At 64.0% G+C, this 56,266-nt stretch carries 53 protein-coding genes, 1 other RNA gene and 1 pseudogene (2 of these 55 running past the window's edge); 24 read left to right on the top strand and 31 right to left on the bottom strand.

What is annotated here, in order from left to right:
- The 5 genes from PEP31012_RS11695 to PEP31012_RS11675 all read right to left on the bottom strand — a co-directional run.
- Window positions 1–832: the start of a DNA topoisomerase IV subunit B gene (locus PEP31012_RS11695; protein ID WP_150589509.1), read on the bottom strand. 1,148 nt of this gene lie to the left of the window's left edge; the window shows 832 of its 1,980 coding nt (coding positions 1–832); its start codon is at window positions 830–832; its stop codon lies beyond the left edge, outside the window.
- A 314-nt stretch (window positions 833–1,146) separates the two neighbouring features.
- On the bottom strand, window positions 1,147–3,078 hold the full coding sequence (locus PEP31012_RS11690) for an ATP-binding cassette domain-containing protein (RefSeq protein WP_150589508.1): 1,932 nt from the start codon (window positions 3,076–3,078) through the stop codon (window positions 1,147–1,149).
- A gap of 107 nt (window positions 3,079–3,185) precedes the next feature.
- Window positions 3,186–3,653: a GNAT family N-acetyltransferase gene (locus PEP31012_RS11685; RefSeq protein WP_150589507.1), complete on the bottom strand. Its 468-nt coding sequence runs from the start codon at window positions 3,651–3,653 to the stop codon at window positions 3,186–3,188.
- 140 nt (window positions 3,654–3,793) lie between these two features.
- Window positions 3,794–4,027 (bottom strand): hypothetical protein, encoded by a 234-nt coding sequence (locus tag PEP31012_RS11680; RefSeq protein WP_150589506.1) that lies wholly within the window; start codon window positions 4,025–4,027, stop codon window positions 3,794–3,796.
- Window positions 4,028–4,581: 554 nt separating this feature from the next.
- A complete protein-coding gene (locus PEP31012_RS11675) occupies window positions 4,582–5,097 on the bottom strand; it encodes a hypothetical protein (protein ID WP_150589505.1) in 516 nt (171 codons plus the stop codon).
- 148 nt (window positions 5,098–5,245) lie between these two features.
- Between PEP31012_RS11675 and PEP31012_RS11670 the strand changes: the two genes are divergently transcribed.
- The 3 genes from PEP31012_RS11670 (at window position 5,246) to PEP31012_RS11660 (ending at window position 8,633) form a co-directional block, all read left to right on the top strand.
- A complete protein-coding gene (locus PEP31012_RS11670; protein WP_150589504.1) occupies window positions 5,246–5,443 on the top strand; it encodes a hypothetical protein in 198 nt (65 codons plus the stop codon).
- A 116-nt stretch (window positions 5,444–5,559) separates the two neighbouring features.
- Window positions 5,560–7,278 carry a glutamine--tRNA ligase/YqeY domain fusion protein gene (locus tag PEP31012_RS11665; protein WP_150589503.1) on the top strand — a complete coding sequence of 573 codons (1,719 nt, stop codon included), beginning with the start codon at window positions 5,560–5,562 and terminating at the stop codon, window positions 7,276–7,278.
- 497 nt (window positions 7,279–7,775) lie between these two features.
- A complete protein-coding gene (locus PEP31012_RS11660) occupies window positions 7,776–8,633 on the top strand; it encodes an urea transporter (RefSeq protein ID WP_174978207.1) in 858 nt (285 codons plus the stop codon).
- A gap of 295 nt (window positions 8,634–8,928) precedes the next feature.
- Here PEP31012_RS11660 and PEP31012_RS11655 read toward each other — a convergent pair whose 3' ends face one another.
- The gene (locus tag PEP31012_RS11655; protein WP_150589501.1) at window positions 8,929–10,425 is read right to left on the bottom strand and encodes a cryptochrome/photolyase family protein; all 1,497 of its coding nucleotides are present in this window, start codon (window positions 10,423–10,425) and stop codon (window positions 8,929–8,931) included.
- Between the two features lie 97 nt (window positions 10,426–10,522).
- Here PEP31012_RS11655 and PEP31012_RS11650 point away from each other — a divergent pair, with 97 nt between their 5' ends.
- On the top strand, window positions 10,523–10,978 hold the full coding sequence (locus tag PEP31012_RS11650) for a hypothetical protein (RefSeq protein ID WP_150589500.1): 456 nt from the start codon (window positions 10,523–10,525) through the stop codon (window positions 10,976–10,978).
- A gap of 248 nt (window positions 10,979–11,226) precedes the next feature.
- Here the strand turns inward: PEP31012_RS11650 and dinB are convergent, their stop codons facing one another.
- The 6 genes from dinB to PEP31012_RS11620 form a co-directional block, all read right to left on the bottom strand.
- Entirely contained in the window at window positions 11,227–12,357 is a 1,131-nt protein-coding gene (dinB, locus tag PEP31012_RS11645) for a DNA polymerase IV (protein WP_150589499.1), read from the bottom strand.
- A 79-nt stretch (window positions 12,358–12,436) separates the two neighbouring features.
- The gene (locus tag PEP31012_RS11640) at window positions 12,437–13,150 is read right to left on the bottom strand and encodes a hypothetical protein (protein ID WP_150589498.1); all 714 of its coding nucleotides are present in this window, start codon (window positions 13,148–13,150) and stop codon (window positions 12,437–12,439) included.
- Between the two features lie 188 nt (window positions 13,151–13,338).
- A complete protein-coding gene (locus tag PEP31012_RS11635) occupies window positions 13,339–14,439 on the bottom strand; it encodes a CaiB/BaiF CoA transferase family protein (protein WP_150589497.1) in 1,101 nt (366 codons plus the stop codon).
- Between the two features lie 152 nt (window positions 14,440–14,591).
- On the bottom strand, window positions 14,592–15,824 hold the full coding sequence (locus PEP31012_RS11630; protein ID WP_343039898.1) for a CaiB/BaiF CoA transferase family protein: 1,233 nt from the start codon (window positions 15,822–15,824) through the stop codon (window positions 14,592–14,594).
- Window positions 15,825–16,079: 255 nt separating this feature from the next.
- Window positions 16,080–17,156 (bottom strand): ABC transporter substrate-binding protein, encoded by a 1,077-nt coding sequence (locus PEP31012_RS11625; protein ID WP_150589496.1) that lies wholly within the window; start codon window positions 17,154–17,156, stop codon window positions 16,080–16,082.
- A 187-nt stretch (window positions 17,157–17,343) separates the two neighbouring features.
- Entirely contained in the window at window positions 17,344–18,255 is a 912-nt protein-coding gene (locus tag PEP31012_RS11620) for a LysR substrate-binding domain-containing protein (RefSeq protein WP_150589495.1), read from the bottom strand.
- A gap of 405 nt (window positions 18,256–18,660) precedes the next feature.
- Between PEP31012_RS11620 and PEP31012_RS23650 the strand changes: the two genes are divergently transcribed.
- Window positions 18,661–18,801, top strand: coding sequence for a hypothetical protein (locus PEP31012_RS23650; RefSeq protein ID WP_174978206.1), 141 nt, complete (start codon window positions 18,661–18,663; stop codon window positions 18,799–18,801).
- A 53-nt stretch (window positions 18,802–18,854) separates the two neighbouring features.
- Here the strand turns inward: PEP31012_RS23650 and PEP31012_RS11615 are convergent, their stop codons facing one another.
- Window positions 18,855–20,576: an ABC transporter permease gene (locus tag PEP31012_RS11615; RefSeq protein WP_150589494.1), complete on the bottom strand. Its 1,722-nt coding sequence runs from the start codon at window positions 20,574–20,576 to the stop codon at window positions 18,855–18,857.
- 306 nt (window positions 20,577–20,882) lie between these two features.
- On the opposite strand from PEP31012_RS11615, the gene PEP31012_RS11610 reads away from it, so the two are divergent.
- The 3 genes from PEP31012_RS11610 to PEP31012_RS11600 are packed head-to-tail and all read left to right on the top strand — an operon-like array spanning window position 20,883 to window position 23,331.
- Entirely contained in the window at window positions 20,883–21,992 is a 1,110-nt protein-coding gene (locus tag PEP31012_RS11610; RefSeq protein WP_150589493.1) for an ABC transporter ATP-binding protein, read from the top strand.
- Window positions 21,993–22,051: 59 nt separating this feature from the next.
- Window positions 22,052–22,846 carry a thymidylate synthase gene (locus PEP31012_RS11605; RefSeq protein WP_150589492.1) on the top strand — a complete coding sequence of 265 codons (795 nt, stop codon included), beginning with the start codon at window positions 22,052–22,054 and terminating at the stop codon, window positions 22,844–22,846.
- The gene (locus PEP31012_RS11600; protein ID WP_150589491.1) at window positions 22,843–23,331 is read left to right on the top strand and encodes a dihydrofolate reductase; all 489 of its coding nucleotides are present in this window, start codon (window positions 22,843–22,845) and stop codon (window positions 23,329–23,331) included. Before PEP31012_RS11605 ends, PEP31012_RS11600 begins: the two co-directional genes overlap by 4 nt.
- Window positions 23,332–23,547: 216 nt before the next feature.
- On the opposite strand, the gene PEP31012_RS11595 is transcribed toward PEP31012_RS11600, so the two are convergent.
- From PEP31012_RS11595 to pmbA, 6 genes are all read right to left on the bottom strand, one after another.
- Entirely contained in the window at window positions 23,548–24,261 is a 714-nt protein-coding gene (locus PEP31012_RS11595) for an ABC transporter ATP-binding protein (RefSeq protein ID WP_150589490.1), read from the bottom strand.
- Window positions 24,258–25,061: an ABC transporter ATP-binding protein gene (locus PEP31012_RS11590; protein ID WP_150589489.1), complete on the bottom strand. Its 804-nt coding sequence runs from the start codon at window positions 25,059–25,061 to the stop codon at window positions 24,258–24,260. The genes PEP31012_RS11595 and PEP31012_RS11590 overlap by 4 nt, the downstream gene beginning before the upstream one ends.
- 18 nt (window positions 25,062–25,079) lie before the next feature.
- Window positions 25,080–25,955 (bottom strand): branched-chain amino acid ABC transporter permease, encoded by an 876-nt coding sequence (locus PEP31012_RS11585; protein ID WP_150589488.1) that lies wholly within the window; start codon window positions 25,953–25,955, stop codon window positions 25,080–25,082.
- 13 nt (window positions 25,956–25,968) lie between these two features.
- Window positions 25,969–26,850 carry a branched-chain amino acid ABC transporter permease gene (locus tag PEP31012_RS11580; RefSeq protein ID WP_017234878.1) on the bottom strand — a complete coding sequence of 294 codons (882 nt, stop codon included), beginning with the start codon at window positions 26,848–26,850 and terminating at the stop codon, window positions 25,969–25,971.
- Window positions 26,851–26,980: 130 nt separating this feature from the next.
- A complete protein-coding gene (locus PEP31012_RS11575; protein ID WP_150589487.1) occupies window positions 26,981–28,132 on the bottom strand; it encodes an ABC transporter substrate-binding protein in 1,152 nt (383 codons plus the stop codon).
- Window positions 28,133–28,350: 218 nt separating this feature from the next.
- Window positions 28,351–29,709, bottom strand: a complete 1,359-nt coding sequence (pmbA, locus tag PEP31012_RS11570; protein ID WP_150589486.1) for a metalloprotease PmbA — start codon at window positions 29,707–29,709, stop codon at window positions 28,351–28,353.
- A 115-nt stretch (window positions 29,710–29,824) separates the two neighbouring features.
- Between pmbA and yjgA the strand changes: the two genes are divergently transcribed.
- Window positions 29,825–30,430 (top strand): ribosome biogenesis factor YjgA, encoded by a 606-nt coding sequence (gene yjgA, locus PEP31012_RS11565; protein WP_150589485.1) that lies wholly within the window; start codon window positions 29,825–29,827, stop codon window positions 30,428–30,430.
- Complete coding sequence (gene mog, locus PEP31012_RS11560) at window positions 30,430–31,050, top strand: molybdopterin adenylyltransferase (protein WP_150589484.1); 621 nt, start codon at window positions 30,430–30,432, stop codon at window positions 31,048–31,050. Before yjgA ends, mog begins: the two co-directional genes overlap by 1 nt.
- Before the next feature lie 146 nt (window positions 31,051–31,196).
- On the opposite strand, the gene orn is transcribed toward mog, so the two are convergent.
- Entirely contained in the window at window positions 31,197–31,853 is a 657-nt protein-coding gene (orn, locus tag PEP31012_RS11555; protein WP_150589483.1) for an oligoribonuclease, read from the bottom strand.
- 102 nt (window positions 31,854–31,955) lie between these two features.
- Between orn and PEP31012_RS11550 the strand changes: the two genes are divergently transcribed.
- Window positions 31,956–33,203: a M48 family metallopeptidase gene (locus PEP31012_RS11550; protein ID WP_150589482.1), complete on the top strand. Its 1,248-nt coding sequence runs from the start codon at window positions 31,956–31,958 to the stop codon at window positions 33,201–33,203.
- Window positions 33,200–34,141: a ribosome small subunit-dependent GTPase A gene (gene rsgA, locus PEP31012_RS11545; protein WP_150589481.1), complete on the top strand. Its 942-nt coding sequence runs from the start codon at window positions 33,200–33,202 to the stop codon at window positions 34,139–34,141. The genes PEP31012_RS11550 and rsgA overlap by 4 nt, the downstream gene beginning before the upstream one ends.
- 229 nt (window positions 34,142–34,370) lie before the next feature.
- On the opposite strand, the gene PEP31012_RS11540 is transcribed toward rsgA, so the two are convergent.
- From PEP31012_RS11540 to rpsP, 6 genes are all read right to left on the bottom strand, one after another.
- Window positions 34,371–35,309 carry a CobD/CbiB family protein gene (locus PEP31012_RS11540; protein ID WP_150589480.1) on the bottom strand — a complete coding sequence of 313 codons (939 nt, stop codon included), beginning with the start codon at window positions 35,307–35,309 and terminating at the stop codon, window positions 34,371–34,373.
- 135 nt (window positions 35,310–35,444) lie between these two features.
- Window positions 35,445–36,131 carry a CoA pyrophosphatase gene (locus PEP31012_RS11535; RefSeq protein WP_246171255.1) on the bottom strand — a complete coding sequence of 229 codons (687 nt, stop codon included), beginning with the start codon at window positions 36,129–36,131 and terminating at the stop codon, window positions 35,445–35,447.
- Between the two features lie 235 nt (window positions 36,132–36,366).
- On the bottom strand, window positions 36,367–36,753 hold the full coding sequence (gene rplS / locus PEP31012_RS11530; protein ID WP_150589479.1) for a 50S ribosomal protein L19: 387 nt from the start codon (window positions 36,751–36,753) through the stop codon (window positions 36,367–36,369).
- A 103-nt stretch (window positions 36,754–36,856) separates the two neighbouring features.
- Complete coding sequence (gene trmD, locus PEP31012_RS11525) at window positions 36,857–37,627, bottom strand: tRNA (guanosine(37)-N1)-methyltransferase TrmD (RefSeq protein ID WP_150589478.1); 771 nt, start codon at window positions 37,625–37,627, stop codon at window positions 36,857–36,859.
- A 60-nt stretch (window positions 37,628–37,687) separates the two neighbouring features.
- Entirely contained in the window at window positions 37,688–38,338 is a 651-nt protein-coding gene (gene rimM / locus PEP31012_RS11520) for a ribosome maturation factor RimM (protein ID WP_246171254.1), read from the bottom strand.
- A 129-nt stretch (window positions 38,339–38,467) separates the two neighbouring features.
- Window positions 38,468–38,719 carry a 30S ribosomal protein S16 gene (rpsP, locus tag PEP31012_RS11515; RefSeq protein WP_150589477.1) on the bottom strand — a complete coding sequence of 84 codons (252 nt, stop codon included), beginning with the start codon at window positions 38,717–38,719 and terminating at the stop codon, window positions 38,468–38,470.
- Between the two features lie 329 nt (window positions 38,720–39,048).
- On the opposite strand from rpsP, the gene PEP31012_RS11510 reads away from it, so the two are divergent.
- The 5 genes from PEP31012_RS11510 (at window position 39,049) to PEP31012_RS11490 (ending at window position 43,067) form a co-directional block, all read left to right on the top strand.
- On the top strand, window positions 39,049–39,264 hold the full coding sequence (locus PEP31012_RS11510; RefSeq protein WP_150589476.1) for a hypothetical protein: 216 nt from the start codon (window positions 39,049–39,051) through the stop codon (window positions 39,262–39,264).
- A 177-nt stretch (window positions 39,265–39,441) separates the two neighbouring features.
- The gene (locus PEP31012_RS11505) at window positions 39,442–40,281 is read left to right on the top strand and encodes an META and DUF4377 domain-containing protein (protein ID WP_150589475.1); all 840 of its coding nucleotides are present in this window, start codon (window positions 39,442–39,444) and stop codon (window positions 40,279–40,281) included.
- Between the two features lie 9 nt (window positions 40,282–40,290).
- Window positions 40,291–40,740 carry a TM2 domain-containing protein gene (locus PEP31012_RS11500; protein WP_150589474.1) on the top strand — a complete coding sequence of 150 codons (450 nt, stop codon included), beginning with the start codon at window positions 40,291–40,293 and terminating at the stop codon, window positions 40,738–40,740.
- A 9-nt stretch (window positions 40,741–40,749) separates the two neighbouring features.
- The gene (locus PEP31012_RS11495) at window positions 40,750–41,685 is read left to right on the top strand and encodes a Rossmann-like and DUF2520 domain-containing protein (RefSeq protein ID WP_150589473.1); all 936 of its coding nucleotides are present in this window, start codon (window positions 40,750–40,752) and stop codon (window positions 41,683–41,685) included.
- A gap of 188 nt (window positions 41,686–41,873) precedes the next feature.
- The gene (locus PEP31012_RS11490) at window positions 41,874–43,067 is read left to right on the top strand and encodes a PA0069 family radical SAM protein (RefSeq protein WP_246171253.1); all 1,194 of its coding nucleotides are present in this window, start codon (window positions 41,874–41,876) and stop codon (window positions 43,065–43,067) included.
- Window positions 43,068–43,134: 67 nt separating this feature from the next.
- Here PEP31012_RS11490 and PEP31012_RS11485 read toward each other — a convergent pair whose 3' ends face one another.
- Window positions 43,135–43,623, bottom strand: coding sequence for an Lrp/AsnC ligand binding domain-containing protein (locus PEP31012_RS11485; protein WP_150589472.1), 489 nt, complete (start codon window positions 43,621–43,623; stop codon window positions 43,135–43,137).
- Between the two features lie 104 nt (window positions 43,624–43,727).
- Here PEP31012_RS11485 and PEP31012_RS11480 point away from each other — a divergent pair, with 104 nt between their 5' ends.
- Together PEP31012_RS11480 and ald are read left to right on the top strand one after the other, a co-directional pair.
- Complete coding sequence (locus PEP31012_RS11480; RefSeq protein ID WP_150589471.1) at window positions 43,728–45,014, top strand: D-amino acid dehydrogenase; 1,287 nt, start codon at window positions 43,728–43,730, stop codon at window positions 45,012–45,014.
- A gap of 106 nt (window positions 45,015–45,120) precedes the next feature.
- Entirely contained in the window at window positions 45,121–46,254 is a 1,134-nt protein-coding gene (gene ald / locus PEP31012_RS11475) for an alanine dehydrogenase (RefSeq protein WP_150589470.1), read from the top strand.
- 79 nt (window positions 46,255–46,333) lie between these two features.
- Here ald and PEP31012_RS24150 read toward each other — a convergent pair whose 3' ends face one another.
- Window positions 46,334–47,347: an efflux RND transporter permease subunit gene (locus tag PEP31012_RS24150; RefSeq protein WP_150589469.1), complete on the bottom strand. Its 1,014-nt coding sequence runs from the start codon at window positions 47,345–47,347 to the stop codon at window positions 46,334–46,336.
- Window positions 47,348–47,798: 451 nt separating this feature from the next.
- Between PEP31012_RS24150 and ubiG the strand changes: the two genes are divergently transcribed.
- From ubiG to ssrA, 4 genes are all read left to right on the top strand, one after another.
- Entirely contained in the window at window positions 47,799–48,497 is a 699-nt protein-coding gene (gene ubiG, locus PEP31012_RS11465) for a bifunctional 2-polyprenyl-6-hydroxyphenol methylase/3-demethylubiquinol 3-O-methyltransferase UbiG (protein ID WP_026132131.1), read from the top strand.
- A gap of 1 nt (window position 48,498) precedes the next feature.
- Complete coding sequence (locus tag PEP31012_RS11460) at window positions 48,499–49,224, top strand: HAD-IA family hydrolase (protein WP_150589468.1); 726 nt, start codon at window positions 48,499–48,501, stop codon at window positions 49,222–49,224.
- Window positions 49,225–49,336: 112 nt separating this feature from the next.
- Window positions 49,337–53,344, top strand: coding sequence for a DUF748 domain-containing protein (locus PEP31012_RS11455; protein WP_150589467.1), 4,008 nt, complete (start codon window positions 49,337–49,339; stop codon window positions 53,342–53,344).
- A gap of 30 nt (window positions 53,345–53,374) precedes the next feature.
- Window positions 53,375–53,733: a transfer-messenger RNA gene (gene ssrA, locus PEP31012_RS11450) on the top strand.
- 264 nt (window positions 53,734–53,997) lie between these two features.
- Here the strand turns inward: ssrA and PEP31012_RS11445 are convergent.
- Window positions 53,998–54,573 (bottom strand): annotated as a pseudogene (locus PEP31012_RS11445) (arsenic resistance protein); the annotation flags it as partial.
- 2 nt (window positions 54,574–54,575) lie between these two features.
- Window positions 54,576–55,091, bottom strand: a complete 516-nt coding sequence (locus PEP31012_RS11440; RefSeq protein WP_150589466.1) for an arsenate reductase ArsC — start codon at window positions 55,089–55,091, stop codon at window positions 54,576–54,578.
- Window positions 55,092–55,323: 232 nt separating this feature from the next.
- Between PEP31012_RS11440 and PEP31012_RS11435 the strand changes: the two genes are divergently transcribed.
- Window positions 55,324–55,665: an ArsR/SmtB family transcription factor gene (locus PEP31012_RS11435; RefSeq protein WP_150589465.1), complete on the top strand. Its 342-nt coding sequence runs from the start codon at window positions 55,324–55,326 to the stop codon at window positions 55,663–55,665.
- A 299-nt stretch (window positions 55,666–55,964) separates the two neighbouring features.
- Here PEP31012_RS11435 and PEP31012_RS11430 read toward each other — a convergent pair whose 3' ends face one another.
- Window positions 55,965–56,266, bottom strand: the final stretch of a protein-coding gene (locus tag PEP31012_RS11430) for a hypothetical protein (protein ID WP_150589464.1). The gene runs 907 nt beyond the window's last position; only the last 302 of its 1,209 coding nucleotides appear in the window; its start codon lies beyond the right edge, outside the window — the gene reads right to left on this strand; it ends in the stop codon at window positions 55,965–55,967.

The following is a 56,266-nucleotide window of genomic DNA, read 5'->3' as shown; positions in this document are numbered from 1 at the left end:
GCGCGCCGTCTTCGGTCCATGCCACGACCCAGGCCGCGCCTTCGCCTTCGGCGAAGCTGTCCTCGTTGCCATCGGCAAAGCGCTCATCTTCGAACAGCGGAATCAGCGGCTCGGCGCCACCCAGCGATTCGACCAGATAGCCACGCAAGCCATGCTCGTAGCACCACGTCTGCTCGTCGCCAGTCTTCTCCTGGCGCAACGTGACGCGCACGCCCGGCAGCAACACCGCCTTCGAGCGCAGCAACCGTTGCAGCTCGCCCAGCGGCAGCGCGGGACTGTCGAAATACTTCAGGTCCGGCCAGACGGTAACGCGCGTGCCGCTCTTCTTTTCGCCGCGTTGTGCCGCGCGCGAGTGCAAGGCCACGTCGACATTACCGCCATCGGCGAACTCCAGCTCGGAGACCTGACCGTCGCGCCAGACCGTGACCGCCAGCCGCGTCGCCAGGGCATTCGTCACCGACACACCTACCCCGTGCAAGCCCCCCGAGAACGTGTAGGCGCCACCGGCGGCCTTGTCGAACTTGCCCCCCGCGTGCAGGCGGGTGAAGACGATCTCGACGACCGGCACGCCCTCTTCCGGGTGGATGCCCACGGGAATGCCCCGACCGTCGTCCTCGACGCTGACCGAACCATCCTTGTTCAACGTGACGAGGATCTGCTTGCCGTAACCGCCAAGCGCTTCGTCCGACGCGTTGTCGATGACTTCCTGAATGATGTGCAGCGGATTTTCGGTGCGGGTGTACATGCCCGGGCGCTGCTTGACCGGCTCAAGGCCCTTCAGGACCTTGATGGACGCTTCGCTGTACTGGGCAGGCGTATTTTTTTTCGACATAGCGTGACTGAATTGGGGGTACGACGTCCGGCGATTATCCACAAATCCTGTGGACAACCACGGGGAAAACCCATGAACACATGACAAAAATGACGACGGATCAACGACTTGCGTTGCGGCGCTCACATTATGGGCACGCTGAGCAGGTTCGGCGTCCGACACCGGGCGTCCAGAGGCGAACCGTGCCCGAGGCATCGCGGCCTATTGTACTGTCACTCGCCATGCGATCGGGTGACAACGCCAACGGGCCCATGCCACGTGGCCGGACATCCAGCCGCCCGGCGCTTGCGCGCCGAATGCCGACGCGCCAACGCTTATGCGCCCTCGCCGCGCTGCTTGGCTTCGAGCACTTCCCAGCGTTCGAGCGCTTCGAGCAACTCCAGTTCAATCGCTTCAAAACGTTCGGACAATGCCGCCCCGGCGGCCGGATCTTTCGCAAAGATCGAGCCGTCTTCGAGCTTGGCACCTGCGTCCTTTTGCTCGGCTTCCAACGCCGCGATGCGCGCCGGCAGACCGTCGAGTTCGCGCTGCTCCTTGTAGCTCAATTTGACGGTGCGATTCGCGCCGCGCTTCGGCGCGCTCGCGGTTTCCTTCGCGGCTGCCTCGACGGGGGCGCGTTGCGCGGCGAGCGCGGCAGACCGATCGCTCTGCACCTGCCAATCGGTAAATCCGCCGACGTATTCACGCCAATTGCCGTCGCCTTCGGCCGCGATGACCGAGGTCACGACGTTATCGAGGAACGTGCGATCGTGGCTCACGAGGAACACCGTGCCGCGGTAATCCTCGAGCAACTCTTCGAGCAGTTCCAGGGTCGGGATGTCCAGATCGTTGGTCGGCTCGTCGAGCACCAGTACGTTGGCCGGACGCGCGAACAGTCGCGCGAGCAGCAGTCGATTGCGCTCGCCGCCCGAGAGCGACTTCACCGGCGAGCGCGCACGCTCCGGCGAGAACAGGAAGTCGCCGAGATAGCTCATGACGTGCTTGCGCGCGCCATTGATCTCGATCCAGTCGCTGCCCGGGCTGATCGTATCGAGCAAACTCTTCTCGGGATCGAGTTGCGCCCGCATCTGGTCGAAGTACGCCACCTGCAGATTGGTCCCGACGCGAATCTGTCCGCTGTCCGGCGCGATCTGGCCGAGGATGAGCTTGAGCATCGTCGTCTTGCCGACGCCATTCGGGCCGACCAGGCCGACCTTGTCGCCGCGCATGAGCGTTGCCGTGAAGTCGCGCACGATGACACGGTCGCCGTACGCCTTCGTGACGTGGGTCAGTTCCGCCACGATCTTGCCGGACTTTTCCGTCTGCGCCACGTCCATGCGCACGTTGCCCTGAATCTCACGACGCTCGGCGCGCTCGCTGCGCATCGTCTTCAGGCGTTCGATTCGCGACACGCTGCGCGTGCGTCGTGCTTCGACGCCCTTGCGAATCCAGACTTCTTCCTGTGCGAGCAGCTTGTCGAACTTCTCGTTCTCCACGCGCTCGACCTCGAGCTGCGCGGCCTTGCGTTCCTGATACTGCGTGAAGTTGCCCGGATACGAGAGCAGACGTCCGCGATCGAGTTCGACGATGCGCGTGGCCACACGATCCAGGAAGCTACGGTCGTGGGTGATGAACAGCAGCGCGCCGCGAAAGCCGATGAGCAAGTCTTCCAACCAGCGAATCGCGTCGAAATCGAGGTGATTGGTCGGCTCGTCGAGCAGCAGCACGTCGGGCTTGGCCACCCAGGCCTGCCCGAGCGAGACGCGTTTTTGCATCCCGCCGGAGAGCGACCCGACGCGCGCGTGCCCGTCGAGACCGAGCTGGGCGATGGTCGTCTCCACGCGCGTCTTGACTTGCCATGCGTCGGCGGCGTCGAGCGACGACTGCAACGTGTTCAGACGCGCGAGCAGCGCATCGTGCTGCGCGCCGTCGGGCGCGTCGGCGAGCGCCTGCGCGGTGCGATCGTAGTCGGAGAGCAGCACGTGCAACTCGCCCAGACCGAGAGCCACCGCATCGAACACCGTCTGATCGGGGTCGAACTCGGGTTCCTGCGGCACATAGACGGTATTGAGCGCGGCCTGCCGGGCCACAAGACCGTCGTCGGGTGTCGTCAGCCCCGCCACGATCTTGAGCAGCGACGACTTGCCGGCGCCGTTGCGGCCGATAAGCCCAACGCGCTCACCGGCTTCGAGCGAAAAATCGGCATTGTCGAGCAATGCCACGTGACCGAACGCCAATTGGGCGCCCGAAATGGAATACAAGGCCATGTGTCGGGGAAACGCGAGAACTGCGAAGGGGATAGAAGGGAGATATTGTAGTGCCGGGCGCGAACGCCCGGCCGATATTGCACGGCGATGCCCGGTCGATGGCTCGGTTACCGCACCGCCGGCGGGCGCAGCATTTCAATATGCTGGATGCCGTCTTCATCATACGGCTCACTGGCCTTGACGAAACCGAACGCGCCATAAAACGCTTCGAGATGGGCCTGGGCACCGATGCGCAGCGCCGACGAAGGCCACGCGTCGTCGGCAATCGCGATGGCCCGCGTCAGCAATTCGCGCCCGAGCCCGGTGCCACGATGCGACGCCGCCGTGATCACGCGCCCGATCGACGCTTCGTCGTACGCAAGTCCTGGCGGCAACAACCGCAAATACGCGGCGATCTGCGGGACATCCGACGCGTCATGCATTTGCGCGACGAGATGCAGGCAGTGGGGGTCGCGTCCGTCGATGTCCTGATACGGGCATTGCTGCTCGACCACGAACACGGCGTTCCGCGCGGCCAGAATACGGTAAAGCAGCGGGCTGCCCAGCGCATCGAACGACTTGCACATCCACTCCATTCCCGACACTCCCGCCTTGCGATGCGAAAGGCGGGACTATAGCACCGTCGCATCACAACGATGCCGGTGTCGCGCACAGGCGGTGAATGGGGAGGTGAAACGGGAGCGGCGACGCAGGAGAACCGGGCGGGAAGACCGACTTACTGAAAGTAGACGATGCCCTGCTCGATGTCGGCCCGGGCATTACGCTCGGCGTCGTCGAGGGCGTTGCCTTGCGTCGCAAAGCCGTAGGCGGTCTGCACCTGATAGGCACCGACTTTTTCGAACCCTTGGTGGGTCGGGCGATGAATCTCGTAGAACGCGTCCCAACGGGCGTTGTCGCGCTCGACGGCACGCACGCTGTACTGAAATTCTTGAAATTGTGTTGTTTTCATTCTTTATCCTTCTTACTGCAAAAAATATGACGAATAACGATTCCTCTCGACTCGGCTTACGGTGATGAGAGTGCAAATCTGCACAAATGTTTCCGTGAAGTGCACGCAGCCTATCTGCGAAATGTGACAGACACGCGACACTGGCATGACTGACATACGACAGACGGTGCGGGCGAACGCGTCACGCGGCGCAAGGCCACGTGCGTACCGGCATAGCGCAACGCAAGGCGCAATGCGGGCGTTCTGTACGACTTCCGGTTTCGGGGAACGATGCGCTGCCGCCCTGTCAAGGGCGACGGCAAGAACGTCTGGCGCGGGAATTCACGCCGAGCGCTCAGCGTGACATGCGGTAGCACAGTCGTGCGGCACATTTGTAGTGATAATCGTGCCACACGCCGGCCCTCGCGGGATGGGCGTATGCCCTGCTCCGCCGTTCATGCCACGTGCGACTGCTATCCGCTCAAATCGAAATTGACGAAAAAAACGGTGCAGATGGCGAATGATAACAGAAAATTGCTGTCTCGACACCAAAGCAGGCCGAGACCAAAGTCAGGTCAAGACGTGGACGAACGGTCGTCAATTTGGGCAAGCACCCAATACATATAGCCCGCGAACGCGCCGAAGATCATGTGCCCCGCCACCATCGTCCCCCCACGCGAGGCGACGAACCACGGGAACCACTGCGTCATCACGTAGAAATTGACGGCATACACGGCCAGTCCGAAGACCGCCCCTGCCACCGACACCGTCACCACATCCGAGTCCAGCCGGAAGGGGGCGACGATGGCGCCGAGCACCACGCCCAGCACGACACCGATGACCGCGTGGACAATCAGCGCCATGGCGACGATGGACAGGTCGAACGTTGCCGGCGGCGTCAGGATGCCCGGGCCCAGCGCGATGGCCGCCACCATGCGAGGCGGTACCCACGGACTCTGACCGGTGACCAGCAACACCATCAGCATTTCCACCGCAGAGAAGAAAGCGCAGGCGACAAAGCCGGCGACGGCGGCGGCTGCCCAGTCGGGCGAGCGGTGCGTGAAGCGATGCGAGTGGAGGTGCAGTTCCATGATGTCCTCCCTTGAGGGTTGCTCACAGAGCCGCCGACGGGGCCGGCAGTGCTTTCAGGATAGAACAATCCGGGCGCAGCGACGGCAGATCAGCGCTATATACTTGGCGGCACGCCCCGCCGCCGGCGGGACTATCGGGAGATATCGTATGTCCAGTCTCATTGGCTTGCTCGTCGCTATCGTGCTCGTTGGGGTTCCCGTCTGGCGCATTCTGACCCGGCTTGGCCTGTCGCCCTGGTTCACGGTGCTGGCCTTCATCCCGGTCGTCAATATCATCTCTCTCTGGCTGTTGTCCTACGCCAATTGGCCGGGGCAGCAGACCTCGGCCCCGGTCTCCAACGGGTAAACGGCAACGATGGCGCGGCGGCGTCGCGTGCCGTGGTCGACGTGGCGCGTCGACGCCTGCCCGTGGTGCAGTGCGGTACGGTAGAATATTCGCCAAACTCCGAACACTGGACTGGCATGAGCACAGAGCTGAACGCGGCATCCAATTTCATCCGCAACATCATTGACGAAGACAATCGCTCGGGCAAATGGGGCCAGCGCGTCGAAACGCGCTTCCCGCCGGAGCCGAACGGTTATCTGCACATCGGGCACGCCAAGGCCATCTGCCTGAACTTCGGCGTGGCGCGCGACTACGATGGCGTGTGTCATCTGCGTTTTGACGACACCAACCCCGAGAAGGAAGAGACCGAATACGTCGACTCGATCATCGACATGGTCAAGTGGCTCGGCTTCAGCTACCAGACGCCGCAAAAGGAACACCTGTATTTTGCGAGCGACTATTTCGAGCAGTTGTATCAGGGCGCCGAGATTCTGATCCAGCGCGGCAAGGCTTACGTTGACAGCCAAAGCGCCGATGACATGCGCGCCAACCGCGGCACGCTCACCGAGCCGGGCAAGGATTCGCCGTTCCGCAACCGCTCGGTCGAGGACAACCTCGATCTGTTCCGTCGCATGCGCGCGGGCGAGTTTGCCGACGGCACGCACGTGCTGCGCGCCAAGATCGACATGGCCTCGCCGAACATCAACCTGCGTGACCCGGCCATCTACCGGATCCGTCATGCGCATCACCACCGTACCGGCGACGCGTGGTGCCTCTACCCGATGTACACCTATGCGCATCCGCTGGAGGATGCCATCGAGAACATCACGCACAGCTTGTGCACGCTGGAGTTCGAAGATCAGCGTCCGTTTTACGACTGGGTGCTCGGCGAGTTGGCCGACGCGGGCATGTTCAAGCGTCCGATGCCGCAGCAGATCGAATTTGCCCGCCTGCAACTGACGTACGCGATCACGAGCAAGCGCAAGCTGCGTCAACTGGTCGATGAAAAGCACGTCGACGGGTGGGACGACCCGCGCATGCCGACGCTCGTCGGCCTGCGCCGTCGCGGCTTCTCGCCGGAGAGCTTGCAGTTGTTCTGCGAGCGTATCGGCGTGGCCAAGTCGGCATCGTGGATCGACATGAGCATTCTCGAGCAGGCCCTGCGCGACGACCTCGACCCGAAGGCGCCGCGTGCGACGGCGGTGCTCGATCCGCTCAAGCTGATCATCGACAATTATCCGGTAGGCCAGCAGGAAGACTGCCAGGCCCCGGTGCATCCGCACGCGCCGGAGCGCGGCATGCGCACGTTCCCGATCTCGCGCGAGCTGTGGATCGAGCGCGAAGACTTCCAGGCCGAGCCGGTCAAGGGCTTCTTCCGCCTGTTCCCGGGCAACAAGGTGCGACTGCGCTACGGTTATGTGGTCGAGTGCACCGACTTCGATACCGATGCCGACGGCAACGTCACTGCCGTGCATTGCCAGTATTTCGAAGACAGCCGATCGGGTACGCCGGGCGCGGACAACTACAAGGTCAAGGGCAATATCCACTGGGTGAGTGCGCCGCACGCGCTCGCGGCCGAGGTGCGCATCTACGACCGCCTGTTCCTCGATCCGCATCCGGACGCGGGGGACAAGAATTTCCTCGACGCCATCAATCCGAACGCCAAGCGCGTCACGCAAGCCTATGTCGAACCGGGCCTGATGAGCGTTGCGCCGGAAGATCGCGTGCAGTTCGAGCGCCACGGCTACTTCGTGGCCGACCGTCAGGACTCGGCGCCGGGCAAGCCGGTGTTCAACCGCATCGTCTCGCTCAAGGACAGTTGGGCGGTCAAGCCGGCCAAGGGCGGCGGCAAGTAGCTTGCCTTGCGGCCATCCTCCGCGTAACTCAGAACCCGCGCCCTCGTGCGCGGGTTTTGCTTTTTGACGCGACAGGCACGCGCCGCCTCAACCGATCTGCCGACGCTGCAACCTCGCCACACCCGCGCTATATCCTCGCCATATCGTGGCCATCCACTCGCCATACTCGCGCCATCCTCTCGCCGTAACCCTCACCACAGCCTCGCCACAGCCTCGCCACACCCACGCTAGTCTCACGCCATACCCTCGTCATACGGTCGCTATACCGACTATAAGGCGCCGACGCGCCCGGCAATGCGAGTTCGGCGTAAGCTCGCGCCCATCGCTCTTCCGGCCGCGCCAACGCTGCGCGTCAGAGGCCGCGAGCCCCAGATTCGCTCGAGCCGCTACGATCCCCCATGTCAATCCCGCATCCCTTGCCTGCCTCAGCACAGCCTGCACCGCCGACTGCACCGACTGCACCGGCATCACCGGGTGCCGCTGCCGGGCACCATGGATTGATCGACGCACTCCCCGGCGTGGCGGCGAACTTCGCACAGATTTATTTCGTCCCGTCCGCGAGTGCCGGATTGCTGCTGTTCGCCGTTCTCGCCCTCGCCGACTTCCCTGCCGCAATCACCGGACTGGCTGCAAGCGTGGCCGCGTCCTGCTTCGCGAGTGCGCTGCGACTGCCGCACACGCTGCGCCGCAACGGGCTATTGGGATACAACGCGACGCTCACCGGCATTGCGTTTGGCGCGTTGTGGAAGCCTGACACCACCTACATCGCGTGGCTAGCGGTGTGCGTTTGCCTGACCGTGATCTCAACGGCAGCCCTCGCGCAGCGCTCACGTCCCGCGCTCACCGGCCCGTTTATCGGTGCGATGGCGCTCACCTGGGCGATGCAGCCGTGGCTGCATTGGTTGCCGCGCACCGGGGCACTCGCCTGCGACATGGGCACGCCGGGGTTCGTCTTCTGCTCGGTGGGGCAGGTCGTCTTCGTCGCGCCACTGGTGCTGGGCCTGCTGACCTGGTACATCCTGGCCCTTTGGAACCCGCGTGCCACGCTTTGGGCGCTGGCGGCGGACATCGCCGTCTGGTCCGCACTCGGCGCGCTAACGACGCTCTGGCCGACGACGCTCGCGCAGGCAGGCGGCGTCGGCATCAATGCGTTTCTTGCCGCCCTCGGTTTGGGGATGTTCGGACGCCGCCCGGCCGCGCGCTTCGCCGGCGCCCTTCTGGCCGGCGTCATCTGCATCGCCCTCGGCGCCGTGCTCGGCCCGCTCGGCTGGCCGTACTTCACGCTGCCATTCAATCTGGCGGTCTGGATCGTGCTGGGGACGACGGCCCAACGCGGGCAACCGATTGCCGCATAAAAAAATGCCCGGAACGCTTCCGTTCCGGGCACTCGCTCGTCGCGAACCCCGTATTGCGGGACTGCCGTCTGCGCGGCCAATCATCCTCCCGCTTTTCTGTGTGGTTTTGGCTTGCCCCTGCTCGTTTCCGAGCCCTGTTGTCGTTATCGTTCGGTTTCCCCCTGCCGCCAGCGAACGCCCCTCCGTCGTTGCGATCCGCCAGGCAACCCGGCCCTCTCATGTGCCTTACCCCTATCAACGGCAAGCCACGGACAAAAGTTGACGGGGGTATACACCGATCGCTAACGATCCCTCGTCACTCCGCATCTGCCGCGTGGTCGCCCTTGTCTGAAGCGGCCGGCGTCTTCACGACCGCATACCGTGCCAGCGTCTCCTTGCGCGCCACGTCGTGCGCCACCCGCGGCGGCGGATAGTCGCGTCCCAGCGTCACCCCGGCGTCGCGCAGCGTCTGTGGATCGGCGCGCCAGGGGGCGTGCAGCGCCTTGTCGGGCAGATTGGCCAGCTCCGGTACGTACTTCCGAATGAAACGCCCTTGCGGATCGAACTTTTCCGACTGCGTCACCGGATTGAAGATGCGGAAGTACGGTTGGGCGTCGCATCCGGTGGACGCCGCCCACTGCCAGCCGCCATTGTTCGCTGCGAGGTCGAAGTCGTTGAGTGCGCGCGCGAAGTAGGCTTCCCCGCGCCGCCAATCGATGCCGAAGTCCTTGACCAGAAAGCTCGCCGTCACCATGCGCAAGCGGTTGTGCATATAGCCGGTCTGATGGATCTGGCGCATGGCGGCATCGACGAGTGGATACCCCGTGCGCCCCTCGCACCAGGCCTGAAAATCCGCATCGGCCGCGTTGCCGGTGGCCCATTCGATGGCGTCGTAGGCGGGTTTGAATGCGCTTGCGACAACACCCGGATGATGGTGCAGGATCATGAAATAAAACTCGCGCCAGATCAGCTCGCTCAGCCACGTTTGCGCGCCGCTCCCGGCGTCCCCGCCTCGCAACATTGCGGCGTGGGCCTCGCGCGCGAGCGTGCGTATCGAGATCGTGCCGAAACGCAGATGCACCGAGAGGTAGCTCGGTCCACGCACGGCAGGGTAATCGCGCCGCTCGTGGTAATGCGCCATGCGCGGCAGAAAATCGTCCAGCAACTGGCGGGCGCCGGACTCGCCCGTGGGGATCGCCATCCGGCGCGCGTCCGATACCTCGAAACCCATCGAGGCCAGTGACGGAAGCGCTTGCTTACCCTCCGGTGGCACAGCCAGATGCTGCCAATCGCTCTGGCGTCCATGGGGCGCCAGGTCTACCGGCCGTACCTGCTTCAACCACGCGCGCCGATAAGGAGTAAATACGCTGTAAGGCTCGCCCTGCGCGGTCAGAATCTCGCTGGCCTCGAAGATCACCTGATCCTTGACGACTTCAAACGCGATGCCGAGATCGTCGAGTGAGCGCGCCACCGAACGATCTCGCGCCACCGCGGCGGGCTCGTAGTCGCGCCCGGCAAAGACGGCCTGAACGCCAAGCGACTTCGCCAGCGCGGGGATCGCCTCGGTCGGATCGCCGTGACGCACGATGAGCACGCCCCCGGCATCGGCCAACGAGGTGGCCAGTTCGCGCACGCTGTCGTGGATGAACGCGACCCGACGATCGTCTCGCGGCAAGGCATCGAGAATTGTCGTGTCGAAGACAAACACCGCGTACACCTCGGCGCACGTGGCGAGTGCGTGCGCGAGGGTTGCATTGTCCGTGCAGCGTAGATCGCGCCGCAGCCAAACCAGCCCTTTCTGGAATTCGCTCATGTCAGTTTGGCGCAACACGTGCGCGCCATTGTAGGTTTCGCCCAATCCCGTACCATAGCGATATCGCGGACTTTATGCCATCGGCCTCGATTACCTTATGATTCGGAAGCTTCCGATTTTGGCCCGCACGCGCATTGCGGCGCCGGCCCTGTTCTGCGTCGCGGCCACGCTGCTCGCGACCGGCTGCGCCACGTCGTCAACGCCGCATGGGGCGTCGACGTCGGCGCGTTCCGGCGCGCCGAATGTCGCCACGTTGCGCGAACATCATCTGGCCGCCGCCGATGCCGCGGCCGACCAGTACCGCATGTGCCTTTACGGTCATGTCGCCCGCTACATCGACCTCGTGCCGGACCCTGCCCGGCTGGCGGACGAAGCCGCCGCGGAGTGCGCCCCGATCACCGGGCGCTTCAAGCGTGAGCGGCAAGCCGCCATTGTGACGTACACCTCAGCATCCGACGCCTCGCAGCAAGCCGATGCCGCCACGCTCACGTTGCAAGCCGACGGCCTGCGGGTAGCGCGTGCACGTGCTACGGAACTGCGCGCGCTACGGTGAGCGACGCGCCGACCTCGCGTTGCGCCGACGCCGACGTCTGGGCGTGCTTTCCCTAATCGGGCAAGCCCCGATTGGCGAAAAATCGGCCGCTGACCACAATGCAATCACCCTCTTACGTCCTTTTGGGGGTACTGCGACAACGTCATTTGCCCGCCTCGGCGGGCATTTTCTTTGGTATCCGCAGGATCTTCCGGTGACGTATTCCCGTATGTCTCACGCGTCTCGCTCGCGTTGCTTCTCCGAGCGATCTATCCCTGTGATGCTGCATTGTCGCCCGTCCCGGGCAGGGTGAGTCCAGACGCGTCGTCGCCGTCGTCGAACAAGCGCAACTGGCGCGCGGCCTGGGCTTCGAGCAGGCGCACACCCACCCCCATCAGGCGCACCGGCCGGCGTTTCCGGCCGACGGCTTCGGCCAGCAATTCACGACATTGTGTGGGATCGACACTCAGCGCGCCGGCTTCTGCCGTGGTCCGCGAAAAGTCGGCGAAGCGGATCTTGACGAATACCTTGGCGATCGCCAGCGGCTCGCTGCGACGCGCCCGGTCGATCCGCTCGGATAACTGACGAAGCAGCGGCGCGAGCGCTGTCTCGCAATCGGCCAGCGTGCGCAGGTCGCGCGTATAGGTCGTCTCGACACTGATCGACTTGCGCTCCCGGTCCGGGCTGACGTCGCGCGTGTCGATGCCGCGGCAGCGCTCGTACAACCGCTGACCGAACACCCCGAAACGCTCGGCGAGATCGGCCATCGAGTGGCTGCGCAAATCGGCGCAGGACTGCACGCCCAACGCCCGGAGCTTCTCCGCCGTGACCTTCCCCACGCCGAACAGGCGCTCGACGGGAAGCGCCGCCACGAAGGCATCGACTTCGGCGGGTCTCACGACGAACATGCCGTCGGGCTTGCGCCAGTCACTGGCGATCTTGGCGATGAACTTGTTGGGGGCGATGCCGGCCGAGACGGTCAGCCCGACCTCCTCGGCAATCCGTGCGCGAATCTCGCGGGCGATCAATGTGGCCGAGCCGTCGCAACGCTCGCTGTGCGTGACATCGAGATACGCCTCGTCGAGCGAAAGCGGTTCGACGAGATCCGTGTAATCGCGGTAGATCGCCATGATGCGCTGCGACGCCTCCTGATACCGGCGCATCGTCGGTGCGATGATGCGCAACTCGGGACAGAGCTTTAGCGCCTGTGCCGACGGCATGGCCGAGCGCACTCCGAAGGCGCGTGCCTCGTAATTGCACGTTGCGACCACGCCTCGCTGATCGGGCTGGCCGCCCACCGCCAGCGGAATTCCGCGCAACGACGGGTCGTCGCGCATCTCGACAGAAGCGTAGAAGCAATCGGCGTCGCAGTGAATGATCTTGCGCGTAGAGGAGGACATGGTTGCGAACGAAAACACTGTTCAAATATACAGCATTAATGCCGCATTTGCGCCCCACTCGTGACATCGCGCCAGCGTCTCACCGCACAGGCAGGAACTGGAGAAACTGCGCGCCAAGCAAATTCTGGACGTACCCGATGCCGGCACGGCGGTATTTCTCGTCGAGCATTTCAGCAAGCAGGTCGAGTCGGCCGATGATCTTGCCGAACTCCCGTTCGAAACTCACGTTTCGCACATCGGTAAGTTCGTTCGCGACCAGCAGCGGCTTGCCCATCGCGTCGTGACGGCTCGACAACAGCCACGCCGCGATCTCGACGTTGCGCGCCGCATTGTAGATTCGCTGTGCGTCGAGGCCATCGCTCAGGTAGAACACGGTCGCCCCGCCATGCGCCGCGACGATCGTGTCCGAGAGGCTGAAGACGAACGCGGCCACACGATCGCCGCTGAACGTCGGGTCGAGCGACAGCGACAACGCCTTCACATCGCGCAGGTCCTTCAAGTCGGGCAGGCGGTGGCGCCCGTCGATGGCGGCGCGCAATTGCGTCATCGCCTGCGCCTGTGTCGCTGCGCCGCCCTTGCGCCATTCGCGCGGATTCCGCTTGTAGAGTTTGTCGGCCAGACGGTACAAGCTCTCGCGATTGGCCCGCATGCCCAGTGTCGCCATGCGAGTGATGTCCGTCTGCGCGAGGTCGGCGCTCGTCATCGCAGTCGAGCGCACCTTGCCGTGTTCGGTAGGCGCGTCCTGGTAGGACACGCATCCGGTACCCATCGCCGCCGCCAGCAACGCTGCCATCGCGGCCATCGCCGCCGATCGCACTCGCGCGACATGGGCGAAGCCGTTTCGATCTCGGAGCAAGGCGAGCCTTCGTGTCATGGCGATATCGGGGTCGGTAAGCGGTGACTCTACGCGATCAAAGCCCTCACGTCGTGTCGTTTCCTCCTGAAAAGTTGTGACATTCCGTAACGCTCACCCGCCCGGCGTCAAGGCAACAGCGCCTCACGGGCCTGCGCAAACAGCGCATGCGTCATGGCCTCCTCCAGCCGCAACACCGGTGTGACGCAGCAATCGGCATCGGCAAAGCGCAATGTCCATTCGGCCTGCGAAGCGCTCGCAAACACCGCCGCCACTTCAGATTGAAGCGCACGCGCATCGTCGCCGCCAATCGGCTGACCGAGTGACCAGTGTCGTGCTTTCCAATCGCTACGTCCGAGCACGTCGCACAGCGTTTGCCAGAACTTGAGCTCGAGCGCGCCTACCGCCATGAATCGTCCGTCCTGCGTGCGATAGACCTGATAGCAAGGCACACCACCGTTGAGCAAATCCTGCCCCGCCCGCGAGACATGCCCTTGCCGGTGCAAGGCAACGGCCGGAACGAGATTCGAGCGGAACACCTCGTGGGTCATCGAGATATCCAGCCACCGGCCGCGGCCGGTGCGCTGTGCCGCGACCAGCGCCGCCAACACGGCTTGCACCGCCGCCTGCCCACCGCCGTACAGGTCGCCAATCTGGAAATTCGGCACGATAGGTGCATCGCTCGCATCCCCCAGTTGGTCAAGCACACCCGCATAACCGATGTAATTGATGTCGTGCCCAGCGGCCTGCGCCATCGGCCCGTGCTGCCCATAACCGGTAATCGATGCCATCACCAGCGAGGGCCGCAGGCGCGCCAGCGTCGCATAGTCGAAGCCAAGCCGCGCCATCACTCCCGGGCGAAACCCCTCGAGCAATACGTCGGCGCGAACGACCCAGTCGAGAAAGGTCGCGCGGTCGCGGTCGCGCTTGAGATCGAGCCGCTCGACCGATTTGCCGCGATTGAGCAGTCGCCAGAACGCGCTCGGCGGCGGCTCGCCATCGTTGAGCATCATCTCGCGAGCATAGTCTCCCGCCCCCGTGTCTTCGATCTTGACGACGTGCGCACCCAGTTCCGCGAGGCGCAGCCCGGCGAGCGGACCGGGCAGCAGGCGCGTGAGATCCAGCACGGTGACGCCAGCCAGCGGCGTCTCGGCAGACGCGGAAGATGGATGGGCGTCGGGGGCTTCGGGGGCTTCGGGGCGTTCGTGGAAATCGAGCGATTCGGTCATGGCGAGCGCGAAAGGGATGACGACGGATGTCCACACCGTACCGTGCCGCGTCGTCCCTGCGCAAGCGCACGACACGCCGTCTTCACTCGGACACGTCCGAATTCAGACTCGAACCCTGCTGTCATCCCACAAAACGGGACGCGAAGCGCCGCCTACCCCCGGTCCTCGCCCGGTGAGTTGTCGTCCCTCGCCCCCGCGACGACCCCCTCGGTCAGCAGTCGCGAGATCTGACTGTCGGGATACCCCAGATCCCGCAAGATTTCGACCGTATGCTCGCCCGCCGCGGGTAACGGCCGCCGCGCGGGCAAGCGCTGCCCCGCCATCGCGATCGGCAGCAACGGCACGTGCGTGTGCTCGCCTTGTTCTGTCACCAGATCGCCCAATCCGCCGCTCGCGCGCAGGTGCGGATCGTCGAACAGCGCCTGCGGCGTGACGATCGGAGCGAACGGCAGACCGTGCCGCTCAAACGCAGCCGCCAGATAGCTCGCGTCGAACCCCAGCATCATCTCGCGCAGCAAAGGCAGCAGCCACTCACGTGCGAGCACCCGACCGTTGTTCGTCGCGAGCCGCGCGTCGTCGCCCAGATCCTGACGGCCGAACACGTCGCAGAAGATCCGCCACTGGGTATCGCTCACCACCGCGAGGAAAATCTGCACGCCGTCGCGCGCCGTGAACACGTCGTAAATTCCCCAGGCCGAGACACGGGCAGGCATCGGGTCGGGTGCCAGGCCCGTCACCGCGAACTGCTGCATGTGTTGCGCCACGAGCAGCACGCAGTTCTCGAACAGCGCCCCCTGCACTTCCTGCCCGCGCCCTGTGGTCTTGCGCTCGTAAAGCGCCGCCAGCGCAGCGAGCGCGCCAAATATGCCGCCCATGATGTCGTTGACCGAGGTTCCTGCGCGCAGCGGCTGCCCGGGCGGTCCCGTCATGTAGGCCAGTCCAGCCATCATTTGCACCACTTCGTCGAGTGCGGTGCGGCCCGCGTACGGACCCGGCAGGAACCCCTTGAGCGAGACGTAGACGAGCGCCGGATTCAAGCGCGACAGCGTCGCGTAATCCAGGCCGAACTGGCGCATGCGTCCCGGCTTGAAGTTCTCGGCCAGCACGTCGGCCGTGCTCACCAGGCGCAGGATCAGCTCACGCCCCTCGGGCCGCGTGACATCCACGGCAAGACTGCGCTTGTTGCGATTGAACGTGCGAAAAAAGCCCGCGCCAGTGCCCAGCAGGCACCGCGTGGGATCGCCGCCGACGGGCTCCACCTTGATGACGTCGGCGCCGAGATCGCCGAGCACCATGCCGCAGGTGGGGCCCATTACCATATGAGAAAACTCGACCACGCGAATGTCATTCAACGGCATCGGCGTTGTGGCAGACACGTCCGGCATCGTCAATCCTCCCCAACCCGCTCACGACGCTTCGCCGCACTGCCGATCCGGCAACCGCACCGCAAGCGTCAACGCGGATTCCACATCCGCAACCCAGGTTCTGGCAGTTCAGCGCAGGGACGCACTCGGCACGCTCGGCGATCACGCGCTGGGTGCCCAAGCATCATGGCGAGCATGGACAGGCCTCGCGCAACACCCCCTTGCCACGGCGCGCCCCGCTGATCGACAGCGCGAAACCGCTTTCGCCCACGGCCTTCAGGGATACTGCCGATTTGCCCGTATGGCGAACGCGTTGGTCCACGTCTGGCCGAGCCGGATCTGCGAGGGCTTGACCTCCGGCGTGAACGACGCGAGCGCCTTGAGTGCCGTGGCCGGGCCGCCGGCAGGCATCATGCCGTCCGGCGAGAACGCCTCACGGCAGTTGGCAAACGCTTGTAGATAAAGCGCCTTGTTGCCCAGCAGATAGGACTCCGGCACAGTCCTGATAAGATCCGCCGCAGTGGCGCGCTGAAGCCACTTGTCCGCACGCACGATGGCGTTCGCCACGGCCTGCACCGTTCGTGGATGCGTGTCGATGAAGCGCTGCGGCGCGTACATCACGGCCGCAGGCATCGGCCCGCCGAACATGGCGCGGGTGCCCGCCTGTGTGCGCGTGTCGACGAGCACCTTGATGTCGCCCGACTCCTGCAACAGCGTCATCATCGGATCGACGTTGGACACGGCATCCACCTGTCCCCCGCGCGCGGCGGCGACAACCGTCGCGCTGCTGCCGACGCCCACGATGGACACATCGCTTGGCTTGAGTCCGGCTTTCGCGAGTGCCACGTTCACCAGCATGTGCGTGCTCGATCCCGGCGCGCTCACCCCGATGCGCATGCCCTTCAGATCCTTGACAGATTTGACTTCGGCGGCCTTGGCCTTGACCACGCCAAGCACCAGTTGCGGTGCTGCGCCGAGCACCGCGAACGCTTGATAGGTCAACCCCTTGGCCTGCATGAGCAGCGTATGCTCGAAGGCCCCCGCGCCCACGTCGGCGCTGCCGCCGACAACCGCCTGCAAGGCTTTGGAGCCGCCGGCAAAGTCGTCGATGGTGACGTCGAGGCCTTCGTCCTTGAAGTACCCGAGCTGTTCGGCGATGGTCAACGGCAGATAGTAGAGGCCAGGCTTGCCGCCCACGGCGATCGTGATCTTCGGCTTCTCGAGCGCCTGTGCGGGCGCGGCGTACGCCCCGGCGCTCAGGCCCAGTGCTGCGAGGCCTGACGCCACCAGCGAGAAGGCGAGCGCCCAACGTCCTGCGGCAACACGCACCCGGCATGCTTCGGTCTGTATCATCGCGAGTCTCCTCCCGCCCGATGCGGGAAATCGGCGCGCTCCGGCTCGTCGGCTGGAATCGCTATCGGCCCCCAGAGCATCCGCTGCCCCCGAGAGGCCGACAAGTTGTGTTTCGGCATGCCAGACATCGCCGTTCACGACGCTTGCCCACGGGCCGAGCCTCCGGCGTTCCGTTCTCCTGGGCACATTACGTCACGGGATTGGCGCACAAATGATCAACGAGCATCCGCGACGCGATGGGCAACGCGTCGTAACGCCGCACGCAAACGATCAACCGGCGCTGCGCCCACGGATCGGTGAGCGGCACAATGCGCAGCGCCTCCCCGTCCTTCGCCTGCGAATAGCTGCCGACGGCCTCGCGCGGCACCACGGCCACGCCGAGGTTGGCGCGCACCATGCGGCACACGGCTTCGAAGGTCGAGACATGGATGCGGAACTTGACCGTCTTGCCCTGCTCGGCCGCCAGGCGTCGCAGCACTGTGTACATGGCGCTGTCCGGATGCACGCCGATGTGATCGAAATCGAGGGTGTCGACGAACGCAAGCTGTTCCTGGCTGGCCAGCGGATGTTCGCGGTGCAGCACGGTCACGATCTGGTCGTTTCGATAGGGGAAGACTTCGACGTCGCGGGTGTCGACGGCGTCCCAGCAGATGCCGATGTCGGTGGCGCCGTCCACTACGCCACGCACGACCTGCGCGCTGGTGTGGTCTTCGAGGTCGACCTTCACGCCGTCGTGTCGACGCAGGAACGCGCCGAGTTCATCGGGCAGGGTTTCGACGATCGAGGAGACGTTGGCGAAGATGCGGATATGGCCGCGCACGCCGCTGGTGTACTCGGACAGATCGCCTTGCATCTTCTCGAGACTTCGCAGCACATTGCGCGCGTGATGCAGCAGTGCTTCGCCTGCCGGCGTCGCCCGCACGCCCCACTTGTGACGCTGGAGAAGTGCCGAACCGACCAGAGACTCCAGGTCGTTGATGCGTTTGCTGACCGCGGAAGGCGCAATGAATTCGCGCTCGGCGGCCCGCGCAATGCTGCTTTCCTCGCAAACGGCGACGAACAGTCGCAACGAGACAAGATCGATCCGCCATAGCGCCATGCCTGTCTCCCAAAGGCACTGCATTGACAGCGATGTTGCGGCGCCTGTGGCAAAAACGCCACGGTTCGCCGCCCCGAACGACTCAGGAAAACAACATCGAAACGCCAACGAACGACCTCAACGCCAAGAACGGCGGCAAATGCCCCCAACGGCCGGGAAAACGGAAAAGCGCCGACTCGGGGGGAAGGAGGACGTCAAGGAACGCAGGCAACACGCAGGCAACAAAACCAACGTCAGGCGCGCGGGATACACGCTCCCATCGGACGTCGCGCATCCGTCTCAAGTGCCTGTCCCCGTCCCTTCCAGGACACCCGCTAGCGCATCGCTCCCGCCAGCAGCACGGCGCTCCAGCCGCCGTCCGCCGTGTTCAGCGGTGCCTCAGGCGGCGGTGCCGACGCCAAGGCCATGAACAGCCAACATTTGCAAATGACGATCGCAATCATTTTGTTGACGCTCGATCATCCCGGCTTCGTTGCCGGGCCTGCTTTGACTATAGTGCGGCGCTATCGGAGCGGCAACCCGGAAACCTTTCAAACGGGTCAGTGATTGGTGTTCGGGCAACAGCCCGCGCCACGCCGCCTTGCCGAAGCGCCGTGCATTCAGGCGCGTTTCGCCATGCCGCGCGCCAACACCAGCACCGGCACCAGGCCCACGAGCACGAGCGTCAGCGCCGGCACGGCCGCTTCGGCGAGCCGTTCGTCTGCCGCGAGGTGGCTGGTGACGACCGCCAGCGTGTCCATGTTGAACGGGCGCAGCGCCAGCGTGGCGGGCAGTTCCTTCATCACGTCGACGAACACCAGCAGCGCGGCGCTCAAGACGCTACCGCGCAGCAGCGGCAGGTGCACGCGGCGCAGCATCGCCCAGCCACTCACGCCGAGGCTGCGGGCGCTGGCGTCGAGATTGGGCGCGATGCGCGCAAAGCCGGCGTCCACGCTTTGCAGCGCAGCCGGCAGGAATCGCACGAGATAGGCGTAGATCAACACGCCGCTGGTGCCGGCGAGCACCAGTCCGTCGGCGCCGAACACGCGGCCAAGCCACGTATCCACTTGCAGCACCGGCGTGAGAATGCCCAGAGCGATGACCGCCCCCGGGATCGCGTAGCCAACGCTCACCCACCGGATAGCGATGCGCGTGACACGCCCTGGGGCCAGTCGCTGGGCGTACCCGAGCACGACGGCGGCGATGCTCGCGACGAGGGCCGCCACCGCCGCGAGGCGTACGGTGTTGAAGACCCACTCGCCGTAGCGATGCCAAGGCACCTGATCCAGTTCCGCAGCGGCCAGCCGCAACATGATGAGCACGGGCAGCAGGAAGCCGATGATGAGCGGCAGTGCGCAGACGAACGTCGCCAGGGCGGCACGTCCGCCAGACAGGCGTGTGTGTCGCGACGGCGCCGGCGCTCGCCCCGGCGCCCCGTAGTACCGCAACCGCGCCCGGCTGCGCGCTTCTGCGATCAGCAAGACGAGGACGGCCAACAACAGACAGGCCGAGAGTTGCGCGGCCGCCACCCGATCGCCCATCGACAACCAGGCGCGGTAGATGCCGGTCGTGAGCGTCGGCACCCCAAAGTAGGCGACCGCGCCGTAGTCGGCGAGCGTCTCCATGAGCACCAGCGCCAAACCCGCGACCAGGGCCGGTCGCGCCAGCGGTAACGCTACGCGCAGGAACCCCTGTACTGGCGTGCACCCCAGCGTGCGCGCGGCTTCGAAGTAACGTTGGCTGTGTTCCAGAAAGGCGGTGCGTGCCAGCAGATAGACGTACGGATAGAACGCCCCGGCGAAGACCCACGCGGCGCCGTACCAGGAGCGAATCTCCGGGAAGGCGGCGAGACGCTCGACCGAGAGCAGCGAGCGCAATGCGCTTTGCACCGGGCCGGCGAACTGCAGGAAGTCGGTGTAGGCGTAGGCGGTGACATAGGCGGGCATCGCCAGCGGCAGAATCAGCGCCCATTCCAGCACGCGGCGGCCGGGAAACGTGTACTGCACGACCAGCCACGCGCTGGTGACGCCCATCACCAGCACGCCCGCGCTCACGGCGACCGAGATGCGCAACGAGTTGAGCAGGTACTCGGGCAGTACCGTGTCGAGCATATGGGCGAGGACGGCCTGAGTTTGCGCGTCTCCCGCGCCGAGCGCCGCCAGGATGCCGACCATCGGCACGAGCACGACCAGCGCGGACACCCACGCCACCCACCGCCATGCCCAGGCGACGGACAGCCGTGCAGTGCGCCGGCGTCTGGCGACGAGTGGCGAACGTCCGGTCAAGACGGAATCGGCATGGGCAGAATCGGCGGCGGCGCGTGACGGAGGCGTCGATGACATCGGCAAATCGTAACGGGAAGCGGAAATTGGGTGAACGAGCGAGGGTACCCCCCCGGGCGACGGCTCACTGCCGTTGCCCCGTCGCATCGTTTCGGGGAACCGGCAGACACTCGCCGGTCTAATGCGTTGTAAATTATACGCATTCGCGATTGCGACTCTGACGCGGATGGCCGCAGAAAGTGCCCGACCTCCAGCGAAAAGGGCCACCTCGCGACATTCGTGTCCACGCGTCATCACTCGTCATCACTCATCTCCATTCATCTGCTTCGTCGACGTGCTTGCGTCGATTCACGCCACCTTACGCCGATGCCCCTGCCCTACCTGCTGCTTGACCATCTCTGCGTGAATTACGAGGCTGCCGGCCACGTCCATACCGCGGTACGCGACTTGTCGCTGTCGTTGGCCCGCGGCGAAATCGGCTGTCTGCTCGGTCCGTCCGGCTGCGGCAAGACGACGGTGCTGCGCGCCGTCTGTGGTTTCGAGCCGTTGGCCGGCGGGCGTATCGTGCTCGATGGTCACGAAGTTGCCAACGCGCAGTCGAGCGAACCGCCGGAGCGTCGCCACGTTGGCGTCGTGTTCCAGGATTACGCGTTGTTCCCGCATCTGGACGTTGCCCGGAATATCGTCTTCGGCATCGGGCGCATGGCGCGCGGCGAGCGTCAGGCGCGCGTGGAAATGCTCGCGGAGCGCGTCGGGCTGGCAGGGGCGCTGAAGAAGTATCCCCATGAACTCTCGGGCGGTCAGCAGCAACGCGTGGCGCTCGCACGCGCTCTGGCCCCCGCCCCTGCGCTGCTCTTGCTCGACGAACCGTTCTCGAACCTCGATCTCGATCTGCGCGAGCGTCTGGCGGTCGAGGTGCGCGAGATCATCCAGGCGAGCGGGGCGACGGCGATCCTCGTCACCCACGACCAGCACGAAGCCTTCGCGATGGCCGACCGCATCGGCGTCATGCATGCGGGGGCGATCGCCCAGTGGTCGCCCGCGCGCGAGTTGTGGCACGCGCCCGCCAATCGTGTGGTGGCGGATTTCATCGGACGCGGCGCCTTGATTCCCGGTACCTTCCGGGGCAATGCCGACGGCGGTGGCATCTCGCTCGAACTCGGGGAGCTGGCCGTCTCGCCGGGGCTGGCCGACAAGCTGCTGCGCAGCGCCGCCAACGATGCGTATCCCGTGAACGTCGACGTACTGCTGCGCGCGGACGACATCGCGCACGACCCGGCGAGTCCGTTCGAAGGCACGCTGGTGCGGCGCGCGTTCCGTGGGGCCGATCAGTTGTACACCTTGCGTCTGGCGTCGGGGCGCGAGGTGATCGCCCGCGTGGATAGCGAGTTGGCCCACGAAGTGGGCGAGCGCGTGGGGCTGCGTCTGTCGGTCGAGCATCCGGTGGCTTTCGCGACAAATGCCGGCGGCGTCTGAGCGTTGCGCAGCACGGCGTGCCTCGGAGGCTGGTAAAATCCGGCAAAACGGATGGGCCTATGAAACAGTACCTCGACTTCATGCGCCATGTACTCGAACATGGCACCGACAAGACTGACCGCACCGGCACGGGCACGCGCTCGGTGTTCGGCTACCAGATGCGCTTCGACCTGCAGGAAGGCTTCCCGCTCGTCACCACCAAGAAGGTGCATATCAAGTCCATCGTGCACGAACTCCTGTGGTTCCTGCAGGGCAGCACCAACGTGCGCTATCTGCAGGAAAACGGCGTGTCCATCTGGAACGAATGGGCCGATGCCGAGGGTGAACTCGGCCCTGTCTACGGCGCGCAGTGGCGCTCGTGGCCGACGCCCGACGGCGGTCATATCGACCAGATCACGCAGCTCGTCGAGCAGATTCGTACGACGCCCGACTCGCGCCGCCTGATCGTGTCCGCCTGGAACGTCGGCGAGATTCCTCGCATGGCGCTGCCGCCATGTCACGCGTTCTTCCAGTTCTATGTGGCCGATGGCAAGCTGTCGTGCCAGCTCTATCAGCGCAGCGCGGATATTTTCCTTGGCGTGCCGTTCAACATCGCGAGCTACGCGATGCTCACGCACATGATGGCGCAGCAGACCGGGCTCGAGGTGGGCGACTTCGTCTGGACGGGGGGCGACTGCCATCTGTACAACAACCACCTCGAACAGGTTCGCACGCAGCTTGCGCGCGAGCCGTTCGCGTTACCGAGGCTCGAGATCTCGCGCAAGCCTGATTCGATCTTCGATTATCGTTTCGAGGACTTCCATATCACCGGATACGAAGCGCATCCGCATATCAAGGCACCGGTGGCCGTATGACGATACTGACGCTGGTGGTCGCCCGCGCCGAGAACGGTGTGATCGGGCGCGACAATCAATTGCCGTGGCGATTGCCGGAAGATCTGGCCCACTTCAAGCGCACGACACTCGGCAAGCCGATCGTGATGGGGCGCAAGACGTTTGATTCGATCGGTCGTCCGCTGCCGGGCCGTCGCAATATCGTGGTGTCGCGCAATCCGGATCTGAAGATCGACGGCTGCGACGTGGCCGGATCGCTCGTCGATGCGATGCGGCTGTGCGTGGGGGTCGAGGAAATCTGCCTGATCGGCGGCGCGCAGTTGTACGCCGAAGCCCTGGCAAGCGCAGACAAGGTGGTCGTCACGGAGATCGCCAAGGCGTTCGAAGGCGACGCACATTTCCCGGATCTGCCTGCCGCCCAATGGCAGGAAACCGCCCGCGAGACCCATCACTCGCCCGCGCCGAACGACTTCGACTACGCGTTCGTGACTTACGAACGGATTTGAAGCGACGGGGCGCTCAAGGTCGCCGCTCTCGATCTCGCCCCTCTCCTCTCCAGCGCCGCAAACACGCCCAGTCGCGACATCCAGGGACGCCCATGGAAAAAGCGGCGTCGACACGCTATCGTCAGATAACCCGTCAACGCCGCCGGTCCGACGTCGTCCTTGTCCTTCAGTGACGTCAAGGGCAGCAGGCGCGCCGCACAACGCCACCGCCGGCCGTCAACCGCCCAGATACGCCTCGAGCACGCGAGGATTCCCGAGCAGATTGCGCCCGGTATCTTCGAGCACCACCTTACCGGTTTCGAGCACGTAGCCATGTTGCGCAATCTTCAGCGCCTGACGCACGTTCTGCTCCACCAGGAAGATGGTCAGCCCTTCGGCGTTGATTTCCCTGAGCGTGTTGAAGATGCCCTGCACGATGATCGGCGCAAGCCCCATCGACGGCTCGTCGAGCAGCAACAGCCGTGGCCGCGCCATCAGCGCACGGCCAATGGCCAACATCTGCTGTTCGCCCCCCGACAAGTTCCCGGCCATCTGCTCGATACGCTCAGCCAGCCGCGGAAAGCGCCCCAGCACCTTGTCCAGATCCGCCTTCACGTTCTGCTTGTCGCGACGCGTGTAGGCGCCAAGCTCCAGGTTCTCGCGCACGGACATCGTCGTGAGCGTGGCGCGTCCCTCGGCCACCTGCACCAGCCCGCGCTGCACGATCTTGTTCGGCGCCAGACCGCCGACATCTTCCCCTTCGAAGAGAATCGTGCCCGCCTGCTTCTTGATGAGACCCGACAGCGCAAGCAGCGTCGTCGACTTGCCCGCGCCATTGGCACCGACCAGCGAGGTGATCTCATGCTCGCGCAACGAGAAGTCGACGCCCTTCACGGCTTCGATATGCCCATAGGCCACCTTCAGGCCCTTCACTTCGAGCAGCGCGCTCATGCCTTGTCCTCCGCGCCAGCCGCGAGGGCAGCCGCATCGTCGTCATCGTCATCGCGGCCGAGATAGGCCTCGATGACCTGCGGGTTATGCTTGATCTCGTCGGGACTGCCTTCAGCGATGATGCGCCCGAAGTTCAACACGGCGATGCGCTCGCACAACCCCATCACAAAACGCATGTCGTGCTCGATCATGAAGATCGTGTAACCACGCGCCTTGATGTTCTCGATCTCGCTCATGAGATCGACCTTCTCCCCCGTGTTCATGCCGGCGACCGGCTCGTCGAGCAGCAGCAGCTTGGGCTCGGTCGCCAGCGCCCGGGCCAGTTCGAGCTTGCGCTGGTCGCCGTACGACAGGTTGTCGGCAATGTCGTGCGCCTTGTGATCGAGCTTCACCCACGAGAGCAGCTCAAGCGCCCGCTCGCGCGAGCGCTTCTCCATCTCGCGATACCCCGGCAGCGACAGCAGCAAGCCTGCCGGGCCATACGAGAGGTGCCGGTGCATGCCGACCACCACGTTCTCGATCAGCGTCATCTCCTTGAAGACACGGATGTTCTGGAACGTGCGGGCAATGCCGCGCTGCGTAATCCGATGCGGCTTCTGCCCCACCAGACTCTCGCCGTCGAACGTGATGCTGCCGCCCGTAGGCTGCAACAGGCCGGTGATCAGGTTGAAGACGGTCGTTTTCCCCGCCCCGTTCGGGCCGATCAGGCCGAAGATCGTGCCTTGCGGCACCTCGATGTTCACGTCCTGGAGAACGTGCAGACCACCGAATCGTTTGGAAATATTGGAAAGCTTGAGCATGTCGTATCCCCCGTCCGCTTATGTGGAAGAGGCCGAACGCGTCTTGCCGGCACGGAACCACCGGCGAAAGCGCATCGGATCCCAAATGCCCTTGGGCAGGAACAGCACGATCAGCACCAGAATCAGGCCGTTGACCACAAGACGGAAGGCGTCGAAAGCCCGCAGCATCTCGGGCAGCAGCGTGAGAATCGTGCTGCCAAGCACCGGCCCGATCAGCCCGTTGATGCCGCCAAGAATTGCCATGGTGAGAATCTCCACGCCACGGTCGAAGCCGAATTCATTCGGTCCGATGAAGAACGTCAGATGCGCATTGAGCGCCCCGGCCAGCCCGGCCAGCACCGCCCCCAGCACGAACGCCAGCATCTTGTAGCCGGTGACGTTGATGCCCATGAGGCCCGCCGCCGTTTCGTCTTCCTTGATGGCTTCGAACGCACGGCCCACCTTGGAGCGGCGCAGGCGCCACAGCACAGCGAGCGAAATCACCACGGCGCCCGCCACGTGCCACCACTGGGTGAGTTGCGGAATGCCGTTCAGGCCCAGCGCACCGCCGGTGAGGTCTTCCGTGTTGAGAATCAGCACGCGCACGACTTCACCGAAGCCCAGCGTTGCCATGGCAAGATACACGCCCGACAGACGCAGCGTCGGCTTGCCGATGATGAAGGCGATCAGCGCCGGCGCGGCCATGCCCCCCGCCAGCGACACCGCAAACGGCGCGTCGTAGTTCATCGTGAGCAAGGCCGCCGTGTACGCGCCGATACCCATGAACGCGGCATTGGCCATGGCCAGCATGCCGCACGAGAGCGTGAGGTAAATCGACAGGGCCAGCAGCGCGTTGGTGCCAAGTGTCAGCACCAGGTTGCTATAAACCGCCCAGAAATTGTTAAACCAGTCCATTGCGCCCCCGTGATTACGCTTTGCGTTCGAGCACTTTGCCGAACAACCCCTGCGGACGCACCAGCAGGATCAGGAACAACAGGCCGAACGCGACGGCGTCACGCATGTTCGAGCCGATATACGCGACCGACAGCACTTCCGCGAAGCCGAGAAACAGGCCACCGATCATCGCGCCGCGAATGTCGCCCATGCCGCCGAGAATGATGACCGCAATCCCCTTGTGCAGCATCGGCTGGCCCATCAGCGGGAAAACGGCGTTGGAGTAAAGCCCGATCAGCACCCCCGCCATGCCGCCCAGCCCCGCCGCGGCAAACGACGTCGCCAGGAACAGACCCTCGACGTTGATGCCGAGCAGATAGGCCGCCTTCGGCGACTCGGCAATGGCACGCAGCGCGCGCCCGAGTTGCGTCTTCTTGATCGTGGCAATGAGCACGGCCATGAGCGCAAACGAGATGAAGATGATCGCGAGCTCCAGCACCGTCATGTGCACGCCGGCCACGGTCAGGGTGTCCTGCGGCACGAGTTCATATGGGAACCGCAGGTTTTCCGCACCGAAAATGCCCTGCACTCCGTTGTTGAGCAGAATGCCCACGCCAATGGTGGCGATCATTGGAATCAGGTGAGGCGCACCGCGCTTGCGCAACGGTTTGAGCACCAGCACATCGATGAGCAAGCCGACCAGACCCGCCACGACGACCGCCGTGACGATGGCCGCCCACAGCGGCAGATGAAGGCGCACGACGGCTTGCAGCGCCGCATAGGCACCGACCATGAAGACTGCGCCGTGCGAGAGATTGATAACGCCGAGAATGCCGAACACGAGGGTGAACCCGAGCGCGAACAAGGCGTACACGCACCCGAGGGAGAGCGCGTTGACGAGTTGCTGTTCCAGCATGGTGATTATTCCAGCCTGAGGGACGGGGACACGCGCCGCACGGGGGTACGGCGTGCGCCAGAAACGCCGATGGGCGTAGCGCCTTTCAGCTCTACGCCCATGCGGACTTCTTCAAGTACTGCCGGGCTGCTTACTTCTCGATGACGTACTTGTTGCCCTTCGTCACGCTGACGATCGGCGCCTGTTGTGCGTCGTACCCGGCCGGCTTGCCGTTCTTGCCCATGGCCTGACGGAATGCGAACTTGCCCGTGGCGCCGTCGTGCGTGGCCTTCGGCAGCGCGTCGCGCAGTGCCTTGCGGTCGGCTTCCAGGTTGCCCGAGAGCTTCACGCTCTTGATTGCGCCGGCTGCGATATACATCGCGTCATAGGCTTGCGCCGCGAACTGGTCCGGGGCCATGTTGTACTTCGCCTTGTAGGCCGCGATGAACTTCGTGTTCGCCGGCGTGTTGTTCTCGATCGACCACGGGCTACCCACCCACAGGCCGTCCGAGCTGCCCTTGGCCAGATCGAACACCTTGACCGAGTTCATCCCGTTGCCGCCGATGAACGGCACATTGATGCCCAACTGACGCGCCTGCACCATGATCGGCGCGCCTTCGGCGATCAGGGCCGACAGCACGATGGCGTCCGGGTTGCTCGCCTTGATCTTCGTGAGCTGCGCCTTGAAGTCCACGTCGCCCTTGGCGAACGTCTCGGTCGTCGTGACCGGGATCTTCAGATCGGCCAGCGCCTTCTTGAAGTTGTCGTAGCCGCTCTTGGTGAACACGTCGTCGTTGCCGTACAGCACCGCGACCTTCTTGATGCCCGTGTGCTTGGTCGCGACCTTGATGGTCTCGGGCAGCACGTCGGCTTCGGTCACCGAATTACGGAAGATGTAGTCGCCGATGGATGTGATGCCGTCCGCCGTGTTCGACGTGCCGAACGCCACCGTCTTGCTGGCTTGCGCGATCGGGTCGGCCGCCTGCGCCGAGTTCGACAACGTCGGGCCGAAGACCATGAGCACCTTGTCCTGGAAGATCAACTTCTTGAAAACGTTGATCGCTTCTTCCTTCTTGCCCTGTTCGTCTTCGACCTGCAGCACAAGCTTGTTGCCGTTCACGCCGCCGGCGGCGTTGATTTCGTCAGCCGCGAGCTGGAAACCGTTCTTGATGGCGGCGCCATATTGCGCCGCACCGCCCGACAGTGCCTCGGCCACACCGATCTTCAGATCGGCTGCGTGGGCCGCAGCCACCATCCCCGTAGCGACAAGTGCGCTCAGCAACTTGGTCATGGTGCTTTTCATGAGTCTTCTTCCTCCAATTCCTAGTCTCTAGTTATGAGAAAGCGCGCCTTGTGAGCGCGCCCATTACCCTAACTACCGCGTCGGTTCTTAAGCCACGGCTTAAGAAAACTCCCAAGCATAACGCAAACTGCCTGTATCGGGCACGACAAATGGGGTTTTGCCCCGTTGCGGCGCAAAAATGCAACGCGCTTATGGCGTCGCAACGGCGTTTTGCAGCATCAATGACCAGCGATGGTCATTTGTTCAATCAGGATTGACCCGACCTCCTTGGTGCCGCGCACGAGGGCATCGGCCCCGATGGCAACGATCTGCCGGAACATGTCGTTCAGGTTGCCCGCCAGCGTGATCTCCTCGACCGGATACTGGATTTCGCCGTTCTCCACCCAGAAACCCGACGCGCCACGCGAATAATCGCCCGTCACATAGTTCACGCCCTGCCCCATCAGTTCGGTCACGAGCAGGCCGGTGCCGAGTTTGCGCAACATCGCGCGGAAGTCGTCCGTCGGCGCGGTGAGCTTGCTGTACATGCGCAGGTTGTGCGAACCGCCGGCGTTACCGGTCGTTTGCATGCCGAGCTTTCGGGCCGAATAGGTCGACAGGAAGTAGCCCTGCACCACGCCGTCGCTCACGACGTCACGGGCGCGCGTTCTCACGCCCTCTTCGTCGTACGGGGCACTGCCCATGGCGCGTGGCACGTGCGGGTCTTCGTAAATGCCGACGTGATCGGCAAACACCGGCTTGCCCAGGCTGTCGACCAGGAACGTAGCCTTGCGATACAGCGCGCCACCGCTCACGCCCTGCACGAACGCCCCCAGCAGACCGGCGGCGAGCGGCGCCTCGAACAGCACCGCGCACTTGCGCGTGGACAGCTTGCGCGCGTGCAGGCGGGCCAGCGCGCGCTCGGCGGCATAGTGGCCCACCGCTTCGGGCGAAGCCAGGTCCCCGGCGGCGCGCTTGGACGAGTACCAGTCGTCGCGCTGCATATGGCTGCCCGAGCCGGCAATGGGCGAGACCGAGAGGTAATGACGCGAATACGGATACCCCGAGAGAAAGCCACGGGTCGTGCCCAGCATGAATTGCGAGTGCTGGGCCGACACGCCGGCCCCTTCGGAATTCCGGATCAGGGGGCTCACTTCGAACGCCGCCGTCTCGGCGCGTCGCGCCAGCTCGACGGCCTCGTCGGCCGTGATGTCCCACGGATGAAACAATGACAAGTCTTGCGGGTGCATCTCCAGTAGTTCGGACTCGGCGAGCCCGGCGCAGTCGTCTTCCGCAGTGAAACGCGCAATGTTGTAGGCCGCGTCGACCGTGTCGTGCAGCGCCTTGCGCGAGAAGTCCGACGTGCTGGCGTTGCCGCGACGCTGGCCGATGAACACCGTCACGCCCACCAGCTTGTCGCGGTTGCGCTCGATGGTCTCGACCTTGCCACGGCGCACCGAGACCGACAGGCCATCGCCCTCGGAGATCTCGGCCGCCGCGTCGGTGGCGCCGAGCGAACGGGCGTACTGTAGTACGTCGCTGACGATTTCCTTGAGTTGATCCTGGGTATGCGTGAAGTGCTGGGTCGCTTGGGACATCGGCGCGATTCGGTCAGTGGCTGAATAGGAACCGCCATCTTAGCGCGACTTCCTCGCCATCGTGCGAAGGCCCGGCAACTATTTGGTCGGCGCGCGCCGCGCTACAATAGCGCCCATGACGCATATTCAACGCTATAACCGTATCGCCCATGCCGAGCTTTCCGACGAAGGCCCGAGCAAATCCCAGCGCAAGCGCGAATCGCATGCCTTGCAGGATCTGGGCGAAGAACTGGTCAACCTGGCCAAGGACGCGCTCGCCCGCGTGCCGATGCCCGAGAATCTCGAACAGGCCGTCAAGGACTGCCGCAAGATCACCGCACACGAAGGCCGCCGCCGTCAGATGCAGTACGTGGGCAAGCAAATGCGCACGCTGCATGAGTCGGAAGTCGACGCGATTCGCCGCGCGCTCGATGTCATCAAGGGCGTATCGAAGGCGGAAACGGCCAAGCTGCACGCGCTCGAGCGCTGGCGCGAGCGCCTGCTGGCGAAGGATGAGGCCCTCACCGAGTTGCTCGCCCAGCATCCGCAGGCCGACGCCCAGCAACTGCGCACGCTGATTCGCAACGCCCGCCGGGAACAGGCCGCGCAAAAACCGCCGAAAGCCTTTCGCGAGCTATTTCAAGCGCTCAAGGATCTGCTTGGCACCGGATCGTCCGACGCCGAAACTTCGGATGAGGCCGAAAACGAACTGCCGGAATTCCCAACCCGCGAGGAAGAGTGATGGCCGCCCGCTCACATCCGGACGAACTGCGCGTAGGCCTCGTCTCGATCAGCGATCGGGCGAGCCAGGGCACGTATGACGATCAGGGCATTCCGGCGCTCCAGGCGTGGCTCGGCACCGCGCTCCTATCCCCCTGGGTGGCCGAAACGCGCCTGATTCCCGATGACGCCGACGGCATTACCGCCACACTGATCGATCTCGTCGACGCGAAGCAGTGCGACCTGGTGCTCACCACCGGCGGCACGGGCCCTGCCCGGCGCGATGTCACACCCGAGGCCACGTTGCGGGCCGGCACGAAGGAAATGCCGGGCTTCGGGGAGCAGATGCGCCAGATCAGTCTGCGCTTCGTGCCGACGGCCATCCTGTCGCGCCAGGTCGCCGTGATCCGCGAGAGCGCCGACCATGCCGCGCTCATCATCAACCTGCCCGGCCAGCCCAAGTCGATCAAGGAAACGCTCGAAGGGCTGCGCGACGCGGACGGACAGTCGATCGTGCCCGGCATCTTTGCGGCCGTGCCGTATTGCATCGACCTGATCGGCGGCCCCTACATCGAGACCGATGAGGCCGTCTGCAAGGCCTTCCGCCCCAAGAACGCCATTCGCGCGCCGAAACCGGCTTGATTTGCCTGACTTGAGCGCCTGACTTGAGCACCTGACTTGATGGCCTACCTAAGGGTCAGACGACGGGGCGTTGCGGGCCATTCGCTTCGGACATCCAAAGCACAACGCCAGCAATGTCGCTGGCGTTGTGTGGGGTCTGGCAGAGATTAGGCCGGGGTGGACGTCGGCGCATCCGGCGCATCAGCGGCACTGGGCGCACCGGGCACGGTCGTCTTCAGGAAATGCGCGCGGTAGTACACCAGCTCGTCGATCGACTCGTGGATGTCGGCCATCGCCGTGTGGGCGGCCCGTTTGGTGAAGCCCTTGTAGACCGTGGGTTCCCAGCGGCGGCACAGTTCCTTGAGCGTGCTGACATCGAGGTTCCGGTAGTGGAAGAACGCCTCGAGCTTGGGCATGTAACGCGCCATGAAGCGGCGATCCTGACAGATCGAATTACCGCACATCGGCGATTTGTTGGGCGGCACGTACTGCGAGAGGAACTCGATCAGTTGCGCTTCGGCGGACGCCTCGTCGATCGTTGACGCCTTCACGCGATCGATCAGCCCCGAGCGGCCGTGGGTCGACTTGTTCCAGTCGTCCATCCCGTCGAGCACGGCGTCCGATTGATGGATCGCGAACACCGGCCCCTCGATGCGGCGCGTCAGCGCGGAATCCGTGACGACGACCGCCACCTCGATGATCCGGTCGCTGTCGGGCTGCAGACCGGTCATTTCCATATCGAGCCAGACCAGATTGAACTCGGCGCGCGCGAGCGTCGTCTCGACATCGGCAGACGTGGGATGTTGGGAGGGAATGACAGACATGGTCGGAAGACTCTGGAAAACACGTCGGTGGGCGACCGGCAAGGCGCCTGGCCGGTCGAAAGAACTTATAATTCTCGCATACTTCGGATTCTCCTCAAGCGCATGCTCACTTACCTCTTCGTGATCTTCCTGCTGGCGATGGTCTTGACCAAGCTCTGGCTGGCCGCCCGTCAGGTCCGCCATGTGGTCGCCCATCGGGCGGCCGTTCCCGAGCGATTCGCCGACACGATCACACTGACCGACCATCAGCGCGCGGCCGATTACACGATCGCCCGCACCCGTCTGGGCATGGCCGAGATCTTTGCCCAGGCGGTGCTGCTCGTCGCTTTCACGCTGTTGGGCGGGCTGAACCTGCTGCATATTGGCGTGACCGAGTGGCTCGGCGAAGGCTATCTGGGCCAGATCGCTTTGATCGCGGCCGTGCTGCTGATTTCCGGTCTCGTCGACCTGCCCTTCACTTACGTGCGGCAATTCGTGATCGAACAGCGTTTCGGCTTCAACCGCATGTCGCTCGGGCTGTTTATCGTCGATATGATCAAGGCCACCGCCATCGGCGTGGTGCTCGGACTGCCGCTGCTCTTCGTCGTGCTGTGGTTGATGGAGCGCGCGGGGCCGCTGTGGTGGCTGTACGCCTGGGTCGTCTGGGTCGGTTTCAATCTGTTCGTGCAGTTCATCTTCCCGCACGTCATCGCGCCGATGTTCAACAAATTCGAGCCGCTCGCGGATGCATCGCTGGCGCAGCGCATCGAGGGACTGATGCAGCGCTGCGGCTTTGCGGCGCGCGGCTTGTTCGTGATGGACGGCTCGAAGCGATCTGCCCACGGCAACGCCTATTTCAGCGGCTTCGGCCGCACCAAGCGCATCGTGTTCTTCGATACGCTTATCGAGCGGCTCTCGCCCGCTGAGATCGAAGCCGTACTGGCCCACGAACTGGGGCACTTCAAACGTCGCCACATCATGAAGCGTCTGGTCGTCGCCTTCGTGCTGTCGCTGGCCTTCCTTGCCCTGCTCGGGTGGCTGATCGGCCGCACGTGGTTCTACACCGACCTCGGCGTGATGCCGTCGTTGACCGGCAGCAACAACGCATTGGCGCTGGTGCTGTTCTTCCTGGTGCTGCCGGTATTCGGCTTCTTTGCCAGCCCGCTGGGCAGCCTGACGTCGCGCAAGCACGAGTTCGAGGCCGACGCCTTCGCCGCCAGTCAGACGCAAGCCAGCGATCTGGTCAACGCGCTCGTCAAGCTCTACCAGGACAACGCCTCGACGCTCACGCCCGATCCGGTCTACACCGCGTTCTACTATTCGCATCCGCCGGCCTCCCAGCGCATCGACCGTTTGCTGGGGCACGCATGAAGCGCAGCCTCAAGGGCAAGGCCGTGCCGGTCGAGACGACCGCTCAGGATCGGCGTCACGGCCGCGTCACGGCAGCACACGGTCGTCACTATGTCGTGGAAGCGGACGATGGCGAAACGGTGCTGTGCTTTCCGCGCGGCAAGAAAAGCGAAATCGCCGTCGGCGACGAAGTGTCCTGGGCGCGTACCGGCGATCAGGGGGTCATCGAAGAGATCCTGCCGCGCCGCAACCTGCTCTATCGCTCGGACCAGTTCAAGAGCAAGCTCTTCGCCGCCAACATCGACCAGTTGGTCATCATGTTAGGGACCGAGCCGTACTTCAGCGAGGATTTGCTGGGGCGGGCACTCGTCGCGTCGGAAGCCAACGCGCTGCGCCCGTTGATCGTGCTCAACAAGACCGATGTCACTGCGGCCTTACCCGCTGCACGCGAGCGTCTGGCGCCGTATCGCGCGTTGGGCTACGACGTGGTGGAGCTTTCCGTGCGTGCCGATCCGGAAGGGGCGAAGGCGCTGTTGTTGCCGCGTCTGGCCCATCAAGCCTCGTTGCTGCTCGGGCAGTCGGGCATGGGCAAATCCAGCCTGGTGAACCTGCTCGTCCCCGACGCCGACGCCGCCACGCGCGAAATCTCCACGGTGTTGAACTCGGGCAAGCACACGACGACCTTCACCCGCATCTTCCATTTGCCCGAAGGTGGACTGCTCATCGATTCGCCCGGGTTCCAGGAGTTTGGCCTGCATCACCTCAAGGAGGGGGCGCTGGAGCGCGCGTTCCCCGAATTCCGTCCGCGACTCAGCGGGTGCCGGTTCTACAATTGCCACCACCTGAAGGAACCGGGTTGCGCCATTCTTGAGGCCGTGGCCGAGGGAAGCATCTCGCAACAGCGCCATACGCTCTACGCCCAACTCGTTCACGAATCGGAGCAGCAGGTTCCCTACTGAGGCGCCAGTCGGAGCGAATCGGTCACGCAAAACGCCGCGTCTACAGCAATGCCGGCCGGTCGAGCCTGCGAGCATCGCGGCACCTGCCTAGCGATAATCGGCCATAGCAAGGATCTGCGAAACGCAGTAAAAAATGCCGCTTCGATCCTCTCATCGAAGCGGCATTTTTGTTTTCACCGAACGCTGTTGGCGCATCCGAGGCGCGTCACGGATGCACTCGCCTGAAGCATCAGCCCAACCACACGGCGAGGGTCAGCAGCAGCAACAGGAGCATCCACAGCAGGACCGCACGCCACACCAGACCCACAGCCGCCTGAAGCGTGCGAGGCGTGCATTCGCTGCCGACCGGCAGCACCGCGTCGTCGCCCTGACTCAGCGCATCGACGCTCGAGACTTCCGCCAGCGGCCCCGTCAATCGCGCGCCCAGCGCACCGCTGCCCGCGGCCAGCAAGATGCCTTCGTTCTCGTTCGGCCACTGCTTGGCATAGTGACGCCAGGCATAAATGGCGTCTTCGAAGTTGCCCACGATGGCGAAACCGATGGCCGTCAAACGTGCCGGCACCCAGTCGATCACATAGAACACCTTGCGCGCGAAGGCACCGAAGGCCGGGCTTCGATCGGGTGCGGGTTCCGTCCAGCGACGCGACAGATATTCGGCAAGACGGTACAACACCGCCCCTGCGGGACCCACCGGCATCAGGAACCAGAAGAACACCCCGAAAACGTGGCGGTGTGAGGCGACGACCGCATGCACGAGCGTGTGGCGCACAATTTCGTCCACCGGCATGTCGACCGTGTCGATACCGATCCATTGATGCAGGATGTCGCGCGCTTCGTTCACGTTATCGTTGTTCAGGGCAACGTGAATGTCCGTGAAGTAGTGGCTGAACTGCCGGAATCCCATCGTCAGGTAGACGATGAGCACGTTCCAGGCGAAGCCCAGAAAAATGTTGACCCGCATGAGCAGGTAATAGATGACGCCAACGGCCAGCACGAACGGCAGCACCACGACCAGCCATGCCAGCACGCCGTGACGCGGAAGTCCGGCATCGAAGGATTGCGAAGTATGGGTCGCGTGGGAGCGAATCAGGTTGTAGATCGGGTTTTGCGTGGAGAGGGCACGCACCTGCTCGAGGATCAGCGCGAGGAGTACCGAAAAGAATGTCATGCGTGCGTTCAGATCACCAGACGGAATGGTGTAACGATAGCACAGCTTCTCGCAAATGCCCGGCCCAGACGCCTGCACGACGCACTCACTTCACGCTTCGAGCAGACAATTTGCAAAAACGATAAAGCGCTCGCGTCAGGCCCGCAGCAATTGATAGAAATTACGCAGCATGCCGGCCGTTGCCCCCCAAATGAAATACTCGCCGCCCGCGGGCTTCGGATAGGGCATCGCGTAAAACCGGCGCTCGCCCACCGGATAGTGGAAGACACGGATCTGGTGATGCGCGGGGTTCATCAGGAAATCCAGCGGCACCTCGAATATCTCGTCGACTTCGCCGGCGTCGGCCATGAGATCGAATGGCGGCTTGACCAGGCCCACGACCGGCGCAACACGAAAGCCAGTGCCGGTGACGTAGTCGGGCAAGCGGCCAATCACTTCTACCGCGCCGGAATCGAGCCCGATTTCCTCGCGCGACTCACGCAAGGCGGTGGCGATCGGCGTCGGATCGTCGGGCTCGCGACTGCCGCCAGGAAAACTCACTTGTCCGGCGTGCGTGCTCAGATGCTGTGTTCGCTGGGTCAGCAACACAGTGGTGCCATACGCGCGCATCACCAACGGCACGAGCACGGCCGCCGCGCGCGGCGTGAATTGCGCAGGCGGCGCGAGTTCGATCGCCCCCGCCTCGGGCGTCCAGATCGGCGGACTGGCCAGTCGGTCTCGCAACGCTGCGGGCGTTAGTCGCTCTGCCGGCACTGCAGGCTCCCCCTCGCCCGTCGAGACGATGGGTAACGCTTCAGGATGCAGGATGAGAGGTGGCGCCACGGAGACCTTTGCTGAGTGGGGAACTTCGCTATTTTAGCGAGGAAGCTAAAAACGCGTACGCGCAAAGAAAATGCCAATCGCGTGGCAATTCTCGGCATTCCACAGGCGATGGCACGCCGCAGCATCCCGATCGATGAAAGACAGCACAACGAAAAAAGCACCCCGAAGGGTGCTTTTTTCCATACGGCTTTGGCTGCGCCCGGCCACGAGGTCGCCAGGCGTAGCGGCGTCCGATTTACTCGGCAGCAGCGGTCTTGCTCTTGAACGTGAGCTTTTCCTTGATACGTGCCGACTTGCCCGAACGCTCGCGCAGGTAGTACAGCTTGGCGCGACGCACGTCACCACGACGCTTGACTTCGATGCTGGCGATCAGCGGCGAGTACGTCTGGAACGTACGCTCAACGCCTTCACCCGACGAAATCTTGCGCACGATGAACGCCGAGTTCAGGCCACGGTTACGCTTGGCGATCACGACGCCTTCGTATGCCTGAACGCGCTTGCGCGTACCTTCCACCACGTTCACGTTGACGATCACGGTATCGCCCGGGGCGAATTCGGGAATCGTCTTGTTCGCGGTCAGACGCGCGATTTCTTCTTGCTCGATCTTGGCGATCAGATTCATTTACCACTCCTTGTGCCATCGTATCGGCGTTATATACCGGCATGCCGGCCCCGACAGAGGATGGGTGCTAACCGAATGTCGTCCCCATGACGACACCCGCCGCCTACTGGGCCGACGTATCGGCCCGCAGGCTTGCCAGCCACGCCTCATCGGCACGACTGAGCAATCCGTTGGCGCGTGCGCTCTCGATCAGATCGGGGCGCTTGCGCCAGGTATTGGTCAACGCCTCGCGGCGCCGCCACTTTTCAATCTCGGCGTGATGCCCGCCCAACAACACGTCAGGCACCCGCACCCCTTCGTATTCTTCAGGGCGCGTGTAGTGCGGACAATCCAGCAGTCCGTTGACGAAACTGTCCTGCTCGGCCGACTGTTCATCGTTCAGTGCGCCGGGTAGCAGCCGGATCAGCGAGTCCATCAATGCCATGGCGGGCAACTCCCCCCCGGACAGCACGAAATCGCCCACACTGACCTCTTCGTCCACCACGCGATCGATCAAACGCTGATCGATCGCTTCGTAGCGGCCGCAGAGCAGAATCAATCCCTGCGCCTGTTCACGCAGCTGCACCACACGGCGATGCGTCAGCGGCTTGCCTTGCGGCGACATCAACAACACGCGTCCGCGCGATACACCGGCTTGCGCCTGCGCAGCCTTCGCCGCGCCGATGGCGTCTTCGAGCGGCTTGGCAAGCATGACCATGCCCGGGCCGCCACCGTACGGTCGATCGTCGATCGTGCGGTAGTTGTTATGTGTGAAATCACGAGGATTCCAAAACCGCAGGCCGTAGCGCGACTGCTTGAGCGCCCGGCTGGTGACGCCCCAGTCGGTCAGTGCCCGAAACATCTCGGGAAAGAGCGTCACAACGTCAAACTGCATCAAACCGGTTCCGTCCAGAGGTGCCCGGACGCGACAACGGCCGGGCGATCAATCGATATCTCAGTAGTCGAGACCCCAGTCAACCACAATACGCCCCGCCTCGACATCGACGGTCTGCACATACTGGGCAACGAACGGGACCAGACGCTCAGCGGTCTTCGCCGGCTTATCGTCGACGGCAGGCACCTCGTATGCGACACGCAACACGGTGTGCACACCGTTGTCGAGCAACCCGACAACCTTGCCAAGCGATTCGTCCTGCAGATTCGTGACCTGGGCGCCAATGAGGTCGACCCAGTAAAACTCGTCTTCCCCCGCGCTCGGGAACGCACTGCGCGGCACCCAGACCTGAAGCCCCTTGAGCGCCTCGGCAGCCGACCGGTTTTCGCTGCCGCGCAACTGCGCAACGACGGTACCGGAATGCCCTCGACTGTGCAGCACATTGGCCTGGGTGTAGGCCGACTCACCGGGACGACGAAAATACCAGCGATCGGCAGACAAGAGCCCTTCGCCCTCGCCCGTGTGCGGCTGCACCTTGATCCAGCCGCGAATCCCATAGGCGTCGCCGATGTAACCCAGCTCGACGAGATCGTCGGGCACTTCGGTCACCGGAGCAAGCACCTGCTCGGCGCGCATGCCGGCGGCGCGGCGCGCCTCAGCACCGATTTTCAGCGGTACCCGCTCACGTGCGGGTCGAGCGGAACGAACCATGCCAATCCAACGTTGTGACGAACACACGGCGATGACCGCTTCCGATGGCTCGGGAGCAGGCACCGCCGTTCAATTCTCATGCCATCGGCAAACCGACGGCAATGCTGATAGCTCGACCAGCCGAAGCGCTTAGGCAGCAGCCTTGGCGCCTTGCTTGATCAGACGAGCCACGGTCGGCGACAGTTGTGCGCCAACGCCTTGCCAGTACGTCAGACGGTCTTGAGCAATACGCAGACCTTCCGTGCCTTCGACAGCGACCGGGTTGTAGAAGCCAATACGCTCGATGAAGCGGCCATCGCGGCGGTTACGCGAGTCGGTTGCAACGATGTTGTAAAACGGGCGCTTCTTCGCGCCGCCGCGAGCCAGGCGGATAACGACCATAATAAATCCTTGTGAATCCAGAAGTGTTCGGACAGAAAACGCGACATTATAGCGCAAAACCCCCGTCAAAACAAACACTTCCCCTGACACCGGCGACACCCCGCCAAGCCACGCCCGAATTGGGAGGCCGAGACCGCCATGTTGGCGACGGCAGACACTGGTCTACAATGCACCCATCCTTTGCGTGAAGCGACTCCGACATGCGACGATTTCCCGATGGGTGGCAACGCCTCATTCGGCCGCGATGGTCCGCGCACATCGCCGCGCGAGCCATCCGCTTCGTAACGCTTGCACGTCACGCCAGATGGTTTCTCAGTGGCGCACGGGCGTTGACCCCGTGGCTCACCGCCGCGCGCGGCGCCCCTCGCATTGAGCGTCTCGCGCTGCCGCTTGGCTTGCATGTCGAGGTTTTCTCCGATCGGGTGCCCGGCGCCCTCGGCGTGACGCTCGGCGCGAAAGGCACGCTCTTCGTCGGCAGCCGGGCACAAGGCGTCGTGTACGACACTACGCTCGAGCCGTCGCGCGTGACGTGCGCGATACCGTAGGCTTCGCCCCCGACTCGGACTTCTCACGGCAATGACGACGAGAGGAACTGCGCCGACCGCTCGCCGGTCAATTCTTCATGGACTCAGGGCTGCGCACGGCGTTCGCCGCCGCGCGTTGCAACACTTTCGCTGCGCGTGCCCTCCCGGTACGTTCGGCAACTACGCCAAGACAAGATCATGACCCAACGCCGACTCTCGTTCCTGCCCGCCTCGTTTGCAACTTATATGGCAACGCTGCTCGTGCCGGCGGCCTTGCTGGCCGGCTGCGCCGCGCCGTCGGGCGGCGGCGCAGGTCCGTCGTCGGCGTCGCCCGGCACGCCAGCGGCCACCACCGCCCCCGCCGACATTCTCGGCACCTGGCAACTGATGAAGTGGGAAGGTGTCAATGACCTGCCGAGCCTGCCGGAAGGGCGCGCCATCAACCTGACCTTCAACGACATGGGGGCGTTCGCCGGCACAGGGGGATGCAACCGGATCTTCGGTCAATACACGGTGGGCCCGGCCAAGGGCCAGGTCAGTCTTCAGGCGCCAGCCGCCACGCGCATGGCCTGCCCGGACTCGATGGCCTTCGAAGATCGCTACCTGAAGACGCTTCCCCGCGTTACGCGTTTCGAACGCCGCGACACACAGTTGGTCTTGCGCACCCCGAACGGTGAAACCCTGACCTACGCGTCGCAAACGCTGCTCGATCATCCTGTCGCTGGCACGGCAGGCTCCATGGGGACTACGGGCACCACCAGCGCCGCCAGGACGGAAGACCGTATCCTCGACGTCGATTCGCAAATGGCGGATTGCGTGGGCGTTGCGCAGCGAAAGTGCCTGCGCGTGCGCAATGCCGACGATTCCGGTAAAGCCCCGTGGGAACTCTGGTACGCCCACATCGATGGCTTCGCATGGAAGCCCGGCGTAGAATACCGCGTGAAAATCCACGGCGAACCCATCGCCAACCCGCCCGCCGACGCGTCGAACATGCGCTGGACGCTGGTCGAAGTCATTCGCGAAACGCCTGCCCGATAATCCCTCCCAATGAACGCCGTCGCCTATAAATCCAAGACCCTGACCGCAGGCCTGGCCATGCTGTTCGGCACGCTGGGCCTGCATCGTTTCTATCTGTATGGTCCGCGCGACCGCTTCGGATGGGCCCATATCGTTGGATCGGCCTGCGGCGTGGCAGGCTGGGGGCTGCTTGTCACGAGCGATTTGCAATCGCCCGCGGGATGGGGCCTCACGATTCTCGGCGGCATCTCGCTCTTCTCCGCATTCCTGGCAGCGATCGTCTACGGACTTCGCCCCGACGAACGCTGGGATGCCCAGTTCAACGCCGACACCCAGCGCAAGTCGCGCTCGGGGTGGATCGCCGTCATCATCGTGAGTTTGTCGCTGTTCGTCGGCGCGATGTTGTTGATGGTCGGTCTCGCCGTGGCGTTCCAGACCTATTTCGAAACGCACGACACGCCGAATCGCCTGTCGCAGTAACGCGCCAGCATGACGACACGCCCTCCCGCCACTCCCCGCCGGCCGACACTGGGCTTCATCGGTGCCGGCCGGGTCGCTCGCGCGCTCGCCGTCGCGGCGGCACGCTCGGGGTATGACGTGACTGCGATCGCAAGCCGGCGCCTCGACGTGGCGCAACGCGTCGCGTCGGCCCTGCCCACGTGCGAGGCCCTGCCGATCGAGCGCCCGGAGGACATGAACGCGGTGTTCTCCCGCGCAGACCTTGTCTTCCTGAGTGTTCCGGATGACGCTATTGCCGAGTGTGCCGCGCATTTGTCCCCGCGCGCGGGCCAGGCGCTGGTGCATTGCAGCGGTGCGTCCGAGGTTGCCCTGCTCGAGGCCGCCGCCCGGCAAGGAGCACAAATTGGCGGCTTCCATCCGTTGTTTCTGTTTGCCGGCCTCGAAGATGACGCGATACGCCTGTCGGGCAGCGCCATCACCATCGAAGCCGACGCGCCGCTGAGCGAGGCACTCCACGGTCTCGCCACCGCCATCGGTTGCCGTGCGCTGTCGATCCCGGCGGGCGAACGGATGCGCTATCACGCCGGCGCCAACTACGCCGCCAGTTTCCTGCTGTGCCTGCTCGACGAAGCCACCCAGCTCTGGCAAGCCATCGGCATGCCCGAAGCCGACGCCCAAGACGCCATGTGGCCGCTGGTCATGGGAACCCTCACCGCGGCCCGCGAGCGCGGGCTCGCCGGTGCACTCGCCGGCCCGGTGTCGCGGGGCGACGCAGGCATCGTCACCCGCCACACGGAAGCCCTTGCCTCGATGGGCGGCAATCACGCGACGCTGTATTCGCTCCTGACGCTTCGGGCGATTCACCTCGCCCGGCAACGCCCGAACGCCGACAGCGCCGCACTCGACGCCATCGCGCGCGCCATCGCTCCGTATTTGCCGCCAACCGCCCCAGAACGCGACGCCTAAGGCCATCCAGCGTTCCCACCCCGCGCCACCGCACGACGCTGCCCACCCGGGCGGATTGGCCGTGGCCGTCTGTCCGATCGTTGCCATGCTTGCCTCCTCGAATACTGTATAAAAACACAGTATAATGACAAGCATTCCTCGCGATCGCCCTGCCTTCGCGCCCCGGACTGCCATCAAGGAGACGAGCCATGGCTTCCTCATTCGCGCCGCCCCCGTCGCGCAAGGGACGAGGCGCCACCGCCAATCTCGAATCGCGCTTTTCCGAGCACCGCCGCGAAAGCGACGAGACGCGCCATGAATCGGACGCCGCCCAAGAATGCGAGGTCAAATTCGTCACGCAAGTCGCGCTGGAAAACGTACGGACGATCCTCTCGCGCAATCAATCGGCGGACATTCCCTTCGACCGCTCGCTCAACCCTTATCGGGGATGCGAGCATGGCTGCGCCTATTGTTTTGCGCGTCCCACACACGCCTATCTCGGGCTATCCCCGGGACTCGACTTCGAAACCCGCCTTTACGCGAAGCACAATGCCGCCGAGCGGCTCGAGGCCGAGTTGCGCAAGCGCGGCTATCAGCCCGCGCTGCTGGCGCTCGGCGCAAACACCGACCCGTATCAGCCCATCGAACGCGAATACCGCATCACGCGAAGCGTGCTCGAAGTGCTCGAGCGATTCGGCCATCCGGTCGGCATTACAACGAAATCCGCGCTGGTCACACGCGACATCGACATCCTGTCGCGAATGGCGCAGCGCGGCCTGGCCCGCGTATTCATCTCTGTGGGAACCCTCGATGCGGACATCGCCCGCAAGATGGAGCCGCGCGCCAACACACCCGCGCGTCGTATCGAAGCCATCCGCAAGCTGACGGCGGCGGGCATCCCCACCGGGGTGATCGTGGCGCCCATCGTGCCGGCGCTCACCGATTTCGACATCGAACGCGTGTTGACGACCGCAGCGCAAGCCGGCGCGACGTACGCGGGCTACGTGATGCTACGACTGCCGCGCGAAGTGCACGACATATTCGTCGCATGGCTCGAAGCGCATTATCCGTTGCGGGCACGCCACGTCATGAGCCTGATCGAGCAGGTGCGTGACGGCAAACACAACAGTTCCGAATTCGGCACCCGCATGCGCGGCACCGGTTTGCACGCGGAATTGATCCGTCAGCGCTTTCATCTGGCGGCGCGCAAATTGGGACTCAATCAGGCGAGACCGCCCTTGCGTAACGATCAATTCAACGTTCCGGCGCCTGCCACTGCTGCCGGTGCGGCTGCCGGCGCCAGCGGACAACAAAACGTCGCACAGCGGTTGTCGACCGGGACCACCGGGCAACGCCCCGGCGACGCGGCATGCGCCGCCGACCCGCAGTTGCCGCTCTTTTAAGACGACATTCGCCACCCTAACGCCATTTGCGTTCTCTTGCGCGCGTTGACGCCTTCTGGCGCCCCGCTCATTCCTCGACGTGGATGGTGAGCGTCTCCTTGATCTCCTCCATCACGACGTAGCTCTTGGACTGCACCGCCCCCGGCAATTGCAGCAGGATGTCGCCGAGCAACTTCCGGTATTCGGACATCTCCCGAATACGCGCCTTGATCAGGTAATCGAAATCGCCCGAGATGAGATGGCACTCCATCACCTCCGGAATTCGCAGCACTTCCCGCCGGAACTGATCGAACATGTTGCCGGACTTGTGATCGAGTGTGATCTCGACGAATACCAGCAATGCGGCGCCAAGCGCGGCCGGATTCACCCGGGCGAAGTAGCCCATGATCACGCCGTCGCGCTCCATGCGCTTCACGCGTTCGATGCATGGCGTAATCGACAGGCCCACCTGCTCCGCGAGGTCTTTCATGGACATCCGCCCGTCCTGCTGAAGCAGCGCGAGGATGCGCCGGTCGAGCCGATCCAGCGTTCGGATCGATTGCTGCTGAACTCTCATGATTTATTCCTGAATTCTGACTATATACATTAACTAAACCTACTAATCAGATAATAGTATGCCAATTATTACTGGATAAACATGGTTTTACAGGAGTCAACGCAATGAAGGTCATCGTTCTCGGTAGCGGCGTCATTGGCGTCACCAGCGCCTATTACCTGGCGAAGGCCGGGCACGACGTCACGGTGCTCGATCGCCAGGCCGGTCCGGCACTCGAGACCAGCTTCGGCAACGCCGGCCAGATTTCACCGGGCTACGCCTCGCCGTGGGCAGCGCCGGGCATTCCAACGAAGGCCATCAAGTGGTTGTTCCAGAAGCACGCCCCGCTGGCCATCCGTCCGGACGGCACGCTCACACAGCTCAAGTGGCTCTACCAGATGCTGCGCAATTGCACGCCCGAGCGTTATGCGGTCAATAAAGAACGCATGGTGCGCATCGCCGAGTACAGCCGCGATTGTTTCCGTGCGTTGCGGGCCGAGACTGGCATTCCTTATGAAGGCCGTCAGGCGGGCACGCTGCAACTGTTCCGTACCGACGAGCAACTGGCGAATGCTGCGCGCGACATGGCGGTGCTCGAAGAGGCCGGTGTGCCGTTCGAGCTGCTCGACAGCCAGGCACTCGCCAGCGCGGAACCCGCATTGGCTGCCGTCTCGCACAAGCTCACCGGCGGTCTGCGCCTGCCGAACGACGAAACCGGCGACTGCCAGTTGTTCACGACGCGTCTGGCAGCAATGGCCGAAGCCCTTGGCGTGAAATTCCGCTACGACATGCCGATCGACGGACTGAACGTCGCCGGCGACAAGATCGACGGCGTAGTCTGCGCGGGCACGGTGCAACGCGCCGACGCGTACGTGGTCGCGCTCGGCTCGTACACCACGCCGTTCCTGCGCGGCATCGTCGACATTCCGGTGTATCCGCTCAAGGGCTATTCGATTACGGTTCCCATCGTCGACGCGTCGCGCGCGCCGGTGTCGACGGTGCTCGACGAGACCTACAAGATTGCCGTCACTCGTTTCGACGACCGCATTCGCGTCGGCGGCATGGCCGAAGTCGTCGGCTACGACAAGACGCTCAACCCGGCACGCCGCGCCACACTGGAAATGGTCGTGAACGACCTGTATCCGGGCGCCGGCAACACGGCCGAGGCCTCGTTCTGGACGGGGCTGCGCCCGATGACCCCCGACGGCACGCCGATCGTCGGCGCCACCGCGCTGCGCAATCTGTTCCTGAACACGGGACACGGCACGCTGGGCTGGACGATGTCGTGCGGATCAGGCCAGCTGCTGGCCGACCTGATGTCCGGGCGGCGGCCGGCAATTCTGGCCGACGATCTGTCAGTGGCGCGCTACAGCGGCGCGCCCGATGCGCAGGCCCAACCGGCCTTCGCCTGACCCTCCAAACGGCACCTTCGGGTGCCGTTTTGATTGGCGCTGCCGCAACGTTGCCATGCGCTGCTCGTCACTTTTTGCTGTCACATCATAAAAAAGGAGACGCATCATGAAAATCGGTGTACCGAAGGAGATCAAGAACCACGAATACCGCGTCGGCATGACGCCCGCCGCAGTGCGCGAAGTCGTCGCGCGAGGGCACGAAGTGTGGATCGAAACCCAGGCCGGGTGTGGCATTGGCATGGACGATACGGTCTACGCCGCCGCCGGTGCGCGCATCGCTGCCACCGCGGTCGATGTGTTCGAGCGCGCCGAACTGATTGTCAAGGTCAAGGAGCCGCAGGCCGTCGAACGCGCCCGGCTTCAGCCTCATCACACGCTCTTTACGTATCTTCATCTCGCGCCCGATCCCGACCAGACCCGAGACCTCATCAAGAGCGGCGCCACGTGCATTGCGTATGAGACGGTGACGTCCGCGAATGGTGGGCTGCCGTTGCTCGCGCCCATGTCCGAGGTAGCCGGACGCATGTCGATCCAGGCCGGGGCCACCGCGCTCGAAAAGACGCATGGTGGACTGGGACTGCTGCTCTCCGGTGTGCCGGGGGTGGAAGCGGGCAAGGTCGTGATCCTGGGGGGTGGCGTCGTTGGTACCAATGCCGCGACCGTGGCCGTCGGCATCGGCGCGCAGGTGACGGTCATCGACAAATCGGTCGACGCGCTGCGCCGCATCAGCGCGCAGTTTGGTGGCCGCGTCCAGACGGTCTATTCCACGCAACACGCGATTGAAACGCACCTGCGCGACGCCGATCTCGTCATCGGTGGCGTTCTGATCCCGGGGGCCGCTGCGCCGAAACTCATCACCCGCGCGATGCTCGGCCTCATGCGCAAGGGGGCGGTCATCGTCGACGTCGCGATCGATCAGGGCGGTTGTTGCGAGACGTCACACGCGACGACGCATGCCGATCCGGTGTACGTCGTTGAGGGGGTCGTGCATTATTGCGTTGCCAATATGCCGGGCGGGGTGCCGCGCACCTCGACGTTCGCGCTCAACAACGTGACGCTGCCGTTCATTCTGCAATTGGCCGATCACGGCCCAGTCGCCGCCATGCGCGCGGATCCGCACCTGCTGGCGGGACTCAATGTCGCGCGCGGTAGGGTAACCAACCGTGGCGTGGCCGACGCGCTGGGTCTCGTGTATCACGATCCGCATGGCGTCCTGGCAGACTTGCCGGCCGCCGCATAGGCATAGCGACGTTGGCGCTTTGATGCTTTGATGCTTTGGCGTGAGGCCCGGAATCTTCACCCCTGGCCTCACGCCACGTTCAGTCCTGCGATCCCGCTTGCCCTGCCGCACGACGGGCTTTGCGCTCACGGAACCAGAGACTTGCCCGGTCGAGATAGAGATAGATGACGGGGGTCGTAAACAACGTAAGCGCCTGCGACAGCAACAACCCGCCGACCATCGCGTACCCGAGCGGCCGCCGCAACTCCGAGCCCGCGCCCTTGCCGAGCATCAACGGCAACCCCGCGAGCGGCGCGCACATCCTCGTCATCATGATCGGACGGAACCGCAGCAGACACGCCTGATAGATCGACTCCTGCGGCGAAAGCCCATGATCGCGCTCGGCCGTGGCAATGACGTTCGCCCCCGGTTGCTTGGTCACCGCGAGAAACACCGAGCGACCGCTCTTGAGCGACTCGCTCTGCGGCATGGCGGCCCCACGAAACGCCCAGCCCGCAAACCGCGCATTCTCCGGCCCGGCCACCGCTTGCCCCAGATCGCGGACCCGGATGGGCGCCCCACTGCGATAGGCAACAATCACGTCGTTCCAGTGCACGGGGTCGAGCAGTTGGCCATTGTCGTAGACCGTCACGCTTTGGCGCGGTCCGTCGAAACTGCCCTTCGGGGCATTGACGGTGGCGCCGGCCAGCGCGCCGCGCACCGTCTCCAAATCGAGCCCCAGCGCTGCGACTTTGTCCGGGTCGAGCTGGATACGGATGGCCGGCTTCTGAACGCCCCCAATATTCACTAACCCAACGCCCTCGATCTGCCCGTCGACCCGCGCACGTACGGTGACCGACGTCGTCGCCTGCACGGTGCCGATGCCTGTCGCGTAGCGCGGCAGATCGGCCGCCGTGACGACGGTTGAGACGACGGCGACAGAAGGAAGGGGCGGGGCGGGCGGCGGGGCGCGATGCGCGGCCCAGCGCCAGAGCAGCAGCGCGACAATGACCAGCGCGGCCAGCGCGAGCCAGCGCCAGGGGCGCGGCGGCCCCGGGCGGGGCGAGTGGACGGGCGTGGCGCCAGCGTTGTCTTGCGCCGAGGGGTGCGTCATGGCGTTTCCCTGAGGAATCCGATCCAGAACGGCCGAGGGGTTGTCGCGGTGGCGATGGCCGCCCCATGCCGTCTACCCCGGCGACAAACACGAAGTCGTCCCCGTCACGCGGCGGGACGTGCCCCGAGTGTGTCGCATCTGCGCAGCGCTCGCAGTCGGCGGTTTCCCTGCCCGAACAAGGCATTGCCATGTCCGTGACAGCGGACTGCCACGTTTGCGCCATGCGCACGTCAGAGATCGTTGACACCATGTCCAAACCGGCGTTTTACCGCCGGATGCCTCGCAATGCGTCGGCCGCGGGACCGCGCCACGCCTCGCGCTTTGGACATGGGCACACTCCCTTCGTTATACTTGCTTCATCTCGACGGCGCCCGCCGGTCAAGCCCGGTCCCCAGGCACGCGCTGGCGCGCGGCATTCTGCCTGCCCCCAGCCGTCCATGTCCATGAGCAAGTGATGAACGCCGACCCGCAAGAACTCAATAAATTCAGTGAATTGGCCCACCGTTGGTGGGATCCGCACAGCGAATTCAAGCCGCTGCACGAGATCAACCCGTTGCGCCTCGACTGGATCGAGCAACATGTGCCGCTCCAGGGCAAGCGTGTGCTGGACATTGGTTGCGGCGGCGGCATCCTCTCCGAGTCGATGGCTCGCCAGGGCGCGCACGTCAAGGGGATCGACCTGTCGAAAAAGGCGCTCGGCGTGGCCGATCTGCATAGTCTCGAAGCCGGGCTGTCCATCGACTACGAGGAGATTTCCGCCGAGGCGCTCGCCGCGCGCGATGCGGGAACGTACGACGTGGTGACCTGCATGGAGATGCTGGAACATGTGCCGTCGCCGGCATCCGTGGTGGCGGCCTGCGCAACGCTCGTCAAACCGGGCGGTCACGTGTTCTTTTCGACGCTCAACCGCAATCCGAAGGCCTGGCTGCTGGCCGTGGTCGGCGCCGAATACGTGCTGCGCATGCTGCCGCGCGGCACCCACGATTACGCCAAGTTCATCCGTCCCTCGGAACTGGCGTCGTTCGCCCGCGCCAGCGGCCTGACGGTGCGCGATCTTCGCGGCATGACGTACAACCCGTTGAGCAAGCGTTATGCGATCAACCGCGACACCGACGTCAACTACATGATCGCGTGCACCCGCGATGCCTGATATGTTCGAGCCCCTCGCGCGTGACCTCGCCACGCCCTTCGGCACTGCGTCGCAACTACTGCACGGCAACGTTCGTGCCGTCCTGTTCGATCTGGACGGCACGCTGGCCGACACGGCGCTCGACCTTGTCGCCGCCGTCAACAAGGTAAGGACCGACCGCGGCCTGCCGCCGGGGCCCTATGAGACGCTGCGCCTGCAGGCGTCGCACGGCGCTCGCGGGTTGATCGGCAGCGCCTTCGGCGTCGCCCCCGAGGATGCCGCGTTCCCTGCCCTGCGCGACGCGTTCCTCGCCAATTACGAAGCCGCCTTGTGCGTACAGAGTCGTCTGTTCGAAGGAATTCCCGCGCTGCTCGATGCCTTGGCCGCGCGTGGCATGCCGTGGGGCATCGTGACCAACAAGGCCACCCGCCTGACGCATCCGCTCGTAAAGTTGCTCGGACTCGCCGACGGTGCCGCGTGCGTGGTGTCGGGTGACACGACCCCGCACAGCAAGCCGCACCCCGCGCCGCTGCTGTATGCCGCCGAGTGCATCGGCATCGCCCCCGGACATATCGTGTACGTCGGCGACGACCTGCGCGACATTCAGGCCGGCAAGGCAGCAGGCATGGCGACGGTCGCCGCGGCCTATGGTTATTGCGGCGACTCGCTGGCCCCTGCCGAGTGGCAGGCGGACGCCGTCGTCGAACGCGCGGGAGCGATCGCCCCGCTGGTGATGTCGCCGGCCTGAACGGCCGGGTCATTGCCCTGCCGGGATCGAGCCACCGTGGCCGCTCCCGGGTCTGTCCCGCCGCGCACCAGTGGCGCGGCGTGTGCTTCACTGGCGACTTACGGGAGACCGCATGGCCGAGCAAGCGAACGATCGCAAACCGCCCTCAGAATCGCCGGCATCGTCCGCAGACGGCACTCGTCTGCAACAAGGTCTCGTTCGCGCCCGTGCGCTCGGACGTGACCCCGACGTGCGCCGTCGTGCGCGCAAGACCAGCCTGTGGACCGCCTGCGTGATCGCCGTATTCGGCGTCTTCGGCTATTTCACCGTCCCGGCCGTGGTCAAGCATTACGCCATCGAAAAGCTCTCGGCCTATTTGGAACGACCGGTGAGCGTGGGCGACGTCAGCTTCAACCCGTACACGCTGCGCCTGGACCTGCATCAGGTTCACATCGGCGACAAGACGCCGGGGCAGCCGTTCGTGGACGTGGGCATGCTGCGCGTGAACGCCTCGTGGAGCTCGCTGTTCCGCTTTGCGCCGGTCGTCGACGAGCTTTACGTCGACACGCCGGTGGTCAACATCGTGCGCACGGCGCCGCAACGCTTCAATTTCTCGGACATCATCGATCGCGCCACGTCGGGGCCGCCATCGCCCGAGCCATCGAAGCCCGCACGATTTGCACTGAATAACGTTCAGATCAAGAACGGTACGGTGCGTTTCGACGACGCCGTGCAGAACGAAAAGCACGTCATCGACCATTTGCAGGTCGGTGTGCCGTTTATCGCGAATTTGCCGGCCGACACCGACATCTTCGTACAGCCGCTGCTGCAGGCGTCCGTCGACGGCTCGCCGGTGCGTCTTTCGGGCCAGACCAAGCCGTTCGCCGATTCGCTGGAATCGACGGTCGACATCAAGCTCGACCGGTTCGATCTGACCAAGTACCTCGGCTATTCGCCGGTCACGGTGCCGGCGCAGATCAAGAGCGGTGCCATCAGTACCGATCTGAAGCTGCACTTCACCCGCGACAAGGACGGCGATCATGTGCGGCTCACGGGCACGGCGGGATTGTCCGATGCCGTGGTCAACGAGCCGGACGGCTCGCCGCTTGTCGCGGTCAAGCAGGTCGACATGACGTTGGGCAAGGTCGAACCGCTGGGCAACGTCTATCACATCGATAGCGTACGGATCGACGGTCTCGACCCGCACATCACGCTGGAGAAAGACGGCTCGATCAACGTCGCAAAGGCGCTGCTGCCGCAGCGCCAGGTCATCAAGGCGGTGGGCAAGGCCGTCGATCAGGCGGCGGCGTCGCCGCAAGCGAGTGAAGCGGCCAAGGCGGCACCGAAGGTTCCGGCCGAGCAGACGGCGCGCCCCGCGTCGCCGGCGTCGGCGGCCGAAGCGGCCCAGGCGAAGGCATTGGCCGCCGCGCAACCCGCGCCACTCGACCTGTTGGTCGGCGACGTCTCGCTCGTCAACAGCAAGGTGCTTTTGACCGACGAGCGCGGCGCCAAACCGGCGAGCCTCGCGCTGGAAAACATCCAGATCGGCGTAAAACAGTTCTCAACGCTCGGCAAGGACCCGGCGACGTATGACGCATCGCTGAACATCCAGAGCGGCGGTTCGCTCAAGGCGCACGGTCAGTTCAGCCTGCCCGCATACAACGCAAGCGGCGAACTCGAGGCCCAGTCAATTGCGCTCGCCGCCCTGCTGCCCTTCGCCCAACGCGCGCTCGCGGGCGACCTGAAGAGCGGGACGCTCGGCGCCCAGGCCAAGTTCAGTGCGGCATTTGCGCCGGACAAGCAGCCCAACGTTCAGATTGCACCGGCCACGGCCACGCTCGAGAAGATCGAGTGGCTCACGGGCCACAAGGGCGACGCGCCGGTCAAGCTGGCCAAGGCGGAGGCCAAACTCTCGCACTTCGATCTCGGGGCACGGCAAGCCGTGGTCGACGAGGTCACCGTCAGCGGGCTGCAGGTGTCGGCACGCCGCGACAAGGACGGCAAGATCAACTTGCTTGCCCTGACCGGCGACGGCCAGCCGAAAGCGGCTGCCAGCCAAGGCAAAGGCGCCAAGGCACGCGTCGGCACAGAGCGTGGCCGACGCACGTCGGCCACGTCCGCCAAGTCTGCATCATCGAGCGCGCAGGCGAGCGCCAGTGGCTGGCAATGGCGTGTCGGCAAGGTGGCGCTGGAAAACGCGAGCATCGGTTTTGAAGATCGAGACGTCAAAGGCCGTCCGATCAACGCGACCTTCGCGCCGCTCAACGTCAAGGTGCAGGGGGCGTCTCAGGACATGAGCAAGCCGTTGCAGTTGGACATCAGCGGCACACTCAACAAGAAGGGATCGCTCAACGCCACGGGCCACGTCACGCCGCAGCCGCTGGCGGCCGATCTCCAGATCAAGACGCAGCAGCTCGATCTGGCCGCGTTCGACTCATACATCAGCGACCAACTGAACGCGAGCATCGCGAGCGCACTGCTCTCCAGCAACGGCCGGGCCACGTTCGCGATGAAGGGCGACACCCCGCAGGCAAGCTATCGCGGCGACGCCACGCTGGGCAACGTACGTCTGCTCGACAAGGTGACGACAGACGACTTCATGCGCTGGAGCGCGTTGGCGGTACAGCAGATCAATCTGGCGGTGGGAAGCGGCAAGCCGAACATCCAGTTGGGCAGCATTGCGCTGTCGCGCTTCTACGCGCGCCTGATCATCAACGCGAATGGGCGCTTGAATCTGGCGGATGTGGTCGGCAACAAGGAGACGGCACCGCGTTCACTGACACGAGCCAATGAAGGCGTGCCGCTCGGGGGATCGACCGCCAAGCCACCGCTCGATGCGGCGGCATCCGCCGTGGAGGCCGGTCAGCCGACGCCCGCCGAGAAGCCGGTGCAGACGCCTGGCGAGACGACGGCGCAGCGCGGCCCGGGCTACGGCGCCGGCAAGGCGCTGCCTGCGGACGTGCGCATCGGGCGCATCACGCTGCAGGGCGGCAACGTCAACTTTACGGACAACTTCGTCAAGCCGAACTACACGGCCAACCTGACGGATATCGGCGGGCACATTGGCGCATTTGGTACGGCGACGACCGAGCCGGCCGATGTGGCGCTGCAAGGCAAGGTCAATCGCAATGCGCCGATCGGCATCAACGGCAAGATCAATCCGCTCGCGCCGATGGCGTTCGTGGATCTGAGTGCCAAGGCCGACGGTATCGAGCTGACCAATCTCACGCCCTACTCGACGAAGTACGCGGGCTATCCCATTGAAAAGGGCAAGCTCACGGTTGACGTGCACTATCTGCTCGATCAGGCGAAGTTGACGGCGAACAATCACATCTTCATCGACCAGTTGACGTTCGGTGATCATGTGGACAGTCCGACGGCCACCAATCTTCCGGTGCGTCTGGCGGTGTCGTTGCTGAAGAATTCGCGCGGCGAGATCGATGTGAACATCCCGATTTCCGGCTCGCTCGACGATCCGCAGTTCAGCCTTGGCGGGGTCATTTTCCGGGCGTTCGTGAATCTGATCGTCAAGGCGGTGACAGCGCCGTTCAGTTTGCTGGCGTCGGCATTTGGCGGCGGCGACCAGGAGCTGGGCTACGTGGAATTCGCGCCGGGCAGCGCGCGTCTGACGCCTGAGAGCGAGAAGCGGCTGGAGACGCTGGTGAAGGCGCTGACGGATCGCACGGCGTTGAAGCTCGATATCGAGGGCCGGGTCGATCCGACGAAGGATACCGACGGTCTGCGCAAGGTGGCGGTGGAGCGCGCGATCAAGGCACAGAAGGTCAAGGCGATGGTCGGCAAGGGCGAGAGCATCGACGTGGACAGTGTGAAGGTGAGTCCGGAGGAGCGCAGCAAGTACTTGACGGCCGCTTACAAGGCGGCCGACTTTGCCAAGCCGCGCAACATGATCGGGTTTGCGAAATCGCTGCCGGATGACGAGATGGAAAAGCTCATGGAGACGAACGTCAAGGTGGGCGAGGACGATCTGCGGGCGCTGGCGGATCGGCGGGCACAGCGCGTGCGGTCCTGGCTGGACGGCAAGATCGCGTCGGATCGGCTGTTCGTGGTGGCGCCGAAGCTGAGCGCGGACGGCATCAAGGACAAGGGGGCGACGACGCGGGTGGACTTTGAACTTAAGTAGGCCATTTGTGTCATAATCATCGTTACCACAGGGGCCGACATGGTTTCGACGTGGGTAGCGAAGCGAATCAGGGCATACCGAGGACCCGTCACCTCGTTAATCAATGGGAAATTAAGTAACTGCAAACGATAACTCGTACGCACTGGCTGCCTAAGGGCGCCTGCCTCGCACTAGCTCTCTGACGGGTTAGGGTAGCAATACCAAGCGAGGTCATTTACGTCAGATAATCTCCGGTGGTGCCACGGCGCCGGGGCCTAAAATCAAGTGGATCGCTGTTGCGTAGCGTGTTCGTCCGCGACAAAACGGTTAAATCAAATGACTGAACTAAGTATGTAGAACTGATCGTAGAGTACTTGCGGACGCGGGTTCGATCCCCGCCGGCTCCACCAATATTGAAGCCCCAACTGATCTCAGTTGGGGCTTTTTCTTTTCCGCTCGCACCGGTTCTCGCATACCCGCGTGAGCTCCTCCTCAAATGAAACAGGCCGCAATTTCGCGGCCTGCTTAGGTAACGTTACGATTGACGTTGATACCACCGCCGGGAAGTGTTCACCACCTTCACAACGGCGAGCATAAGCGGCACCTCAATCAGCACCCCAACGACGGTCGCCAACGCCGCACGGACTTCAGGCCGAACAGACTGATTGCCGTTGCCACGGCCAGCTCGAAGAAGTTCGAGGCAGCAACCCGACAATGGGTGCAAACGCGAAGACCATGATCACATCATTCAGTGCGACCTGCGAGAGCGTGAAATACGGGTCACCCTTTGTCAGTTGGCTCCAGACAAATACCATGGCAGTGCACGGTGCGGCCGCCAGAAGAATCAGCCCGGCAACGTAGCTGTCCAACTGCTCAGCCGGCAACATCGACGCGAAAACGTGTCGCACGAACACCCAGGCGAGAAAAGCCATCGTGAACGGCTTGACTGCCCAGTTGATGACGAGCGTGACGCCAATGCCCTTGACCTGGCTGCGAACCTGACCCAGCGAAGCGAAGTCGATTCGCAGGAGCATCGGAACAATTATCACCCAGATGAGGATACCCACCGGCAGGTTGACATGAGCAACCTCGAGTGCGGAAATCAACTGCACGGCCCCGGGCATCGATTTGCCTAGCCCGATGCCGACAACGATACACAGGGCGACCCACACGGATAGGTATCGCTCAAAGCACCCAATACCCCCCGCAGGCTTCTCCGACGGCGTACTGACGGTTTGACTGTCCGGCATCGTTACTCCCCTCTTTCGCGCAACGACGTGCCGATATTCTGCAGCGCCTTCTGAACCGCCATACCGTCGAGCTTGTCGAGCGACAGGCTCGTGAACAGTTCGATGCGCTTCTTGAGCTGCACGAAGGTCTTCAGGAAAGCCCGGCGCATTTCCTCGTCGCTACCCTCGACCTGCGACGGGTCGGGCACGCCCCAGTGCGCCTTGGCCGGATGACCCGGCCAAATCGGACAGACCTCACCAGCCGCGTCATCACAAACGGTAAAGATGAAGTCGATGCGCGGTGCTCCATCGACGGCAAACTCGTCCCAGCTCTTGCTGCGCAGCCCTTCAACGGAAATGTTCTGCGAGCGCAGCAACTCGATACCGTGCGGGTTAGGCGCCTTCCCAGGATGGCTGCCGGCACTGTAGGCAACAAATCTGTCACCGGCCAGCGCGTTCAACGCGGCCTCTGCGAGAATCGAGCGCGCTGAGTTGTGCGTGCAAAGGAAGAGGACGTTGTATTTGCGTTGTTCGGTCACGAAAATTCTCCGCTCGTTGGGCATCGTCAAATTAAATCGATATTTCCAATATAATCGAAATATAAATGCCCGGCAAGTGTCGTTCGAACAGTAGGTCACAGGGCTGGATGAACACCACGTTCACGAGATGAGGCGATGGGATGCCGTCGGTGCGGGCCGCGAACCGCCTCTCACGCGCCACAGCGATCCCGATAGGCTTAGAATAGCCGCTTCACCATTGCGGCCCAGCATCATGAAGGAAAACGACGCCGTCAAAGCGCTAGCCGCCTTGGCGCAGCCTACCCGCCTTGCGGTTTTTCGCCTGCTCGTCACAGCCGCGCCGGAAGGGCTCAGCGTTGGCGTTATTCAGGAAGCGCTCGGTCTCGCGAGCGCTACGTTGTCCTTCCACCTGAAGGAATTGACCCACTCCGGCCTTGTCACGTCACGACAGGAGGGGCGCTTCATCTACTACGCACCTGCGATTGACCGCATGAATCTTCTCATCGACTTCCTGACGGAGAATTGCTGCCAGGGTGCCGAGACGTGTGCGCCGAAGAAGTCGGTCAGGTGCAAACCGAAGACAGTTACGGTCTGACCACTCGCCCCAAAGACGGGAATGCTCCTCAGCGTGTGATAGGTTTCCCAAGGCACGCCGGCGGGGTCCTTCGCCAAATACTGATGCAAGCGCGGCGAGTGCGATAACGGCGTGCTTCGCGTCGATTTGGGCCACGGCTTACTCGTCCGCTTCATGTTGCGGCGCCGCGCTCACCCCCATCGCGAGAGACGCCAGGCCCGTGTTCACATCGAGCACTCGTCCCTCTTCAGTGCGTTCCCCGTCACCGCACCCAAGGGGGCGTTGCGAGACGTGCGGGTTACCTCAACAGGCGATACCGATCAGCCCGACAAATGATGGGCCAAGATCGTTTTCATGAGCGGGTTTGTGGCGTGCGCGCTCATCTCCCGAATCTGCGTCTTGACAGGGTCAGTGGAAACGCCCGCCGCCGCGGCGGCGTGCAGCACGGCAGCATAAGCATCGAGCACCTCCCTACCCGCGATCTCATAGCCGTGGCCGAGCGATATCCAATGCAGTGCAGCGAGCCCGGATGCCAACGCAAAGTTGGGCTGCTTCTCGGCAAAATCACGAGCGGCGCGGATCAATGTCCGTGGGTCGGTTGGGCTTCGAGCGGCCAGCTCGG

This window comes from Pandoraea eparura (assembly GCF_902459725.1).
Lineage (GTDB): Bacteria > Pseudomonadota > Gammaproteobacteria > Burkholderiales > Burkholderiaceae > Pandoraea > Pandoraea eparura.
Note: the sequence above shows the minus strand (reverse complement) of the source record. Positions and strands in the feature narration are given on the sequence as shown.

What these genes read in the sequence shown, in the direction of transcription:
- PEP31012_RS11690 (WP_150589508.1), bottom strand. Translation starts at nt 3,078, where the DNA reads ATGGCCTTGTATTCCATTTCGGGCGCCCAATTGGCGTTCGGTCACGTG.
- PEP31012_RS11685 (WP_150589507.1), bottom strand. Translation starts at nt 3,653, where the DNA reads ATGGAGTGGATGTGCAAGTCGTTCGATGCGCTGGGCAGCCCGCTGCTT.
- PEP31012_RS11680 (WP_150589506.1), bottom strand. Translation starts at nt 4,027, where the DNA reads ATGAAAACAACACAATTTCAAGAATTTCAGTACAGCGTGCGTGCCGTC.
- PEP31012_RS11675 (WP_150589505.1), bottom strand. Translation starts at nt 5,097, where the DNA reads ATGGAACTGCACCTCCACTCGCATCGCTTCACGCACCGCTCGCCCGAC.
- PEP31012_RS11670 (WP_150589504.1), top strand. Translation starts at nt 5,246, where the DNA reads ATGTCCAGTCTCATTGGCTTGCTCGTCGCTATCGTGCTCGTTGGGGTT.
- PEP31012_RS11665 (WP_150589503.1), top strand. Translation starts at nt 5,560, where the DNA reads ATGAGCACAGAGCTGAACGCGGCATCCAATTTCATCCGCAACATCATT.
- PEP31012_RS11655 (WP_150589501.1), bottom strand. Translation starts at nt 10,425, where the DNA reads ATGAGCGAATTCCAGAAAGGGCTGGTTTGGCTGCGGCGCGATCTACGC.
- PEP31012_RS11650 (WP_150589500.1), top strand. Translation starts at nt 10,523, where the DNA reads ATGATTCGGAAGCTTCCGATTTTGGCCCGCACGCGCATTGCGGCGCCG.
- dinB (WP_150589499.1), bottom strand. Translation starts at nt 12,357, where the DNA reads ATGTCCTCCTCTACGCGCAAGATCATTCACTGCGACGCCGATTGCTTC.
- PEP31012_RS11640 (WP_150589498.1), bottom strand. Translation starts at nt 13,150, where the DNA reads ATGGCAGCGTTGCTGGCGGCGGCGATGGGTACCGGATGCGTGTCCTAC.
- PEP31012_RS11635 (WP_150589497.1), bottom strand. Translation starts at nt 14,439, where the DNA reads ATGACCGAATCGCTCGATTTCCACGAACGCCCCGAAGCCCCCGAAGCC.
- PEP31012_RS11630 (WP_343039898.1), bottom strand. Translation starts at nt 15,824, where the DNA reads ATGCCGGACGTGTCTGCCACAACGCCGATGCCGTTGAATGACATTCGC.
- PEP31012_RS11625 (WP_150589496.1), bottom strand. Translation starts at nt 17,156, where the DNA reads ATGATACAGACCGAAGCATGCCGGGTGCGTGTTGCCGCAGGACGTTGG.
- PEP31012_RS11620 (WP_150589495.1), bottom strand. Translation starts at nt 18,255, where the DNA reads ATGGCGCTATGGCGGATCGATCTTGTCTCGTTGCGACTGTTCGTCGCC.
- PEP31012_RS23650 (WP_174978206.1), top strand. Translation starts at nt 18,661, where the DNA reads ATGAACAGCCAACATTTGCAAATGACGATCGCAATCATTTTGTTGACG.
- PEP31012_RS11615 (WP_150589494.1), bottom strand. Translation starts at nt 20,576, where the DNA reads ATGTCATCGACGCCTCCGTCACGCGCCGCCGCCGATTCTGCCCATGCC.
- PEP31012_RS11610 (WP_150589493.1), top strand. Translation starts at nt 20,883, where the DNA reads ATGCCCCTGCCCTACCTGCTGCTTGACCATCTCTGCGTGAATTACGAG.
- PEP31012_RS11605 (WP_150589492.1), top strand. Translation starts at nt 22,052, where the DNA reads ATGAAACAGTACCTCGACTTCATGCGCCATGTACTCGAACATGGCACC.
- PEP31012_RS11600 (WP_150589491.1), top strand. Translation starts at nt 22,843, where the DNA reads ATGACGATACTGACGCTGGTGGTCGCCCGCGCCGAGAACGGTGTGATC.
- PEP31012_RS11595 (WP_150589490.1), bottom strand. Translation starts at nt 24,261, where the DNA reads ATGAGCGCGCTGCTCGAAGTGAAGGGCCTGAAGGTGGCCTATGGGCAT.
- PEP31012_RS11590 (WP_150589489.1), bottom strand. Translation starts at nt 25,061, where the DNA reads ATGCTCAAGCTTTCCAATATTTCCAAACGATTCGGTGGTCTGCACGTT.
- PEP31012_RS11585 (WP_150589488.1), bottom strand. Translation starts at nt 25,955, where the DNA reads ATGGACTGGTTTAACAATTTCTGGGCGGTTTATAGCAACCTGGTGCTG.
- PEP31012_RS11580 (WP_017234878.1), bottom strand. Translation starts at nt 26,850, where the DNA reads ATGCTGGAACAGCAACTCGTCAACGCGCTCTCCCTCGGGTGCGTGTAC.
- PEP31012_RS11575 (WP_150589487.1), bottom strand. Translation starts at nt 28,132, where the DNA reads ATGAAAAGCACCATGACCAAGTTGCTGAGCGCACTTGTCGCTACGGGG.
- pmbA (WP_150589486.1), bottom strand. Translation starts at nt 29,709, where the DNA reads ATGTCCCAAGCGACCCAGCACTTCACGCATACCCAGGATCAACTCAAG.
- yjgA (WP_150589485.1), top strand. Translation starts at nt 29,825, where the DNA reads ATGACGCATATTCAACGCTATAACCGTATCGCCCATGCCGAGCTTTCC.
- mog (WP_150589484.1), top strand. Translation starts at nt 30,430, where the DNA reads ATGGCCGCCCGCTCACATCCGGACGAACTGCGCGTAGGCCTCGTCTCG.
- orn (WP_150589483.1), bottom strand. Translation starts at nt 31,853, where the DNA reads ATGTCTGTCATTCCCTCCCAACATCCCACGTCTGCCGATGTCGAGACG.
- PEP31012_RS11550 (WP_150589482.1), top strand. Translation starts at nt 31,956, where the DNA reads ATGCTCACTTACCTCTTCGTGATCTTCCTGCTGGCGATGGTCTTGACC.
- rsgA (WP_150589481.1), top strand. Translation starts at nt 33,200, where the DNA reads ATGAAGCGCAGCCTCAAGGGCAAGGCCGTGCCGGTCGAGACGACCGCT.
- PEP31012_RS11540 (WP_150589480.1), bottom strand. Translation starts at nt 35,309, where the DNA reads ATGACATTCTTTTCGGTACTCCTCGCGCTGATCCTCGAGCAGGTGCGT.
- rplS (WP_150589479.1), bottom strand. Translation starts at nt 36,753, where the DNA reads ATGAATCTGATCGCCAAGATCGAGCAAGAAGAAATCGCGCGTCTGACC.
- trmD (WP_150589478.1), bottom strand. Translation starts at nt 37,627, where the DNA reads ATGCAGTTTGACGTTGTGACGCTCTTTCCCGAGATGTTTCGGGCACTG.
- rimM (WP_246171254.1), bottom strand. Translation starts at nt 38,338, where the DNA reads ATGGTTCGTTCCGCTCGACCCGCACGTGAGCGGGTACCGCTGAAAATC.
- rpsP (WP_150589477.1), bottom strand. Translation starts at nt 38,719, where the DNA reads ATGGTCGTTATCCGCCTGGCTCGCGGCGGCGCGAAGAAGCGCCCGTTT.
- PEP31012_RS11505 (WP_150589475.1), top strand. Translation starts at nt 39,442, where the DNA reads ATGACCCAACGCCGACTCTCGTTCCTGCCCGCCTCGTTTGCAACTTAT.
- PEP31012_RS11500 (WP_150589474.1), top strand. Translation starts at nt 40,291, where the DNA reads ATGAACGCCGTCGCCTATAAATCCAAGACCCTGACCGCAGGCCTGGCC.
- PEP31012_RS11495 (WP_150589473.1), top strand. Translation starts at nt 40,750, where the DNA reads ATGACGACACGCCCTCCCGCCACTCCCCGCCGGCCGACACTGGGCTTC.
- PEP31012_RS11490 (WP_246171253.1), top strand. Translation starts at nt 41,874, where the DNA reads ATGGCTTCCTCATTCGCGCCGCCCCCGTCGCGCAAGGGACGAGGCGCC.
- PEP31012_RS11485 (WP_150589472.1), bottom strand. Translation starts at nt 43,623, where the DNA reads ATGAGAGTTCAGCAGCAATCGATCCGAACGCTGGATCGGCTCGACCGG.
- PEP31012_RS11480 (WP_150589471.1), top strand. Translation starts at nt 43,728, where the DNA reads ATGAAGGTCATCGTTCTCGGTAGCGGCGTCATTGGCGTCACCAGCGCC.
- ald (WP_150589470.1), top strand. Translation starts at nt 45,121, where the DNA reads ATGAAAATCGGTGTACCGAAGGAGATCAAGAACCACGAATACCGCGTC.
- PEP31012_RS24150 (WP_150589469.1), bottom strand. Translation starts at nt 47,347, where the DNA reads ATGACGCACCCCTCGGCGCAAGACAACGCTGGCGCCACGCCCGTCCAC.
- PEP31012_RS11460 (WP_150589468.1), top strand. Translation starts at nt 48,499, where the DNA reads ATGTTCGAGCCCCTCGCGCGTGACCTCGCCACGCCCTTCGGCACTGCG.
- PEP31012_RS11455 (WP_150589467.1), top strand. Translation starts at nt 49,337, where the DNA reads ATGGCCGAGCAAGCGAACGATCGCAAACCGCCCTCAGAATCGCCGGCA.
- PEP31012_RS11435 (WP_150589465.1), top strand. Translation starts at nt 55,324, where the DNA reads ATGAAGGAAAACGACGCCGTCAAAGCGCTAGCCGCCTTGGCGCAGCCT.